The sequence below is a fragment of the Novosphingobium naphthalenivorans NBRC 102051 genome (assembly GCF_001590985.1).
Taxonomy (GTDB): Bacteria; Pseudomonadota; Alphaproteobacteria; order Sphingomonadales; family Sphingomonadaceae; genus Novosphingobium; species Novosphingobium naphthalenivorans.
This window is the reverse complement of the sequence record NZ_BCTX01000019.1, coordinates 1-52,787: the sequence shown is the minus strand read 5'-3', so window position 1 is coordinate 52,787 and position 52,787 is coordinate 1. Positions and strand designations below refer to the sequence as shown.

69 protein-coding genes, 1 tRNA gene and 1 pseudogene (1 of these 71 running past the window's edge) are annotated in these 52,787 nt (G+C 64.2%); 33 read left to right on the top strand and 38 right to left on the bottom strand.

Annotated elements, in window-relative coordinates; genetic code table 11:
- From trbF to NN5_RS26835, 5 genes and pseudogenes are all read left to right on the top strand, one after another.
- Positions 1-64 carry the 3' end of a conjugal transfer protein TrbF gene (gene trbF / locus NN5_RS08410; RefSeq protein WP_067733842.1) on the top strand. Its footprint begins 746 nt before the window's first position, so only the last 64 of its 810 coding nucleotides appear in the window; its start codon lies beyond the left edge, outside the window; it ends in the stop codon at positions 62-64.
- Entirely contained in the window at positions 61-1,023 is a 963-nt protein-coding gene (trbG, locus tag NN5_RS08405; RefSeq protein WP_067733826.1) for a P-type conjugative transfer protein TrbG, read from the top strand. The genes trbF and trbG overlap by 4 nt, the downstream gene beginning before the upstream one ends.
- Positions 1,020-2,216, top strand: a complete 1,197-nt coding sequence (locus tag NN5_RS08400; protein ID WP_067733825.1) for a TraB/TrbI/VirB10 family type IV secretion system protein — start codon at positions 1,020-1,022, stop codon at positions 2,214-2,216. Before trbG ends, NN5_RS08400 begins: the two co-directional genes overlap by 4 nt.
- 9 nt (positions 2,217-2,225) lie before the next feature.
- Complete coding sequence (locus tag NN5_RS08395) at positions 2,226-2,456, top strand: DUF2274 domain-containing protein (protein ID WP_067733824.1); 231 nt, start codon at positions 2,226-2,228, stop codon at positions 2,454-2,456.
- A gap of 65 nt (positions 2,457-2,521) precedes the next feature.
- Positions 2,522-2,587 (top strand): annotated as a pseudogene (locus NN5_RS26835) (excisionase); the annotation flags it as partial.
- 25 nt (positions 2,588-2,612) lie between these two features.
- Here the strand turns inward: NN5_RS26835 and NN5_RS08390 are convergent.
- Entirely contained in the window at positions 2,613-3,887 is a 1,275-nt protein-coding gene (locus NN5_RS08390; protein WP_084384816.1) for a tyrosine-type recombinase/integrase, read from the bottom strand.
- A gap of 186 nt (positions 3,888-4,073) precedes the next feature.
- Positions 4,074-4,164: transfer RNA gene (locus NN5_RS08385), tRNA-Ser, on the bottom strand.
- Positions 4,165-4,242: 78 nt separating this feature from the next.
- Here NN5_RS08385 and NN5_RS08380 point away from each other — a divergent pair.
- Together NN5_RS08380 and NN5_RS08375 are read left to right on the top strand one after the other, a co-directional pair.
- Positions 4,243-5,253: a peptidylprolyl isomerase gene (locus tag NN5_RS08380; protein ID WP_067733823.1), complete on the top strand. Its 1,011-nt coding sequence runs from the start codon at positions 4,243-4,245 to the stop codon at positions 5,251-5,253.
- A gap of 19 nt (positions 5,254-5,272) precedes the next feature.
- Entirely contained in the window at positions 5,273-5,599 is a 327-nt protein-coding gene (locus NN5_RS08375; protein ID WP_067733822.1) for a DUF1905 domain-containing protein, read from the top strand.
- Positions 5,600-5,654: 55 nt separating this feature from the next.
- On the opposite strand, the gene NN5_RS08370 is transcribed toward NN5_RS08375, so the two are convergent.
- From NN5_RS08370 to NN5_RS25750, 3 genes are all read right to left on the bottom strand, one after another.
- Positions 5,655-7,748 carry a RelA/SpoT family protein gene (locus NN5_RS08370; RefSeq protein WP_067733821.1) on the bottom strand — a complete coding sequence of 698 codons (2,094 nt, stop codon included), beginning with the start codon at positions 7,746-7,748 and terminating at the stop codon, positions 5,655-5,657.
- Positions 7,749-7,864: 116 nt separating this feature from the next.
- Positions 7,865-8,812, bottom strand: a complete 948-nt coding sequence (locus NN5_RS08365; protein ID WP_067733820.1) for a patatin-like phospholipase family protein — start codon at positions 8,810-8,812, stop codon at positions 7,865-7,867.
- Positions 8,809-8,982 carry a hypothetical protein gene (locus tag NN5_RS25750; protein ID WP_157081062.1) on the bottom strand — a complete coding sequence of 58 codons (174 nt, stop codon included), beginning with the start codon at positions 8,980-8,982 and terminating at the stop codon, positions 8,809-8,811. The genes NN5_RS08365 and NN5_RS25750 overlap by 4 nt, the downstream gene beginning before the upstream one ends.
- A gap of 21 nt (positions 8,983-9,003) precedes the next feature.
- Between NN5_RS25750 and rutB the strand changes: the two genes are divergently transcribed.
- Genes rutB through rutA form a run of 4 tightly spaced genes read left to right on the top strand, consistent with a single transcriptional unit; the run spans position 9,004 to position 11,979 of the window.
- Positions 9,004-9,741, top strand: a complete 738-nt coding sequence (gene rutB, locus NN5_RS08360; RefSeq protein WP_067733819.1) for a pyrimidine utilization protein B — start codon at positions 9,004-9,006, stop codon at positions 9,739-9,741.
- A gap of 4 nt (positions 9,742-9,745) precedes the next feature.
- A complete protein-coding gene (gene rutC / locus NN5_RS08355) occupies positions 9,746-10,129 on the top strand; it encodes a pyrimidine utilization protein C (protein WP_067733818.1) in 384 nt (127 codons plus the stop codon).
- Entirely contained in the window at positions 10,122-10,904 is a 783-nt protein-coding gene (gene rutD / locus NN5_RS08350) for a pyrimidine utilization protein D (RefSeq protein ID WP_067733817.1), read from the top strand. Before rutC ends, rutD begins: the two co-directional genes overlap by 8 nt.
- Before the next feature lie 4 nt (positions 10,905-10,908).
- Positions 10,909-11,979 carry a pyrimidine utilization protein A gene (rutA, locus tag NN5_RS08345; protein WP_067733816.1) on the top strand — a complete coding sequence of 357 codons (1,071 nt, stop codon included), beginning with the start codon at positions 10,909-10,911 and terminating at the stop codon, positions 11,977-11,979.
- An 18-nt stretch (positions 11,980-11,997) separates the two neighbouring features.
- On the opposite strand, the gene NN5_RS08340 is transcribed toward rutA, so the two are convergent.
- Both NN5_RS08340 and hemF read right to left on the bottom strand, forming a co-directional pair.
- Positions 11,998-13,395, bottom strand: a complete 1,398-nt coding sequence (locus NN5_RS08340; RefSeq protein WP_245656352.1) for a S41 family peptidase — start codon at positions 13,393-13,395, stop codon at positions 11,998-12,000.
- 123 nt (positions 13,396-13,518) lie between these two features.
- Entirely contained in the window at positions 13,519-14,382 is an 864-nt protein-coding gene (gene hemF / locus NN5_RS08335; RefSeq protein ID WP_067733813.1) for an oxygen-dependent coproporphyrinogen oxidase, read from the bottom strand.
- Positions 14,383-14,426: 44 nt separating this feature from the next.
- On the opposite strand from hemF, the gene pdeM reads away from it, so the two are divergent.
- Both pdeM and infC read left to right on the top strand, forming a co-directional pair.
- A complete protein-coding gene (pdeM, locus tag NN5_RS08330) occupies positions 14,427-15,119 on the top strand; it encodes a ligase-associated DNA damage response endonuclease PdeM (protein ID WP_067733811.1) in 693 nt (230 codons plus the stop codon).
- 167 nt (positions 15,120-15,286) lie between these two features.
- Positions 15,287-15,808, top strand: coding sequence for a translation initiation factor IF-3 (infC, locus tag NN5_RS08325; protein ID WP_067733809.1), 522 nt, complete (start codon positions 15,287-15,289; stop codon positions 15,806-15,808).
- Positions 15,809-15,895: 87 nt separating this feature from the next.
- On the opposite strand, the gene NN5_RS08320 is transcribed toward infC, so the two are convergent.
- The 15 genes from NN5_RS08320 to hisB form a co-directional block, all read right to left on the bottom strand.
- Positions 15,896-17,437, bottom strand: a complete 1,542-nt coding sequence (locus NN5_RS08320) for a DUF1570 domain-containing protein (protein WP_067733841.1) — start codon at positions 17,435-17,437, stop codon at positions 15,896-15,898.
- Between the two features lie 317 nt (positions 17,438-17,754).
- Complete coding sequence (locus NN5_RS08315; RefSeq protein WP_067733807.1) at positions 17,755-18,288, bottom strand: J domain-containing protein; 534 nt, start codon at positions 18,286-18,288, stop codon at positions 17,755-17,757.
- A 100-nt stretch (positions 18,289-18,388) separates the two neighbouring features.
- Positions 18,389-18,925, bottom strand: coding sequence for a peptidoglycan-associated lipoprotein Pal (pal, locus tag NN5_RS08310; protein ID WP_245656350.1), 537 nt, complete (start codon positions 18,923-18,925; stop codon positions 18,389-18,391).
- 110 nt (positions 18,926-19,035) lie between these two features.
- Positions 19,036-20,403, bottom strand: coding sequence for a Tol-Pal system beta propeller repeat protein TolB (gene tolB, locus NN5_RS08305; RefSeq protein WP_067733805.1), 1,368 nt, complete (start codon positions 20,401-20,403; stop codon positions 19,036-19,038).
- The gene (gene tolA / locus NN5_RS08300; protein ID WP_067733799.1) at positions 20,400-21,350 is read right to left on the bottom strand and encodes a cell envelope integrity protein TolA; all 951 of its coding nucleotides are present in this window, start codon (positions 21,348-21,350) and stop codon (positions 20,400-20,402) included. Before tolA ends, tolB begins: the two co-directional genes overlap by 4 nt.
- 15 nt (positions 21,351-21,365) lie before the next feature.
- A complete protein-coding gene (locus tag NN5_RS08295) occupies positions 21,366-21,818 on the bottom strand; it encodes an ExbD/TolR family protein (RefSeq protein WP_067733797.1) in 453 nt (150 codons plus the stop codon).
- Positions 21,818-22,528, bottom strand: a complete 711-nt coding sequence (tolQ, locus tag NN5_RS08290) for a protein TolQ (protein ID WP_067733796.1) — start codon at positions 22,526-22,528, stop codon at positions 21,818-21,820. The genes NN5_RS08295 and tolQ overlap by 1 nt, the downstream gene beginning before the upstream one ends.
- Positions 22,525-22,989: a YbgC/FadM family acyl-CoA thioesterase gene (locus NN5_RS08285; RefSeq protein ID WP_067733794.1), complete on the bottom strand. Its 465-nt coding sequence runs from the start codon at positions 22,987-22,989 to the stop codon at positions 22,525-22,527. Before NN5_RS08285 ends, tolQ begins: the two co-directional genes overlap by 4 nt.
- 113 nt (positions 22,990-23,102) lie before the next feature.
- Entirely contained in the window at positions 23,103-23,480 is a 378-nt protein-coding gene (locus NN5_RS08280; RefSeq protein WP_067733792.1) for a histidine triad nucleotide-binding protein, read from the bottom strand.
- Between the two features lie 14 nt (positions 23,481-23,494).
- Complete coding sequence (locus NN5_RS08275; RefSeq protein ID WP_067733790.1) at positions 23,495-23,821, bottom strand: phosphoribosyl-ATP diphosphatase; 327 nt, start codon at positions 23,819-23,821, stop codon at positions 23,495-23,497.
- A 68-nt stretch (positions 23,822-23,889) separates the two neighbouring features.
- Positions 23,890-24,063 carry a PEP-CTERM sorting domain-containing protein gene (locus NN5_RS08270; protein ID WP_067733788.1) on the bottom strand — a complete coding sequence of 58 codons (174 nt, stop codon included), beginning with the start codon at positions 24,061-24,063 and terminating at the stop codon, positions 23,890-23,892.
- 131 nt (positions 24,064-24,194) lie between these two features.
- Positions 24,195-24,956: an imidazole glycerol phosphate synthase subunit HisF gene (gene hisF / locus NN5_RS08265; protein WP_067733786.1), complete on the bottom strand. Its 762-nt coding sequence runs from the start codon at positions 24,954-24,956 to the stop codon at positions 24,195-24,197.
- Positions 24,957-24,960: 4 nt separating this feature from the next.
- Positions 24,961-25,689, bottom strand: a complete 729-nt coding sequence (gene hisA / locus NN5_RS08260) for a 1-(5-phosphoribosyl)-5-[(5-phosphoribosylamino)methylideneamino]imidazole-4-carboxamide isomerase (RefSeq protein ID WP_067733785.1) — start codon at positions 25,687-25,689, stop codon at positions 24,961-24,963.
- A gap of 1 nt (position 25,690) precedes the next feature.
- On the bottom strand, positions 25,691-26,320 hold the full coding sequence (hisH, locus tag NN5_RS08255; protein WP_067733783.1) for an imidazole glycerol phosphate synthase subunit HisH: 630 nt from the start codon (positions 26,318-26,320) through the stop codon (positions 25,691-25,693).
- A 6-nt stretch (positions 26,321-26,326) separates the two neighbouring features.
- Entirely contained in the window at positions 26,327-26,920 is a 594-nt protein-coding gene (gene hisB, locus NN5_RS08250) for an imidazoleglycerol-phosphate dehydratase HisB (RefSeq protein WP_067733781.1), read from the bottom strand.
- A gap of 171 nt (positions 26,921-27,091) precedes the next feature.
- Between hisB and NN5_RS08245 the strand changes: the two genes are divergently transcribed.
- The 3 genes from NN5_RS08245 to gmk all read left to right on the top strand — a co-directional run bounded on the left by NN5_RS08245 (position 27,092) and on the right by gmk (position 28,795).
- Entirely contained in the window at positions 27,092-27,592 is a 501-nt protein-coding gene (locus NN5_RS08245; protein WP_067733779.1) for an SspB family protein, read from the top strand.
- Complete coding sequence (locus NN5_RS08240) at positions 27,589-28,026, top strand: hypothetical protein (RefSeq protein ID WP_067733777.1); 438 nt, start codon at positions 27,589-27,591, stop codon at positions 28,024-28,026. Before NN5_RS08245 ends, NN5_RS08240 begins: the two co-directional genes overlap by 4 nt.
- A 91-nt stretch (positions 28,027-28,117) precedes the next feature.
- Positions 28,118-28,795, top strand: a complete 678-nt coding sequence (gene gmk, locus NN5_RS08235) for a guanylate kinase (protein ID WP_067733776.1) — start codon at positions 28,118-28,120, stop codon at positions 28,793-28,795.
- Here gmk and NN5_RS08230 read toward each other — a convergent pair.
- The gene (locus tag NN5_RS08230; RefSeq protein ID WP_067733774.1) at positions 28,792-29,277 is read right to left on the bottom strand and encodes a hypothetical protein; all 486 of its coding nucleotides are present in this window, start codon (positions 29,275-29,277) and stop codon (positions 28,792-28,794) included. The genes gmk and NN5_RS08230 overlap by 4 nt on opposite strands.
- Before the next feature lie 31 nt (positions 29,278-29,308).
- The gene (locus NN5_RS25745) at positions 29,309-29,464 is read right to left on the bottom strand and encodes a hypothetical protein (RefSeq protein WP_157081061.1); all 156 of its coding nucleotides are present in this window, start codon (positions 29,462-29,464) and stop codon (positions 29,309-29,311) included.
- 194 nt (positions 29,465-29,658) lie between these two features.
- On the opposite strand from NN5_RS25745, the gene dapD reads away from it, so the two are divergent.
- From dapD to NN5_RS08215, 3 genes are all read left to right on the top strand, one after another.
- Positions 29,659-30,492 (top strand): 2,3,4,5-tetrahydropyridine-2,6-dicarboxylate N-succinyltransferase, encoded by an 834-nt coding sequence (dapD, locus tag NN5_RS08225; protein ID WP_067733772.1) that lies wholly within the window; start codon positions 29,659-29,661, stop codon positions 30,490-30,492.
- A 1-nt stretch (position 30,493) separates the two neighbouring features.
- Positions 30,494-30,934 (top strand): DUF1810 domain-containing protein, encoded by a 441-nt coding sequence (locus NN5_RS08220; protein ID WP_067733770.1) that lies wholly within the window; start codon positions 30,494-30,496, stop codon positions 30,932-30,934.
- 114 nt (positions 30,935-31,048) lie between these two features.
- The gene (locus NN5_RS08215) at positions 31,049-31,252 is read left to right on the top strand and encodes a hypothetical protein (protein ID WP_067733768.1); all 204 of its coding nucleotides are present in this window, start codon (positions 31,049-31,051) and stop codon (positions 31,250-31,252) included.
- Positions 31,253-31,548: 296 nt separating this feature from the next.
- Here NN5_RS08215 and NN5_RS08210 read toward each other — a convergent pair whose 3' ends face one another.
- Positions 31,549-32,355 (bottom strand): sugar phosphate isomerase/epimerase family protein, encoded by an 807-nt coding sequence (locus NN5_RS08210; protein WP_067733767.1) that lies wholly within the window; start codon positions 32,353-32,355, stop codon positions 31,549-31,551.
- Between the two features lie 111 nt (positions 32,356-32,466).
- Here NN5_RS08210 and NN5_RS08205 point away from each other — a divergent pair, with 111 nt between their 5' ends.
- On the top strand, positions 32,467-32,907 hold the full coding sequence (locus NN5_RS08205) for a cupin domain-containing protein (protein WP_067733765.1): 441 nt from the start codon (positions 32,467-32,469) through the stop codon (positions 32,905-32,907).
- 73 nt (positions 32,908-32,980) lie between these two features.
- On the top strand, positions 32,981-34,081 hold the full coding sequence (locus NN5_RS08200) for a potassium channel family protein (protein WP_067733763.1): 1,101 nt from the start codon (positions 32,981-32,983) through the stop codon (positions 34,079-34,081).
- A 108-nt stretch (positions 34,082-34,189) separates the two neighbouring features.
- Here NN5_RS08200 and NN5_RS08195 read toward each other — a convergent pair whose 3' ends face one another.
- Positions 34,190-34,519: a Rieske (2Fe-2S) protein gene (locus NN5_RS08195; RefSeq protein ID WP_067733761.1), complete on the bottom strand. Its 330-nt coding sequence runs from the start codon at positions 34,517-34,519 to the stop codon at positions 34,190-34,192.
- Positions 34,520-34,719: 200 nt separating this feature from the next.
- A complete protein-coding gene (locus NN5_RS08190; protein WP_245656349.1) occupies positions 34,720-35,007 on the bottom strand; it encodes a hypothetical protein in 288 nt (95 codons plus the stop codon).
- A 352-nt stretch (positions 35,008-35,359) separates the two neighbouring features.
- Here NN5_RS08190 and NN5_RS08185 point away from each other — a divergent pair, with 352 nt between their 5' ends.
- Positions 35,360-35,677 carry an alkylphosphonate utilization protein gene (locus NN5_RS08185; protein ID WP_067733757.1) on the top strand — a complete coding sequence of 106 codons (318 nt, stop codon included), beginning with the start codon at positions 35,360-35,362 and terminating at the stop codon, positions 35,675-35,677.
- 330 nt (positions 35,678-36,007) lie between these two features.
- On the opposite strand, the gene NN5_RS08180 is transcribed toward NN5_RS08185, so the two are convergent.
- Positions 36,008-36,439 carry a COG3650 family protein gene (locus NN5_RS08180; RefSeq protein WP_067733755.1) on the bottom strand — a complete coding sequence of 144 codons (432 nt, stop codon included), beginning with the start codon at positions 36,437-36,439 and terminating at the stop codon, positions 36,008-36,010.
- 303 nt (positions 36,440-36,742) lie between these two features.
- Here NN5_RS08180 and NN5_RS08175 point away from each other — a divergent pair, with 303 nt between their 5' ends.
- Positions 36,743-37,015, top strand: coding sequence for a hypothetical protein (locus NN5_RS08175; RefSeq protein ID WP_067733753.1), 273 nt, complete (start codon positions 36,743-36,745; stop codon positions 37,013-37,015).
- Between the two features lie 194 nt (positions 37,016-37,209).
- Positions 37,210-37,689, top strand: coding sequence for a hypothetical protein (locus NN5_RS08170; RefSeq protein ID WP_067733751.1), 480 nt, complete (start codon positions 37,210-37,212; stop codon positions 37,687-37,689).
- Between the two features lie 68 nt (positions 37,690-37,757).
- Here NN5_RS08170 and NN5_RS08165 read toward each other — a convergent pair whose 3' ends face one another.
- The 3 genes from NN5_RS08165 to NN5_RS08155 all read right to left on the bottom strand — a co-directional run bounded on the left by NN5_RS08165 (position 37,758) and on the right by NN5_RS08155 (position 39,557).
- Positions 37,758-38,159, bottom strand: a complete 402-nt coding sequence (locus tag NN5_RS08165) for a hypothetical protein (protein ID WP_067733839.1) — start codon at positions 38,157-38,159, stop codon at positions 37,758-37,760.
- 147 nt (positions 38,160-38,306) lie between these two features.
- The gene (locus tag NN5_RS08160) at positions 38,307-38,699 is read right to left on the bottom strand and encodes a YybH family protein (protein WP_067733749.1); all 393 of its coding nucleotides are present in this window, start codon (positions 38,697-38,699) and stop codon (positions 38,307-38,309) included.
- 126 nt (positions 38,700-38,825) lie between these two features.
- Entirely contained in the window at positions 38,826-39,557 is a 732-nt protein-coding gene (locus NN5_RS08155) for a hypothetical protein (protein WP_245656347.1), read from the bottom strand.
- Between the two features lie 33 nt (positions 39,558-39,590).
- Here NN5_RS08155 and NN5_RS08150 point away from each other — a divergent pair, with 33 nt between their 5' ends.
- On the top strand, positions 39,591-39,809 hold the full coding sequence (locus NN5_RS08150) for a DUF2061 domain-containing protein (RefSeq protein ID WP_067733747.1): 219 nt from the start codon (positions 39,591-39,593) through the stop codon (positions 39,807-39,809).
- A 74-nt stretch (positions 39,810-39,883) separates the two neighbouring features.
- Positions 39,884-40,333: a DUF2141 domain-containing protein gene (locus tag NN5_RS08145; protein ID WP_067733745.1), complete on the top strand. Its 450-nt coding sequence runs from the start codon at positions 39,884-39,886 to the stop codon at positions 40,331-40,333.
- A 329-nt stretch (positions 40,334-40,662) separates the two neighbouring features.
- Here the strand turns inward: NN5_RS08145 and NN5_RS08140 are convergent, their stop codons facing one another.
- The 4 genes from NN5_RS08140 to thiC form a co-directional block, all read right to left on the bottom strand.
- The gene (locus tag NN5_RS08140) at positions 40,663-41,595 is read right to left on the bottom strand and encodes an acyltransferase family protein (RefSeq protein ID WP_169800967.1); all 933 of its coding nucleotides are present in this window, start codon (positions 41,593-41,595) and stop codon (positions 40,663-40,665) included.
- A gap of 95 nt (positions 41,596-41,690) precedes the next feature.
- Positions 41,691-42,125, bottom strand: a complete 435-nt coding sequence (locus tag NN5_RS26830; protein WP_281190408.1) for a DUF3833 family protein — start codon at positions 42,123-42,125, stop codon at positions 41,691-41,693.
- Positions 42,126-42,208: 83 nt separating this feature from the next.
- On the bottom strand, positions 42,209-42,541 hold the full coding sequence (locus NN5_RS26825) for a hypothetical protein (RefSeq protein ID WP_067733739.1): 333 nt from the start codon (positions 42,539-42,541) through the stop codon (positions 42,209-42,211).
- An 11-nt stretch (positions 42,542-42,552) separates the two neighbouring features.
- On the bottom strand, positions 42,553-44,412 hold the full coding sequence (thiC, locus tag NN5_RS08125) for a phosphomethylpyrimidine synthase ThiC (RefSeq protein WP_067733737.1): 1,860 nt from the start codon (positions 44,410-44,412) through the stop codon (positions 42,553-42,555).
- 218 nt (positions 44,413-44,630) lie between these two features.
- On the opposite strand from thiC, the gene NN5_RS08120 reads away from it, so the two are divergent.
- Positions 44,631-45,251, top strand: coding sequence for an SOS response-associated peptidase family protein (locus tag NN5_RS08120; protein WP_067733735.1), 621 nt, complete (start codon positions 44,631-44,633; stop codon positions 45,249-45,251).
- A gap of 77 nt (positions 45,252-45,328) precedes the next feature.
- Here NN5_RS08120 and NN5_RS08115 read toward each other — a convergent pair whose 3' ends face one another.
- Positions 45,329-45,727 carry a hypothetical protein gene (locus NN5_RS08115; protein WP_067733733.1) on the bottom strand — a complete coding sequence of 133 codons (399 nt, stop codon included), beginning with the start codon at positions 45,725-45,727 and terminating at the stop codon, positions 45,329-45,331.
- Positions 45,728-45,865: 138 nt separating this feature from the next.
- On the opposite strand from NN5_RS08115, the gene NN5_RS08110 reads away from it, so the two are divergent.
- Positions 45,866-46,483 (top strand): uracil-DNA glycosylase family protein, encoded by a 618-nt coding sequence (locus NN5_RS08110; protein ID WP_067733731.1) that lies wholly within the window; start codon positions 45,866-45,868, stop codon positions 46,481-46,483.
- A gap of 4 nt (positions 46,484-46,487) precedes the next feature.
- On the opposite strand, the gene NN5_RS08105 is transcribed toward NN5_RS08110, so the two are convergent.
- Complete coding sequence (locus NN5_RS08105; protein ID WP_067733729.1) at positions 46,488-47,333, bottom strand: MipA/OmpV family protein; 846 nt, start codon at positions 47,331-47,333, stop codon at positions 46,488-46,490.
- A 101-nt stretch (positions 47,334-47,434) separates the two neighbouring features.
- Positions 47,435-47,986 (bottom strand): GNAT family N-acetyltransferase, encoded by a 552-nt coding sequence (locus NN5_RS08100; RefSeq protein WP_067733728.1) that lies wholly within the window; start codon positions 47,984-47,986, stop codon positions 47,435-47,437.
- 71 nt (positions 47,987-48,057) lie between these two features.
- On the opposite strand from NN5_RS08100, the gene crtY reads away from it, so the two are divergent.
- Genes crtY through NN5_RS08075 form a run of 5 tightly spaced genes read left to right on the top strand, consistent with a single transcriptional unit; the run spans position 48,058 to position 52,736 of the window.
- A complete protein-coding gene (crtY, locus tag NN5_RS08095; protein ID WP_067733726.1) occupies positions 48,058-49,263 on the top strand; it encodes a lycopene beta-cyclase CrtY in 1,206 nt (401 codons plus the stop codon).
- Positions 49,260-50,738 (top strand): phytoene desaturase, encoded by a 1,479-nt coding sequence (locus NN5_RS08090; RefSeq protein ID WP_067733725.1) that lies wholly within the window; start codon positions 49,260-49,262, stop codon positions 50,736-50,738. The genes crtY and NN5_RS08090 overlap by 4 nt, the downstream gene beginning before the upstream one ends.
- Positions 50,735-51,172 carry a T6SS immunity protein Tdi1 domain-containing protein gene (locus NN5_RS08085; RefSeq protein ID WP_067733723.1) on the top strand — a complete coding sequence of 146 codons (438 nt, stop codon included), beginning with the start codon at positions 50,735-50,737 and terminating at the stop codon, positions 51,170-51,172. The genes NN5_RS08090 and NN5_RS08085 overlap by 4 nt, the downstream gene beginning before the upstream one ends.
- A gap of 1 nt (position 51,173) precedes the next feature.
- Positions 51,174-51,752: an LOG family protein gene (locus tag NN5_RS08080; protein WP_067733721.1), complete on the top strand. Its 579-nt coding sequence runs from the start codon at positions 51,174-51,176 to the stop codon at positions 51,750-51,752.
- Between the two features lie 24 nt (positions 51,753-51,776).
- Positions 51,777-52,736 (top strand): phytoene/squalene synthase family protein, encoded by a 960-nt coding sequence (locus NN5_RS08075; protein ID WP_067733719.1) that lies wholly within the window; start codon positions 51,777-51,779, stop codon positions 52,734-52,736.
- The last annotated feature ends 51 nt before the right edge of the window (positions 52,737-52,787 follow it).

The following is a 52,787-nucleotide window of genomic DNA, read 5'->3' as shown; positions in this document are numbered from 1 at the left end:
CCCCGCTGGATCGCCGCTCAACCCCAACCTCGGCGCTGCCACAAATCAGGAGTTCCAGCCATGAAAACGACTCTTCTAGCAGCGACGGCACTTGCCCTCGCTGCTCCCGCTGCCGCCCAGACCACATCGACCGTTCCGGCATTGCCCGCGAACGCAGCGGTGCCGTCGGTTGCGGTCGCGACGCCGCCGAACGGACCAGTCGTTTCGCCACCAAAGGCTGCCACGCCGGCTCCGCGCCGCCGCCATATCCCACCATCGTCCGCCGAACTGGGCGTCCGGGCCGCCAATCGCGCCGCGACGCTCGAACCGGCGACCGGCGGCTATCTCAATGCAGTGCAGGTCTTTCCGTACAGCGACGGCGTGATCTACCATGTGCTGACCGCGCCAGGCCAAGTCACCGACATCGCGCTCCAGCCCGGCGAGACGCTGGTGGCCGTGGCGGCGGGCGACACCGTGCGCTGGGTCATCGGCGATACCACTAGCGGTTCGGGTGAGACCAGGCGCACGCATGTGCTGGTAAAGCCATTTACCGCTGGGCTCGCCACCAATGTGATCATCACCACCGATCGGCGGACTTATCATCTGGCGCTCACCAGTACCGCGCGCACGGCCATGTCGGCGCTTTCCTGGACCTATCCGCAGGACGCGCTCATCGCGCTCAAGGCTGCGGCCGAAGCGGCGCGAGCAGCGCAGCCGGTGGCTTCGGGGCTTGCCATCGACCAGTTGCACTTCGGCTATGCCATCACTGGCGACAAGCCCGTCTGGCGACCGCTGCGCGCGTTCGATGACGGGCGGCAGACGTTCATCGAGTTCCCGACCAGTCTTGGCGAAAGCGTAGCGCCGCCGCTGTTCCTGGTGGATGCTAAAGGCAATGCCGAACTGGTCAACTACCGCGTGCAGGGCCGCTACTATGTCGTCGACAGGATCTTCGATGCGGCCGAACTCCGCCTCGGGCTCAAGCATCAAGACGTGGTGCGGATCAGCCGGACCGGTGAAGCGACCAGCCGCCGGAGGCCGTCGTGACCGAGGCGACGACGACCCAACCCGCCAAGCTCGATCCAGAGAGCCTGGCGCTCCGTTCGCGCCCGCCGCGCGCGATCCGGTTCAAGCGCGGCGTCATCATCGCCATCGCGGCGCTGGGATCGGTCAGCCTCATGACGGTGACCTGGCTGGCGCTGAAGCCGCGCCTGTTCCACCGCGTCACGGGTCAGGAGGAACTCTCCCAACCCAATCTGCGCCCTGCCAGCGACACGCTGAACGGCCTGCCGGCAAGCTATGGGGATGTGCCACGGCTCGGGCCGCCGCTTCCCGGCGACCTCGGCAAACCGATCCTCGATCGCCAGCAGCAGCTTGCAACCGGGATCAATTCGAGCGACCAGCAACGCCAGCAGGCCGAGGCGGCCGAGCGTGAGCGCCAGCTTGCCGAACTGAAGGCCGCGCGCGAATCCGGTGTGTTGGTACATGGACGGCAGGCAGCGGCATCCGCCGAAGCACCGACGGCCAGCGTACCTGCTGGAGAGGGTGCCCAGCCCAGTCCGCCGAAACTGGCGCTCGATCCGGCGACCGATCCCAATGCGCAGGGACGCAAGGAAGCCTTCGTCGGGAACCTCGATCCGCGCGGCGACGTCAATCCCCATGTCCTGACACCACCGCTATCACCTTATACCCTGTCGGCGGGCAGTGTGATTTCGGCAAGCCTGATCACCGGCCTGCGCTCCGACCTGCCGGGGCTGGTCACTGCCCAGGTCACCGAGAACACCTATGACAGCGCCACGGGGCGCATCCTGCTCATTCCGCAAGGCGCGCGACTGATCGGCAGCTATGATTCGGTCGTGGCGTTCGGGCAGAGCCGCGCGCTCATCGTCTGGCAGCGGATCGTCATGCCCGACGGCAGCTCCATCCGGCTCGACAATGTGCCCGCCACCGATCCGTCGGGCTATGCGGGTCTTTCGGACAAAGTGGACTACCACACCTGGACCCTACTCAAAGGCGTGGCGATCTCGACCCTGCTCGGCGTGGGTGCGAACCTGACATTCACCGGCGAAAGCGACCTCGTCCAGGCGATCCGGGAATCGACGCAGCAGAACGTGTCCCGCGCCGGCGACCAGATCACATCCCGCAATCTGCAGATCCAGCCGACGATCACGATCCGGCCCGGCGCGCCGGTACGGCTGATCGTCCATCGCGATCTCATTCTCGCGCCGTGGCGCGGATAGGAGAAGACCATGGTCGACCTCAAGCTTGCTCGCATTCCCGACCGAACCCCGGTGAAGCTCACGATCACGGTATTGCCAGATCTGCATCAGGCGCTTCAGGACTACGCCCGGATCTATGCCGAAGCCTATGGCCGGGAAGAGCCGGTCAGCGAACTGGTCCCGGCGATACTGTCCGCATTCCTCGATAGCGACCGCGCCTTTGTAAAGGCGCGCGAGCGTCTCGGAGCACGCGGCGGGTGATAGAGAGCGGCCCGAGCCTCAGTCGCAAGGACGCACTGACCATCCGCGTGCCGGACGCGGCGCGCATGCTGGGCATCGGGAAGACCAAACTCTACGAGCTGATCGCGGCACGCGAGATCGACGTCATAAAGGTCGGGCGGGCCACGCTGATCGTGGTCAGGAGCCTTGAACGATTTGTCGAACGACAGTCCGTCGTGGCTGGCGCGGAGGCGCCGCAACCTCGGAAGCGCGGACGGCCGAGGCATTCTTTCGCTCGGCTTGCAGCCGGGATCGGGTCTTGACGGGCGGAAGGCAAAAGTCGGCCCAGGCCTTCATCAGATCGCGCCGCTTGGCCAGGAAGTCCGTGCGCCGATAGGCCGCCTCGACCTTGTTTTCGAGTGTATGCGCCAGCGCCGCTTCGGCGATCTCGCGCGGCACATCCGTTTCCTCTGCGGCCCAATCACGGAAACTCGATCGGAAGCCATGCACGGTCGCCGGCAGGTCCATGCCGCGCACAAGTTCCAGCAGCGCCATGTCCGAAAGCGCCGAACCCGACGTGGCGCCCGGAAAGATCAGGTCGCATCCTTTGATCCGTAGCACCTGTGCCTGACGGAAAACGTCCGCAGCCTGCGCCGACAGGGGCACCGCATGTTCGGCACCAGCTTTCATGCGTTCGGCAGGAATGGTCCAGAGGGTCAGATCGTCATCGAGTTCGGACCATCTGGCTCCGCGTACCTCGCCGGATCGGACCGCCGTCAATATCAGCGCCTCGAGCGCCAACCTGCTGCTGCTGAGGCCGCGTGCGCGCAGGCGCTTCATGAACGCCGGCACCTCGGCGTGGGGCAGTGCGGCGAAATGTCCGGTCTTCCGGGGCTGGCGGGGCAAGCCTTTGGAAATGGAGCGCATCGGAGCCTCGCTGGCCCGGAAGCCATTGGCATAGGACCAGTCGAGCACAGTACCGATGCGCTGACGGACACGCCGGGCGGTCTCCGGAATGTCCAGCCAGATTTCCGCAAGCACGTCGCGGATGATCGGCCCTTCGATCTGGTCGACCCTCAGCTTGCCCAGCTTGGGATAGGCATAGAGCTCAAGCGTCTTGATCCACTGCTTGGTGTGCTTCCCGTTCTTCCAGCCCTTGACCATTTCTGCGTGCGCGCGCTTCGCTGCCTGCTCGAAGGTCGGGATGACGATCTCGACTTTCCGCCGTTCTTCGAGCGGATCGATCCCGGACTTGGCGAGCTTCTTGATCGCCGCCGCTTCAAGCCTCGCATCGCGAAGGCTCACATGCCGGAGTTCACCGAGCCCGATGTCCCGGCGGCGGCCATTGACCTGGACGCGCATGAGCCAGCTTTTCCCGCCCGAAGGGGAAATCTGCAGAAGCAATCCCTCGCCGTCGGAGTAACGCCCGGGCTCGGTGAGGTCCTTGATCATGGCTGGGGTCAGCTTTCCCATGGGCTGGAGGATACCATCTAAGCCCCCTGTTTTGAACCCCACCAACCCCTCACAGCCCCACACTCAGCCCCACATCAGCTTCCGGACCGCAGCGAATGGCCACGAACGCCAGCGGTTAAATCTGGCGTATTTTCAGAGCTTTAATTGAATTTTCCGGGCTGTGGCGAACGCCCGCGAAGGGCGAAATGGCGGAGCGGGAGGGATTCGAACCCTCGATACGCTTTTGACGTATACTCACTTTCCAGGCGAGCGCCTTCGACCACTCGGCCACCGCTCCGCATGCACTGGTAGGCGACGCGCCCTAGCGTGGGGCGCGGGGTTTCGCAAGCGGTCTAGGCATGGCATCTTGCATGACATGCGCAAATTTCTTCCGGGCGTTGCCCTGTCCCTGCTCGCAGCTTCGGTATCGCCGCATTCAGCGGCAGCCGAAGAAGCCACTGTATTGCAGACGCCCAACCAGATCGTGGACGCCGCGCCGGCGCCGGACTGGGTCCGAATCGCGCCGGCAGATCTGGTTGTCATGGACCTCGCTCCTGCGACCGATGGCAGGGCCCGGCGGGTGGTGATCCAGCTCATGCCTGGGCCGTTCTCCCAAGGGTGGGTCGGGAACATCCGCAAGCTTGTCGCCGCGCGCTGGTATGACGGGATCGCGATCGTCCGGGTGCAGGACAACTATGTCGTGCAATGGGGCGATCCCGATGGCGAAGTGCCGGGAAAGGCCAAGCCGCTTCCCCATGAACTCCGGACAATGCCTGAAGCCGAATATGAGGCGGATGCTTCCACCGCCACCGATGCCGACCTGAGGCGCAAGATCGCTGCGCTGGAAGAGCTTGCCGCCGTGATGTCGCGGGTCAGTGACATGACGCCTGCCGAAGTCCTGCACGGGCGCGATCCCTATGCCCTTGTCACGGGTTTCGAGGCAGGATGGCCTGTCGCCTCTGACGGAGCGCACATATGGCCGACCCATTGCTATGGCACTGTCGGTGTCGGCCGCAATCTCTCTCCCGATACCGGGACCGGAGCGGAGCTCTACGCTGTCATCGGCCATGCCCCGCGCCAGCTGGACCGCAATATCGCGGTGGTCGGGCGTGTGATTGCGGGCATGGAAAACCTCTCCTCACTCCCGCGCGGCACGGGTGAGCTCGGTTTTTATGAAACGCCTGCGGAACGGACGGCCATCCTTTCGGTCCGGCTGGGCAGCGAAATCCCGGACCTGCCTGCCTACGAATACCTTTCGACGCAGAGCAAGAGCTTTGCCGCCTACCTGGACAAGCGCGCCAACCGGAAGGACGATTTCTATATCCGGCCGGCCGGCGGCGTGGACATCTGCAACGTCCCGGTGCCTGTCCGCACCGTGCAGCCATAGCATTGCAGGCACGCCGCGGATGACAGATTCTGCCGAACACCTCTCGCATACCGGACGGCTATGGCGCTGGACGGGCGCGTCCGGCAGCGGGACCTGGCATTTCATCACGATCGATGGCGCAGCAGGCGAGGCGCTCTCCGGCACGGCACTGATCCGCAAGCTGGAAGGCACTGCGCGCGGCTTCGGATCGCTCAAGGTCAGGGCACGGATCGGCGAAACCGCCTTTGCCACGTCGGTGTTCCCCAGCAAGTCCGGCGGCGGCTGGCTGCTGCCGGTCAAAGCCGCGGTGCGCCGGGTCGAGGATCTGGCCGACGGAGACGAGGTGCTGGTCTTCCTCGACGTCTGAGAATTCGTCTGGAGAGTGCCCCAAACAGGCATTCTCCAAACACTCCCTGGCAGCGTCAGATACGCACGGCTTCCGAAACGGCCTCGCTGGCACGCAGGGCGCCGATGATACGCGTCAGGTGCGCCAGATCGGTCACTTCCAGGTCCACCTCGTAAGTGCCGAAAGGCTCGTCACGCTGGACCATCTGCAAGTTGGTGACATTGGCGCGGCTGGACGCAAAGATCTGGGTCACTTCGGCAAGCGTGCCGGGCCGGTTGTAGAGCACCAGCCGCAGGCGCCCCACCGCGCCGGTGGTCCGCTCGCCCCAGGAAAGGTCCAGCCAATCGGCATCGACGCCGTTCGCCAGCGTGAGACAGTCGATCGTGTGGACTTCCACCTTCTTGTCCGGCCGGCGAAGGCCGACGATGCGATCGCCGGGGACCGGGTGACAGCATTCGGCGAGTTCAAAACCCATGCCCGGCGTCAGTCCCCGGATCGAGATCGCCCGCTCGGCGCGATTCCACTCGGACTCGTCGGGAAGCTCTGCCGTGCTGCCCGGCACCAGCGCTTCCATCACTTCACGGTCGGTCAGGCGCGCCGAGCCGATCGCGAACATGAGGTCTTCCTCGTCGCGCAGTTCGAGGCGCTTGATGGCAATGGCGATCGCCTTCTTGCCGATGCGCTGCGGCAGGCGGCCGGCGATCTCGTCGAACAGCTTGGCCCCGATCTCGGCCACTTCCGCGCGTTCCTTGGCGCGAACGGCGCGGCGGATGGCAGCGCGGGCCTTCCCGGTCACGACAAAGCCCAGCCAGGACAGTTGCGGCTCCGAATTGGGGCTCTTGATGATCTCGATGACATCGCCGTTGGCCAGCTGGGTGCGCAAGGGCACGTGGCGGCCGTTGATCTTGGCGCCGACCGCCGCGTTGCCGAGGTCGGTGTGCACTGCATAAGCGAAGTCGACCGCGGTCGACCCCTTGGGCAACTGGTTCAGCGAGCCCTTGGGCGTGAAAGCGAAGATGCGATCCTGATAGATCGCCAGCTTGGTGTGCTCCAGCAATTCCTCGGCATCGTGGCTGGTATCGACGATCTCGATGAGATCGCGCAGCCAGCCGACTTGCCCGTCGGGGCGCGTTCCGCCCTGCTTGTAGGCCCAGTGGGCCGCCAGACCGAACTCGTTGGTGCGGTGCATCTCGCGCGTACGGATCTGCACTTCCATGCGCATCGAGTTCTCGTAGATCAGCGCGGTGTGGAGCGATTTGTAGCCGTTGGACTTGGGCGTGGAGATGTAGTCCTTGAAGCGCCCCGGGATCATCTGCCAGGTCTGGTGCAACACGCCCAGCGCGCGGTAACAGTCATCGGGCGTTTCGGTCAGGACGCGAAACGCCATGATGTCGGTGATCTGCTCGAACGTCACATGGCGTTCGGCCATCTTTTTCCAGATCGAATAGGGGTGCTTCTCGCGGCCGGTCACTTCGACCTGCAGGCCCGCTTCGGCCAGCGCCTGCTTGATCGCAAGGGCAATGGCATCGACCTGACCGCCTTCCTGGCTGCGGATCTGCGCCAGCCGCCCGGTGATCGTGGCATAGCCTTCCGGCTCCAGTTGCTCGAAGGCCAGCAACTGCATTTCGCGCATATACTCGTACATGCCGACGCGCTCGGCCAGGGGCGCGTAGATATCCATGGTCTCGCGGGCGATGCGCTGGCGCTTTTCGGGCTTCTTGATGAAGTGCAGCGTGCGCATGTTGTGCAGACGGTCCGCCAGCTTCACCAGCAGGACACGCAAGTCCTCGCTCATCGCGAGGAGGAACTTGCGCAGGTTTTCCGCCGCCCGCTCGCTCTCGGTCATCACCTCGATCTTCGAGAGCTTGGTGACGCCGTCGACCAGCCTTGCGACATCGGGCCCGAACAGCTTCTCGATCTCGTCGATCGTGGCGAGGGTGTCTTCCACCGTATCGTGGAGCAGCGCGGTAATGATGGTCTGCTGGTCGAGCTTCAGCTCGGTCATCAGGCCGGCCACTTCCACCGGATGGCTGAAATACGGGTCGCCGCTCGCGCGCTTTTGTGAGCCGTGCTTCTGCACGGTATAGACATAGGCACGGTTGAGGAGGGCCTCATCGGCCTCCGGCGCGTATTCCTTGACGCGTTCGACGAGTTCGTACTGGCGGAGCATGTTACCCTGTCATGTCAGGATTTTTTGCAATGCCACAAGAGGGAAGCCCAAAAGTTGCACATTTTGCAACGCAGGCGCCTTCGTCAGGACGACAGCCTGGCGCGCAAAACGCACTGTCAGGTCACGATATCCTTGATCTGCTCCCAGTGCGCATCGACCGCCGCGACACCGGCGGCCATGGCCCGGCGGATCTTGGCGGGATCGAATTCCAGCGTGTCCGAGTAGTTCTCAAGCGGTTCGATCGTGCGTACCGGTACGAACCGATAGCGCGCCACCGTCTCGTCGAGCGGCGAAAGCAGCCGCAGCACCTCTTCCGGAGAATGGCCCGCCTGCGTCAGTTCCGCCCACATCCGGTTGCGCGCCAGCAGGGTGTCGTTGATGAGGCCGGTATTCTCCAGATCGTTGCGCGAGACTTCCGACTGCAGGAGCCCGACCGAGCGCAGCCCGATCGACACCAGCCCTCCGAAGGTCTTGTCCTCAGCGCCCCCGGCCGGCGGCGAGGCGCGAACCACCAGAATGCCGGTGGGGTTTTCCTTCATCGCCGCACCGAGCGGCGTTACGTCGCGCACGCCGCCGTCCACCCACTGGCCGCCGTCGCTGGTTTCGAGCGGATCGAAATAGACCGGCATGGCGCAACTGGCATAGACCCAGTTGTCGGTCCCCGGCACGTTCTGGTCGATCGTCCGGAAATTGCCGGACTGCAGGTTCACCACGCCGAGCCGCAAGCCGATCCCCGATGCTGCAAGCCGCGCGGGATCGTAGAGCCCGGCGAGCAGCTTGCGCAGCGGCCCCGCGTCATAGATCGCCTTGGAGCCAAACAGCACGGCAAAGGGGAGAAACCGCTTCTTGTAGATGTCGCTGTCCTTGCGAAGGCCAAGCCAGAACGCCTTGAGCCGCTCGATATCGCCCTGCGCCGCACCAAGGGCCTGGATCGCCCCGGTGGACGTGCCGATAACGATGTGCGGCTTCACGCCGTATTTGCCCATCAGGGCATCGAGAACGCCGACCTGGAACGCCCCTTTCGCTCCGCCGCCACTGAGTACGATGGCCAGTTTCTTGCTCACGGCGTCCCTTTCGCGTTGTCCGCCTTAAAAGAATTGCCGTGCATCCATTCCATAGAGGGAATTTCCCAAGCAGTTAATTTATGGAAACGCTCGCGTCCGTTTCGGCGCAAGCTTCGGGCAAGCCTCATAAAACGGAACACTTCGTTCACAAATTTCGACAGCTTGATCAATCATTGCGCCTGCACAATAGTATGTGGGTGAGCGAACCTGTCGTCGATCCCACGCCCGCCAGCACGGGCCCCTCGGTCATCCTGCCCGCACGTCCCGAACCGATCCGGCTCGATCCCGCGACAACCGCCGTGATCGTGGTCGATATGCAGAATGCCTATGCCAGCAAGGGCGGCTATGTGGACGAGGCCGGCTTCGACGTCGGCCCCGCGGCCAGCGTCATCGGCAAGATCGCGGAAGTGCTCGATACGGCACGTTCAGCCGGAATGCCGGTGATCTTCCTGCAGAACGGCTGGGACGCCGGCTATACCGAGGCAGGCACCCCCCTCTCCCCCAACTGGCACAAGTCCAACGCGCTCAAGACCATGCGCAAGCGCCCCGAACTGGCGGGCCGGTTCCTGGCGCGCGGCGGCTGGGACTATGAACTGGTCGAGGCGCTCGCCCCGAAAGACGGCGATCTGCGGGTGCACAAGCCGCGCTATTCGGCCTTCTTCAATTCGCAGCTCGACAGCGTGCTGCGCGCCCGCGGCATCCGCACGCTGGTGTTCACCGGCATCGCCACCAATGTCTGCGTCGAATCCACTCTGCGCGATGGGTTCCACCTCGAATATTTCGGCGTGCTGCTGGAAGATGCGACGCATCATCTCGGGCCGGACTTCATCCAGCAGGCCACGGTTTACAATGTCGAGAAGTTCTTCGGCTGGGTCAGCACCACCGCCGATTTCCACACGGCTGTCAGCCAGCTTCCGCCAAAAGGATAGCGCCATGCCTTTCGAACCGATCAACCCGCCCGAATTCCCCACGCCGATCGCGCCGTATTCTGCCGGGGCGAAAGCGGGAAACACCGTCTATGTCTCCGGTATGCTGGCGCTGGGCGAAGGCGGCACAGTGCTCTATCCGGGCGATGCCGCCGCGCAGACGCGCCATGTGCTGGAAGCGATCAAGACCACGGTCGAAGCCGCCGGGGGCACCATGGCGGACATCGCCATGAACCACATCTTCCTGAAGGACATGGCCGACTACGCCGCCTTCAACACGGTCTATGCCGAATACTTCCCCGGCGACAAGCCGGCGCGCTACTGCATCAAATGCGATCTCGTGAAGCCGGACTGCCTCGTCGAGATCGCCTCGGTCGCACACCTTGCCTGAAGCCACAGGGCTTTATTACGAGGTTCACGGCCCGGCAGACGCTCCGCCGGTGATCCTTTCCAGCGGGCTTGGCGGCTCGGCAGGATATTGGACGCCGAATATTCCCGCACTGGCCGCGCAGCATCGCGTCATCGCCTACGACCATCGCGGCACGGGCCGCAGCGACCGGGCCCTGCCCGGCAACCTGTCCATTGCCGATATGGCGCAGGACGTGTTGTCCCTGATGGATGCGCTGGAGATCTGGCGTGCCAGCCTTGTCGGCCACGCCTTGGGCGGCATGATCGGGATCGAGGCCGCACTCGCATCCGGGCGGATCGAGCGGCTCGTCGCGATCAACGCCTGGCGGACGCTTTCGCCGCATACACGCAGGTGCTTCGAAACACGGCTGGCCCTGCTGCGTGCTGCCGGGGCCGAGGCCTTCCTGCAGGCACAACCGCTGTTCCTGTTTCCCCCTGACTGGATCGCCAGCCACGATGCGCAGCTCACTGCCGAGCTGCCACGCCACCTCGCGGCCTTCCCCGGGGCTGAAACAATGGAAAAACGGATTGCCGCCGTGCAGGCCTATGCCCCGCATCATTCGGCCATCGCCTCGCTTCCCCCGCTGCTGGCCATTGCCACGCGCGACGACTTTCTGGTCCCCTTCGCCTCCTCCCGCGAACTGGCCGCATCGTTTCCGGGCGCCCGGATCGAAACCTTCAAGTGGGGCGGCCATGCCTGCAACGTGACCGATCCGGACCATTTCAACCGCATCGTGCTCGAATTTCTCAGGAGCTAAGCCTATGCAAGTCGGCGTATTCGTTCCCATCAACAACAACGGCTGGCTGATCAGCACCACTTCGCCGCAATACATGCCGACGTTCGATCTCAACAAGGAGATCGCCCTGCGCGCCGAGAAGCACGGGCTCGATTTCCTGCTGTCGATGATCAAGCTGCGCGGCTTCGGCGGCAAGAGCGAGTTCTGGGAATACGGGCTGGAAAGCTTCACCCTGATGTCCGGCCTCGCGGCCATGACGGAGAAGATCAAGATCTTCGCCACCTGCCCCACGCTGATCATCCCGCCGGCCTTCGCCGCGCGCATGTGCAACACCATCGACAGCATCAGCCACGGCCGTTTCGGTCTCAACCTCATCACCGGCTGGCAGCCGCCCGAATATACCCAGATGGGCCTCTGGCCGGGCGACGAGCATTTCCGCAACCGCTACAAGATGCTGGACGAATACGCCCAGATCCTGCGCGAGCTGTGGGAGACCGGCCGCAGCGACTTCAAGGGCGAGTACTACCAGATGGACGATTGCCTCGTCCGGCCCCAGCCGCAAGGCGACATGAAGATCATCTGCGCCGGCTCGTCCGATGCCGGCCTTGGCTTTTCGGCCAAGTGGGCGGACTATGCCTTCTGCCTCGGCGTCGGCGTCAACACCCCCACGGCTTTCGCATCCAACAACGAACGCCTGGCGAAGTTCACCGCCGAAACCGGGCGCGACGTGCGGGTCTTCGTGCTCGTCATGATCATTGCCGCCGAGACCGACGAGGAAGCCATGGCCAAGTGGAAGCTCTACAACGAGGGCGTCGATCTCGACGCGATTGCCTGGCTCGCCGATCAGGGTGCCAAGGACACCGTCAACACCGACACCAACGTCCGCCAACTCGCTGCCCCCGAAGGCGCGGTGAACATCAACATGGGCACCCTGGTGGGCAGCTATGAAACCGTGGCCCGGATGCTCGACGAAATGGCCGAAGTGCCGAACACCGGCGGCGTGCTGCTGACCTTCGACGACTTCATCGAAGGCGTCGAGGCTTTCGGCACCCGCATCCAGCCGCTGATGAAGAGCCGGTCAGGCATTCCCTCCTGACCGGCCTGTGCCGGGCGATCAATAAACGCCGGGCAGCTCACGCTGGATAGCCGTCGGCTTCGCCGCCTGCAGCAGGCGCCGGCCGACGCTCTGCTGCGCCAGCCCGGTCGAGGCAATGGCCGTGCAGCTGCGCCCGTCGAGGAAATCGAGCGCCGCCTTGATCGACGGCTCCTGCGGATCGCCGAGCTGATACGAGATGTTGTCGCTCGCCTGGCACGTCACCGGCAGCACGCTGGCAAGGCCGGTGTAATAATCGCCCTCGTGATTGGCGTTCTCGACCTTGAGCGCCACCGCGCGCAGACGGTCGTCGCAAGGCGCATTGTCGAGCCCGACCTGCCCCACCGGCTTGCCATAGGTATTGCTGCCGATCAGCGCCGCATTGGAGCCGAGATAGGGCTTCTCGGCATTGATCAGCAGTTCGCTGGCCGACGCGGTATTGCCGGTGCCGATGAAGGCAATGCGGGTGGCCGCGATCGCCTCGGGCTGGCTGGAGAAGTAATTGGTCTCGTTGTTGCTCGACTTCGAATCGCGAAACGTCGTGTAGCTCTGCACCTGGCCGGTGTGCTGGGCATTGAGCAGGTCGGAGAACAGCTCGGAAATCGAGATCAGCCCGCCGCCGTTATAGCGCAGATCGACAACGACATCGGTAATCCCCTGCGCCTTGAAATCGGCAAAGGCGCTGCGCAGCGCCGGATCGGCGGTATCGACGAACGTGCGCAAGTTGATGTAGCCGACCTTGCGCCCGTTATCGTCGATCACCTTGGCGCCATAGCGCGAGGAAACCGGCAGCAGCGTGTAGTCCTGCTTGGTCACGCTGACCGTGGAGATCGAACTGTCGGGCTGGCGCAGTTGCAGCACGCGCGTAGTGCCCACTGTGGACGGCCCCAGCGCATCGCTGATCGCCTGCGTGCCGCCGTTCTGAACCAGCGACTGGACCGACTCGAGATTGGATGTCGAAGTGCCGATCGCGATGATCTCGGTTCCCCGGTCCATGCCCGCCGCAAGGCCCGGCGCCCCCTCATAGGCTTCGACCACGTAGAGGCGGTTGGCGCTGTAGTCGAAACCGAGCCGCACGCCCCAACCGGCCGTCGAGCCCTGCTGGTAATAGGCGTTCTCCTCCGAGATGGAGGTGAGATAGGTGAAATAGCGATCCTTCGATTGCGCCCGTGCCGGCGCGACAAGGGCATCGATATAATCGCTGACCGTCGAATAGCTGGCCGGATTGGCCGAACTATCCAGCAGGTCGGGGAACAGATACCACTCCTGCAACTGCGCCAGCGCCCATTGCTGGCGGGAAGCAAGCGAACAGGCGGTCGACGTGGCGGTCGGGCTGGGCGTGGGTGTCGGCGTTGCCGCCGCGGCGCCCGACCCCGTGGAAGAACTGCCCCCACCGCCGCCACAACCGGCCAGTGCCACAGAAAGCGCAAGAAGACAGGGAAAACCGCCAGATCGCATATCGCACCCCAAAGAAAACCTAGAGTTCAAACTCTTAGGTTCTCTTCGGGAGAGATCAAAAATTAAATCGCGATAACCGGCCGGTCAGCTCCAGGTCGCCTCGGGCGGCAGGCTCATCAGGATCGCATCGACATTGCCGCCGGTCTTCAGGCCGAACAGCGTGCCCCGGTCATAGACGAGGTTGAATTCGGCATAGCGGCCGCGCCATTCGAGCTGCTGCGCCTTGTCGGCCAGCGTGAACGCCATGCCCATGCGGCGGCGCACGATCCGGGGGAAGACGGCCAGAAACGCTTCGCCCACCGCCTTGGTGAACGCGAAGTTGGCTTCCCACGCAGCCTCGTCGGCGCATTCCAGATGATCGTAGAAGATGCCGCCCACGCCGCGATGAACCTTGCGGTGCGGGATGTAGAAATACTCGTCCGCCCAGGCCTTGAAGCGCTCGTAGTAATCGGCACCGTGGGCATCGCAGGCCGCCTTGAATTCCGCGTGGAACTCGGCGGTATCCTCGTCATAGGGCAGCGGCGGATTGAGATCGGCCCCGCCCCCGAACCAGGCCTTGGTGGTCGTCAGGAACCGCGTGTTCATGTGGACTGCCGGCACATGCGGATTGGCCATATGCGCCACGAGACTGATGCCGGTGGCCGAAAAAGCGTTCTGATCGGCCGAGGCTCCGTTGATCGACGCGGCAAAATCCTTGGCGAGTCCCCCCGCCACCGTGGAGATGTTGACGCCGACTTTCTCGAACACCTTGCCTTTCATCAACCCGCGCGTGCCGCCGCCGGTATCCCCTTCCCCGCCTTCGACGGCCACGCGTTCCCACGACGTGTATTCAAAGCCCGCATCGGAACCGGCCTCGCGCTCGATCGCTTCGAATTCGGCACAGATGCTGTCCCGCAGGGATTGGAACCATGCGCTGGCGCGGGCGGTGTAAGGGGTCCAGTCGGTCATCGTGCGCGCTTGCCAAATCGCATGGCCTGCGGCAAGGGAAAGCCATGGTTCCCTTTTCGTTCCATAATCAGGAAATGCAGCTCGTCACCGCCGCGCCGGGACAGGCCAGCGCCGTGTACTGGCCGCGCGAGCAGGCCCTGCTGGTGGCCGACCTGCACCTGGAAAAAGGCAGCTTCTTCGCGCGCACGGGCCAGATGCTCCCGCCTTACGACAGCCGCGAAACGCTGGAGCGGCTCGCCGTGGCGGTGCGGCACACAGGCGCGCGGCGAGTCTTCGCGCTGGGTGACAATTTCCATGACAGCATGGGGCCCGAACGTATGGAGCCGCACGCCGCAGGAATGCTGGCCGCGCTCACCCGGTCGCTCGACTGGGTGTGGATCACCGGCAACCACGATCTGGAGCTGGACGCCGGAGCCGGAGGCACCTGCGTCGAGGAACTGGCCATCGGCGGCCTCACGCTGCGTCACATGGCGCAGCAGGGAACGACCCAGGCCGAGCTTTCCGGCCATTTCCACCCGCGCCTCGTCATCGAAACGCGCGGACGGCGCATTGCCCGGCCCTGCGTGGTCAAAAGCGGCAACCGGCTGATCCTTCCGGCCTTCGGAAGCCTGACAGGCGGGATGAACGCGGCCGATCCCGCGATCCTCTCGGCCCTGCAGCCCGCCGAGGTGATCGAGGCCCTTGTCCCCGCGCGCGAAAAGCTGGTTCGCTATCCCCTCTGGCGAAAAGCGGCCTGACGCCGTATATCAACTGACGGGCGAGGGCAGACCGAAACGCACTTTCTTAACAGGCTTGCGCGAAATCCCGCTTTGCGCGTCCGCGCGATTCGCATTAATGACCCGCGAATCCGAACATGTAACGGTAACGATTCAGGAGAACGCTTATAGCACCCCCACCCCGGCGTATGATGACGCCCCCGGTCAAGAGTGGACCGCGCTACAATAACATGATCCAGTCCGACAAGGTTCGCGTCATCGACGAGAATGGCGAAAACCTCGGCGTCATGTATACTCGCGAGGCGATCGAACAGGCGGCCGACGTCGGCTTGGACCTGGTTGAAGTGTCGCCCAACGCGGATCCGCCGGTGTGCAAGTTCCTTGATGTCGGCAAGTACCGGTATGAGGCCCAGAAAAAGGCCAATGCCGCGCGCAAGACCCAGAAGACGCAGGAGATCAAAGAGATCAAGATGCGTCCGAACATCGACGATCACGACTACGATACGAAGATGCGCAACGTCGTCCGCTTCATCGGCGACGGGGACAAGGTGAAAGTCACCCTGCGCTTCCGCGGCCGTGAACTCTCGCACCAGCAACTCGGCATGAACCTGCTGCGCCGCGTGCAGGAAGATGTGGCGGAAATCGCCAAGGTCGAAGCCTATCCGCGCATGGAAGGCCGTCAGATGCTGATGGTGCTGGCGCCGAAGTAAGCGCCGGGCACATCACCTGACAAAAACAAAGGGCGCTCCCCACGGAGCGCCCTTTGTTGTTTTGCCGAAGGCGAACGCCGCTCAGGGCTATGAACCTTCATCGCCCCCATCTCCGTTCGCGCTGGCGAAGATCTTGTCCATATCCTTGCCGTCCCACGCCGGGTCATGATCGAGCCGGTCCAGAATGCTCCGGGCCGCGGTCGCAAGTGAACCGCCGTGAGGGTTGAAGGCAACGGGCTGCAGGACGGTGCGCGCCTCTGCCTGACGGTTGAGATGAACCAGCGCCGTCGCCAAGTTCATCCGCAACCCGAGATCGAACGGCGCAAGTTCAAGCGCCCGGATCAAACCGGAAATGGCGAGCGTCGGCGGCTCCACCCCCTGATCCGCAAAACTGCGATAGAAGTATATCAACGGCAGGGGATGATCGTTCTCGCGATGGTTCAATGCCACGAACGGCATCCGGGCGCGCTTGTAAGCGTCGGCCGTATCATCGGCGTCAGCCGCCATCCGGAACAGCGCATAGCCTTTCTGCACATAGGCGTTGACCTGTGACGGATCGATTGCCAGCGCCTTGTCGGCGGCGGCTATCGCTTCCTTGTCGTCCCCGGCATCGTATTCCGCCTCGGCAAACGCGGACAGGACAGCGGGATCGTCCGGAAAGCGCGCTTCGACCTCACGCGCTTCGTCGAGCAGCGCCTTGGCCTGCTCCTGCGAAGTAATGCCCCGCTTTGACTGAATGCGGATGGGCATCATCGCGGCCTCGCCCTGGCTCAAGCGCCGGATTTGCACGCCGCCGATCTTCAGTCTGTCCGCCGGCAATGTCAGCGCCATCATACGGGGGCGCTTGAGATAGCGGTCCAGCTCCTTTTCCAATTGATCGAAATCGCCGAAAGCTTCGGACGCCGCCTCGCGCATCCCTTTGCCCTGGTTCAGGAGATTGATGTAGCGGCTCAGCTGCCCTGCCCGCGTCTTTTCAAACGTCAGGTAATGATAGAGCAGCCAGCTCTTTCCGTAATAGGCATCATAGCTGCCGCTCTTGTGCTTTTCGTACTCGGCCGGATCGAGCAGATCGGCGGCTTTGACGTCACGCGCGAAATACAGCTCGCCGGCACGATGCTGGGCGGGCCGCCCCAGCATCATCCCGCCATCGGGCTTGAAGCTGCTGGTCCCAAAGAATTCCGCGGACCCTTCGGACAGCCAGCGCGGCATCGCCATGCTATTGGCGGAGATCAGGAAATGATGGGCATATTCGTGCAGAAGCACGATCATGGAGTAACTGACTTTGCCATTGCCCGCATCCACGGCCGGGACAATCGCAAGCGAACCACCCGCGCGCGGGATATAGAACCCTCCGACGTACTTGCTGCCCTCGCCATAGAGCTTGCGCACCGCGTTCTCGTTGCGCACGACATAGACCGTCACGCGATTGGAAGGGCTCGGCTTCATGCTCTCACGCCCCGTCAACAGCGTCAGGGCAGCATGATAGCGTTCAAGCTGCTCTGAAAAGCGTGAGACGTCGCGTTCGCTGTCATCGGCATAGATCACGAAATGATCGCTCGACGCTTCCAGCCATGCGGCATGAACCGCCCCCGGCCACAGAACGGAGGCAAGCAAGCTTGCCACCATCATCCATCGCATATGTCGCCCCGTTCCCCTTGAGTTCGCAACAGCTTACAACCCAATCGGCCACACTCAACGCATTACAGAAATGTAATCGTGGTGGGAGGCGCGCTTCCCGAACGCGGGCGTACAGAGGCCGAAATCGGTGGGGCCGGACTTCACCGGCTAACTGGTGTGGTGGGAACGACGTTCACACCATAACTCATCCCTCCCGCCCTTCGCGCAGGCGGGGCCCCGCTGCTCTTCCTTAGGCTATGCTGCCAGAAGCCGGATCCCGCCTCCGCGGGGATGACGGGAATAGCGATGCGAGCGTCCGCTTCGGGGGACTACCCCTTCCACTCCCGCCGTTCTTCGGCGGCGCGCAGCACTTCATATGCAAGCTGATACGTCTGGAACGCCTTGGCGGCCTCGTCATCGTTCGGCCGGACGTCGGGGTGGACTTCCTTGGCCTTGGTGCGCCAGGCCTTGCGCACGGCATCGAAATCCGCATCGGGTTCCAGCCCCAGCGCTTCGAGCGCACGCAGTTCATCCCGGCTGCGGGTGCCGTCTCCGGACCCGGCCCAGCCGTAATGCGCGGATTCCTTGTAGCCCGATGTCTCGGCCCGTTCCTGCGCCTCGCGCTCTTCGGCCGCTTCCTTGTCCAGCCCGGCGAAGTAATCCCAGCCCGCGTTATATTCGGCCGCGTGCTTCTGGCAGAAGTACCAGCGGTCGGGGCTGTTGGGGCTCTTGGGCGCGGGACAATCGCCCGGCTCCGTGCAGCCATGGCGATCGCACAGGCGCACCTGCGCTGCCTCGCGCGAACTGCCATAGCCGCGCCAGCGCGGAAAACCCCAGTCATTGGATCGGCGTGCGCGGCTCATTCAAAGCGCGATAAGCTGCGAATCGAAGCCGATGCAACCCCGGAACCCGTTCCGGAAGGCGTCCACCGCCGAATATGCGGCAATGGACGCCTCATGCGGATCAATCGACAGTGATCGTCACTGCGCGGCGGTTCTGCGCCCAGGCCTGTTCGTTCGAGCCGAGCGCCACGGGCCGTTCCTTGCCGTAGCTGATCGTGGAGAGCCGCGAAGCATCGACGCCAAGGCTGACGAGATAGTTCTTGGCGGCATTGGCGCGGCGTTCGCCCAGGGCAAGGTTGTATTCGCGAGTGCCGCGCTCGTCGCAGTGGCCCTCGATCGTGGCGCGCTTGCCCGGATACTGCATCAGCCACTGCGCCTGCCTGGCCAGCGCGGCCTGATCCATCGAGTCGATGTCGTACTTGTCCGTGTCGAAATAGATGGTGTCCGCCCCCATCATCTTCGCCAGGAAATCGGCCTGGCTGCCGGGCACGGGACCGATCGGCTGGCTCGGCGTGGTCGTGGTGGTTGCCGGGCCCGGTTCGGGCGGCAGCTCCTTGGGAGCGGTGGTCTTGCAGGCGGAAACCGCAAGCGCGCCCGCCAGAAGGAGCATTGTCGCGCCGCTCTTGGTGTATCGGGACATCGTGAGGGAAGAAGGCATGGGGCAATCTCCTGTGGTGCACAGCCTGGAGAAACGGCCGGCAGGGGGTGAAGTTTCGTTCAATCGTGCACAGTGTCAACCGGGACGATCAGTGCGATCCGAGAATTCCGTCAGGGCCGGACAGGCCCCCACGCAGGGTCGGATGCGCCCACCGGAGTGGGCAGCTTGCGCTCGTTGCGTCCGGTGAGATCGACCTGCCAGATCGACGTCACGCCGGAGTTCTTCTCGGTGCGGAAGAACTGCACGATGCGTCCGTTCGGCGACCAGGTCGGGGCCTCGTCCTGCCAGGAATTGGTCAGATAGCGCATGTTGCGCCCGTCCGGCGTCATCACCGCGATGCGCAGGTTCCCGGCAATGTGGGTGAAAGCGATCTGGTCCCCGCGCGGGCTCCATTCGGGCGTGGCCGAGCGGCCGCCGAAGAAGCTGATGCGGTGCTGGTTGGTGCCATCCACGTTCATCACATAGACCTGCTGGCTGCCCGAGCGGTCGCTCTCGAACACGATCCGGCTGCCATCGGGCGAAAAGCTGCCGCCGATGTCGATGCCCGGGCTGTCGGTCAGCTTGACCGCCTGCCCGCCGCCGCTCGGGATCTTGTAGATGTCGGTATTGCCCGCGATCGCCATCGAATAGAGCACCCACTTGCCGTCGGGCGACCAGCGCGGCGCCATCGTCGGGTTGCTGGTGCGCACCAGCAGGCGCTGAGTGTCGGTCCTGAGGTCGTAGATGTAGATGCTGGGCTCACCGTTCAGGTACGAAAGGTACATGATCTTGCTGTAGTCCGGCGAATAGCGCGGGGTCAGCGCGGTGGCCTGCCCGCTGGTCAGATAGCGCATGTTGGCGCCATCCGAATCCATCACCGCCAGCCGCTTCATGCGATGGCTCTTGGGGCCCGTCTCGGCGATGTAGGCGATGCGCGAATCGAAGAACGGACTTTCGCCCGACAGCCGCGAATAGACCATGTCGGCACACTTGTGCGCGGCGCGGCGCCAGTCCGCCGGGCCGACTTTCCAGCCCGCCTTGGCCAGTTGCTGCTTGAGTGCGACGTCGTAGAGATAGCAGCCCACGGTCAGATCACCATCCGGATTGGCGTGCACATAGCCCTGCACCAGCATATTGGCGCTGCGCATGGACCAGATCGGATAGTTCGGCGCCTGCACTTCGCCGAAGGACGGCTGCGGCAAGCCCGCCGGGCCGGACGGCTTGAACAGGCCGTTGTCCTTGAGGTCCGCCGCGACCACGCTCGACAACGCGCGCCCAAGCGCCGCCGTCGATCCCGCATTGGTGCGCGTGGGCACATCGGCATCGGTAGCGAAGACCGTGATGGCAATGCCCAGATCCTGCCATTCGCTGTCATCGGAAACCGTGACTTCGAGCCCTTCGGAGGGGGTTTCCGCCGGAGCCGGGGCGGTATCCTGCGCCTGCACGGCGCTCGACACGGCCAGCGCCAATCCGAAGGCAAGGTGATGGAGAGTCTTCATTGCGAGAGCCTTCTGTCAAAGTTGGTCGTCACGACTTTCCAGCCGTCATAAAGATCTCTGGGCAGATCGAAAGGCGCTGCCAGTTTCACCGCGCGAACGGCTTGTTCCTGATGGCGCTGGACTTGTGCCTTGTTGGCCGCCGTCTGGCCCGTCGTGCCCAGAACCTGCGGCTCTCCCGCCAGACTGCCGTCGGGGTTGAGACGGAAACGCACCCGCGTGACCAGCAGCTCGGCGTCGGCGCCCTGCGGCGCCTGCCAGTATGGTTTCAACTGGCGATTGATCGCAGCCCCCAGCGCGGAAACCTGCCTCGGCCCGAATTCGGCCGCCGGCATCCCGGTGCCGGAATCCGACGTGCCGCCGGGCACACCCTTGCTGAAAGCCTGCGCAAACGAGCTGGCGCCGGTCTTTTTGGGTGTCTTGCTGCCCACGCCCGAGGACGCCGGACTGGCCTGGCTGGGACGCGCGATGATATCGTCGATCGCGCTGGACTTGCGGGATGACGGCTTTTGAGGTGCCGCCTTGGAGGTGGCAGGAGCCTTCGGCTTCTCCTTGGCCTTAGGGGCAGGTTTCGGAGTGGGCTTGGGCTTCTCCACCGCCTTGGGGGCCGGCTTCGGAGCCGGTTTGGGAGCCGGTTCCGGCTGCGGCCGGGCTGGCTCAACAACGTGCGGCGCGGGCTCCGGCGAGGCCTTTGCCGCGGGCGCTGTTTCGGCAGGCGGCGCCGGTTCACCCAGTTCCGGCCCGCGATCCGGCGCGGCCTTGCTGAAGGGATCGGGCGACATCGACGTCTTGCCGTAGATATTGCTGATCGTCACTTCGATGCGCGCGGGCGGCTTGATAATGTCATGCATCGGCGGGCGGACCATCAGCGCCGCCAGCACGGCCGCATGCAGCGCAACCGCGACGACGAGGCCAATGCCCTCTTCCTTGTGCAATCCCGAGGATGCCATCCGCTGGAGCCTACCTCAGCTGCCTGAACCGCCGCTGACGTCCGTCACCAGCGAAATCGAAGTAAATCCGGCCCGGTTGAGCTCGCCCATCACGTCCATCACCCGGCCATAATCGAGCGCCTTGTCAGCGCGCAGCGTTACCAGCGGCAGCTTGCCGTCGGCCCCGCGCGGCACCGAAGCGAGGCGTTCGAGCAGTTCGCCCGGCGCCAGCTCGGAAGCCTCGAAAAAGATCACCCCGTCGCGGCGGATCGAGATGGTGATCTGGTTGGCCTCCTCACTCATGGCCTTGGCCCGCGTTTCGGGCAGTTCGATCGGCACGGCGGCCTTCAGCAGCGGTGCCGTGACCATGAAGATGATCAGCAGCACCAGCATCACGTCGACCAGCGGCGTGACATTGATCTCCGCCATCGGCGCGCGGCTGCGCCCGCCGCGCTTGCCCCGGCCCTGCGTATGCAGGCCCATGGCCATCAGCGCGACTCCAGCTGGCGGGTCAGCGCCGCGTGCAGTTTGTCCGCGAAACGCTGCAGCCGCGCCTCGAACAAGTTCACCCGGTGCGAAAAGCGGTTGTAGGCGATCACCGCCGGGATGGCCGCGAACAGGCCGATCGCCGTCGCGAACAGCGCTTCGGAAATGCCCGGCGCCACCACCGCCAGCGACGAGTTCTGCTGCTGGCCGATCTGGAAGAAGCTGTTCATGATGCCCCAGACTGTGCCGAACAGACCAACGAAGGGCGCCACCGAACCGACCGTCGCAAGGAAATTGAGCCGGGCGGCCAAGCTGTCCGCTTCTTCACCCACCGACGCGTTCATGGCCATGGCGATACGCTGGCGCGCGCCTTCGTGATCGACATTGCGCATCGTGGCGTTGCGCCGCCATTCGGCAAGGCCTGCTCCCGCGACCTTGCCCATCGGCACGTCACCCCGCCGCCGGTCCTTCTGGTAGGATTCGAAATTCTCGGCCTCCCAGAAGCCGTCTTCATAATCGTTGCAGCGGCGCGAGACGCTGCCCATGCGCAGCATGAAAGTGACAATGATCGTCCAGACCCAGATGCTGGCCAGAATCAGTCCGATCATGATCGCCTGCACCACGATGTCGGCATCGAGGAACAGCTTGACCGGATTGAGCCTGCCGGTCTCGCCAGCGAAACTCAGAGTGGAAGCGAGCGTATCGAGGGTCATTCCTGTCCTTCCGGGCGGGCGTTCAAAAGCAAGGCAAAGGCGGCCTGCCAGGCGGCAGGTTGGCGGCGCGGTCGTCCATCAGGGCCGATGAACCCGACCTTTACGGTCGCCTCGGCCAGCCGGACATCGCCGCGAAGAGCGGTCTGGCGCAAAGTGCAGCGAACCCGGCCGACCTGATCGGCCGTGGTTTCCACCCGCACGGTATCGCCCAGCCGGGCGGGCGAGAGGTAGCGGATCGTCACTTCGGCAACGGTGTAGAGCCCCTCCCCGCTCTCGAGCGCCGCGCGCTGATCGATGCCGAGCAATTCGACAAGGTCGGAGCGTGCCCGCTCGAACCAGCGCAAATAGTTGGCGTGATAGACCACGCCGCCCGCATCGGTGTCCTCATAGAACACGCGCAAGGCAAAGCGGTGCGTGCTGTCTTCGATCACGCCGCAACTGGGTTGGGGATAAGCCGTCATGCGCCCGGTTGTGTAACGAGGCTACGCTGCGCTGCAAAGCCGTCGCCGCCCGCCGGGACGGCTTCAGCACATTTTACAGGCATTTTTTCGGTTGAAAGGTGTTGTGCAGGCGCTCAGTCGGCGATCATCTGGAAGAACTGGCGCCCGCCGAAGATGTGCACATGCAGATGCGGCACTTCCTGATGCCCGGCGCCCCCCATGTTGACCATCAGGCGGTAGCCCGGCCCGTCCAGTTCGAGCTGGCGGGTGACATTGCCGACCGACCGCATGAACCCGGCGATCTCCGCATCGGGGGCCTTTGCGGTGAAATCGTCCCAGGACACGTAAGCGCCCTTGGGAATCACCAGTACATGGACGGGAGCCTGCGGGCGGATGTCATGGAACGCCAGCGCGTGATCGTCTTCATAGACCTTGTTGCAGGGAATTTCCCCGCGCAGGATCTTCGCGAACACGTTGTTCTCGTCATAGGGCAGCTTGGGATCGATGGGCATCGGTCTCTCCGGGGTCAATCCTTGGGGCGCGAGGCTTTCTCGGCAAGGCCCGAGACACCTTCGCGGCGGTCGAGCTCTGCCAGGACGTCGGCCAGCGGCACGTCCTTCGCATTGAGAAGGACCACGAGGTGGAAAATCAGGTCCGCTGCCTCGCCGACCAGCGCCTTGTGGTCCTGCGTGAGCGCGGCGATCACGGTCTCGGTGGCCTCTTCGCCCACCTTCTGTGCGATCTTGGCTGGCCCTTTGGCATTGAGCTTGGCCACGTAGCTCGATTCGGGATCGGCGGCCCGGCGGGCGGCAATCGTGGCTTCGAGACGGGCGAGAGTATCGGTACTGCTCATGATGCGCCTGCCATGCGGCGCGGGCCGCGCGCGGTCAAGCCGTCAGGTGCCAGTCCGCGCTCTTCTTCTCAGTCCCTGTTCTTCTTCGACGAAAGCTGACGGCCGACGATCACACCGGCAAGCCCCATCCCCAGCAGAAACAGGCTGCTGGGCTCGGGAAGCGGCGTGCCCCCGGAAGCGCAGGCGGGAGCGGATGCCAGAAACGCCGGAAGGACAGCCGGAAAATACCTGAAAAGCAGCACGGGAGGCTCCGGTGAGTCGTTAGCTGCCCCGGCAATCCCCGTAACGCCGCATTGCAGCAAGGACAGTGATCGAACCGTCCCGTTGCGGGGCACATCCAGAACAATCGTTTCGGCCGGGAACCGGCCGGAACTCACCCTCGGGCCGGCAGGCCGGCCGCGCGCAGGGCCGCGTGAGCCTCGGCAACGGAATGTTTGCCGAAGTGGAAGATCGATGCCGCAAGTACGGCGCTGGCATGGCCCTGGGTCACGCCGGCAACGAGATGATCGAGCGTGCCGACACCGCCGGAGGCAATCACCGGCACCGAAACCGCATCGGCGATCGTCCGCGTCAGTTCGAGATCGTAACCGTTCTGCGTGCCGTCCCCGTCCATGGACGTCACCAGCAGTTCGCCCGCTCCCAGCTTTGCCAGCTTCACGGCGTGCTCCAGCGCGTCGATACCGGTCGGCTTGCGGCCGCCGTGAGTGAAGATTTCCCACTTTCCGGGTCCCGTGCGCCGCGCATCGACCGATGCGACGATGCACTGCGCCCCAAACTTCTCGGCAATGTCCGCCACCACTTCGGGACGCGAAACGGCAGCCGAATTGACAGCCACCTTGTCCGCACCGGCCAGCAGCAACGCGCGAGCATCCTCCGCGGTGCGCACCCCGCCCCCGACAGTCAGCGGCATGAAACAGACTTCGGCCGTGCGCTGAACGATGCCGAGCAGAGTTCCGCGCGCCTCGTGACTGGCCGTAATGTCGAGGAAGCACAGCTCGTCCGCACCGGCGGCATCATAGGCCCGCGCCTGCTCGACCGGATCACCGGCATCCTTGAGGTCGACGAAATTGACGCCCTTGACCACCCGGCCATTGGCAACGTCGAGACAGGGAATGACACGGACGCGGACAGTCATCGGTTCAGTCCTTTTCGGCCATCTGGATCGCGGTCGCCAGATCGAGGCGGCCGTCATAGAGCGCCCGGCCGGTGATCACGCCTTCGATGCCATCGCCCTCGTGCAGCTTGAGCATGTGAATGTCGTCGAGGCCCTTCACCCCGCCGCTGGCGATCACCGGCAGATCGGTCCGGCGCGCCAGATCCACAGTCGCCTGCACATTGCAACCCTTGAGCAGCCCGTCACGGCCAATGTCGGTGAAGAGCAGGCTGGCAACGCCCGCATCCTCGAACCGGCGGGCCATGTCGACGATCGAAACGTCCGACACTTCGGCCCAGCCCTCGGTCGCGACCATGCCGTCACGCGCATCGACAGCGACGACGATGCCGCCGGGGTATTCCTTCGCCATGTCCTTGACGAATTGCGGGTCCTTCAAGGCCGCGGTGCCCATGACGACGCGACTGACGCCCAGTTCGAACCAGCCGGCGACAGCCTCGGGCGTGCGGATACCGCCGCCAAGCTGCACATGGCCGGGGAAGACCTCAAGGATCGCTTCCACCGCCTCACGATTCTCGGCGCGGCCCGCGAAGGAGCCATCGAGATCGACGACATGCAGGAACTGCGAGCCGGCATCGGCGAACAGCATCGCCTGCGCGGCCGGATTGTCGCCATAGACAGTGGCACGCGCCATATCGCCTTCGGCGAGGCGCACGACCTGCCCCTGCTTGAGGTCGATGGCCGGAAATACGATCATTTCAAGGCTTCCAATCGAGGAAACGGGAGAGCAGCGACAGGCCGTAGGCCTGGCTCTTTTCGGGGTGGAACTGCACGCCGACGACATTGTCCTTGGCCACGGCCGCGACAAGGCCGCCGCCATGATCGGTCATCGCGGCGACCGTATGACCCTCTTCCGGCATGAAATGGTAGGAATGCAGGAAATAGGCCTCGCCCGGCTCGATCAGCCCATGGGCCGGATCGTGAATGCCGAGCGCAACATCGTTCCAGCCCATGTGCGGAATCTTGATCGCCGGATCGGTGCGCTCGATCAGCGCCACGTCGCCCGCGATCCAGCCGAGCCCCTCGGTCACGCCATATTCCAGCCCGCGCGTCGCCAGCAGCTGCATACCGACGCAAATACCCAGGAACGGCGCCCCGCCCACCTGGACACGCTCGGTCATGGCCTCGACCATGCCGGGAATGCTCCAGAGACCCTTGGCGCAGGCCTTGAACGCGCCGACGCCGGGCAGGACGATGCGGTCCGCCGCGCGCACCACATCGGGATCGGCCGTCACCGCCACGTTCGGCGCACCGGCAGCCTTGAGCGCATTGGCCACCGAGTGCAGGTTGCCCGCACCATAGTCGATCAGAGCCAGGACTTCCGCCATTATCCGTCAGCCTCCAAGCTGGCCCTTGGTGGACGGGATCGCCCCGCCCTTGCGCGGGTCGAGCTCCACCGCCGAGCGCATCGCGCGGGCAAAGCCCTTGAAGATGCCTTCGCAGATGTGATGGTTGTTGGTGCCGTAAAGCTGCTCGATGTGCAGGGTGATGCCCACGGCCTGCGAAATCGAATGGAACCAGTGCTCGACCAGTTCGGTATCGAACTCGCCCAGCTTTTCTTGCGTGAAGCTGGCCTTCCACACGAAATAGGGCCGCCCGGAAATATCGAGCACCACGCGCGAGAGCGCCTCGTCCATCGGCGAGTGCGCTTCGCCGTAGCGGCCGATTCCCGCCTTGTCGCCCAGGGCCTGGCTGATCGCCTGACCGATGGCGATGGCGCTGTCCTCGGCCGTGTGGTGCTGATCGACGTGCAGGTCGCCCTTGATATGGCAGGTGATGTCGATCAGCGAATGGCGTGAGAACTGCTCGATCATGTGATCGAGAAAACCGATGCCGGTCGAAACGTCATAAGTCCCGGTTCCGTCGAGATTCACTGCGACGGCAATATCGGTCTCATGGGTCTTGCGAGTGATCGAGGCTGTGCGCATGGCTTGCGCCTATAGACCTGTGCGTGCGGGAATCAATTGCGCGCAATCAGCCTTGCCATGCGCTCTGGTTAATCACCCTATGGAGATTTCCTTGGTAAAACCGCCAAAAGGTCTTAAAATCGCCGCTGTAACGGCTTGACCGTCCGACTAACCATGCGCACGTAGGGCGCGATGAACGATACACCGCCAGATAGCCTGATCCCCTATGACGAAATCGTGCAGGAAGCCCTGCGCGCCGTCGTCGGGCGTGTGCTCGGACAAGTAGAAGCCTCCAATGGCACGCTTCCCGGCAACCACCACTTCTACATCACCTTCAAGACCAACGCACCCGGAGTGGACATTCCGGCCGAGTTGAAGGCCCGTTTTCCGGACGACATGACAATCGTCCTGCAGAACAAATTCTGGGATCTTGTCGTCACCGATCAGGGGTTCTCGGTCGGCCTGAGCTTCAACCAGATTCCGGCCAAGCTCAATGTGCCGTTCTCCGCGATCACCGCTTTCGTCGATCCCGCGGTCGATTTCGGCCTGCAGTTCCAGGCCATCTCCGATGGTGAGGAAGAAATGTCCGGCCTTGTCGGCAACGACGAGACAGATCGCGATCTGACTTCGCGCGTCACGCCGAGCGAAGACGGATCGAACGTCGTCTCTGTGGATTTCGGCAAGAAAAAGTGAGCGATCCCCAGCCTCCGGAAGACCTCCCGCCGGAGGCTGTCGAGGCTGGAAACGCATCGCGCCGCAGAGCGGAAGCCAAAATCTCCGCCCGTGACGTTCATGGCCCCAGCCCCAATATCGCGACCAATCTCGCCATTGCCGACATTGCCCTGCGCGGCGGGACAGCGCTGGCGCGGCAAGCAATCGAGCGGGCGCTGCTTGGCCGGAAATACGCCCCCAGCAAGGCTGCCAGGATCCTGAAAGGCCGCACCATGGGCGAATCGCTACTGCACAGCGCGCTCGCCAAAGTCGCCATGCGTTCGGTTCCCGGTGCGATCGTGGTGGGGGGAGCGCTCCTCGCCAAGACCCTCTATGACCGCACCAAGGCCCGCGAAGCCCTGCGCGAAGGCGAAGCCGCGCTGGAGGACATGGCCCGCTCCGGCGAAGAGGACTGAGCCATCCGCTGCGAATGACCACCGCCTTTTCCCACATGCCGCGGAACACTACGGGTTGATTTGATCGGCAGGCCCCGCCATCGAAAAACCCATGTCCAAGTCCGCATCATCGTCCACCCCGTCACCCGCGTTGACCGGCACGCTCGCCCGGCGCGGTCTGATGTTCATCCTGTCCTCGCCTTCGGGCGCGGGCAAGACGACCGTCTCGCGCATGTTGCTGGAACACGATCCGGACATCTGCATCTCGGTCTCCTGCACCACGCGCCCGCCCCGGCCGGGTGAAGTCGACGGCAAGGACTATCACTTCGTCAGCCGCGCCGAGTTCGATCGCATGGTTGAGGAAGAAGAGTTCCTCGAATGGGCGGAAGTGTTCGGCAATTGCTACGGCACGCCCAAGGCGCAAGTGAAGGCAGGCCTCAAGGATGGGCAGGATTACCTGTTCGACATCGACTGGCAGGGCACCCAGCAACTCTACCAGAAGCTGGAACGCGACGTCGTGCGCGTGTTCCTGCTGCCGCCCAGCATCGACGAGCTGCGCCGCCGCCTGACCGGGCGCGGCACCGACAGCGCCGATGTGATCGCCGGACGCATGGCCCGCGCCCGCTCCGAAATCAGCCACTGGGACGGTTACGACTACGTTGTGGTCAACGACGACATCCAGGCCTGCTTCGAGAAAGTGAAAAAGATCCTCGAAGCCGAACGCCTGCGCCGCGCCCGCCAGACCGGCCTGATCGGATTCGTGCGCGAACTGATGCAGCCGGAAACCTAAAGCCAGGGAATACCGTGATCCTTCTCGCAAACCTCACAAGGCAGATGACCATCATCGTAAGCGCCTAGAGGCGTATCGTATGGCTTTACACAGTCTTCGAGCGTCTTGCCCGGAGGAAACTCCACCAGCTTCTGCTCTTTTAGAAAGACCGGACAGTCCCAGCGGCTGTGACATTTAAACAAAGCGAAATGCTTGCGCGGCTTCGGGTATGGTTGAACAGCAGATACCGGCGTTACCGGCGGCGGCACCTTGATCCGCTTGTAGCCAGACTCGAGATCTTGCTTACAATACTCGCAAAAGACCATCCCTTCCTCGACGGCCCGCAACTGGCGCATCTTGGTCGTAGGATATTTAATCTTGCAGGGACAATCGGAAAAGAAGCAGATTTTTCCCGCGTCCTTTCCACTGCCCGGCGTCTCCAGTGCGACGGGAACAGGGCTGTCCGGCTTCGGTTGCTTGGTGTGCTTGGCATGTGCCGACATGGTTCCGTTTCCCGCCACAATGGAAATGTAATCAGGGGGTATATTCACCCTCATGCCCAAAGGATTGCTTGTTCGCCTTCTTCTGCGCCTGGATATCCTCCGCACTGGCATTGTTGTCATGCATCTGAGTAATTATCTGGTTCGCCTTTTCCTTACGTCGTTCATCCCTCTTGCCATCATCAGGCATATTACCCTCCTTCAACTCAAGAGACATGGACAATATTTATTTACCTTAACGAAAACATCTTTGACAGAGATCATGACATCGCGACGACCTGCTCCTTCCCTGCCATCATTTTTCAACGCCCCGAGCTTGTCCTTGGCGCCATCCCGCGATAGGCGCCCCGCACGATACTGACTCACACTAGGGGACTTTCAGCAATGTCCGGACTCGAAGCCGCCATCGAAGCCGCGTTTGATGCGCGCGATACCGTAACGCCCGCCAGTGAGGACGTGCGCAAGATCGTCGACGAAGCGCTCGGCCTGCTCGATTCGGGCAAGGCCCGCGTCGCCGAGAAGGTCGACGGCGAATGGGTCGTCAACCAGTGGCTCAAGAAGGCCGTGCTGCTGAGCTTCCGCCTCAACGACAACGGCGTGATGGAATACGGCTCGGCCGGTGCGCCCGCGTTCGACAAGGTCCCGCTCAAGTTCGAGGGCTGGGACGATGCGAAGTTCCGCAAAACCGGTATCCGCGTGGTGCCCGGCGCGGTCGTGCGCCGCAGCGCCCATATCGCCAAGGGCGTGGTGCTGATGCCCAGCTTCGTGAACCTGGGCGCCTATGTCGGCGAAGGCACCATGGTCGACACCTGGGCCACCGTCGGCTCCTGCGCGCAGATCGGCAAGAACGTGCACATCTCGGGCGGCGCCGGCATCGGCGGCGTGCTGGAGCCGCTGCAGGCCGGCCCGGTCATCATCGAGGACAACTGCTTCATCGGCGCCCGCTCCGAAGTGGCCGAAGGCGTGATGGTGGGTGAAGGCGCAGTGCTGTCGATGGGCGTGTACCTCGGCGCCTCGACCAAGATCGTCGACCGTGCCACCGGCGAAGTCCACATCGGCCGCGTTCCGCCTTATTCGGTCGTCGTGCCCGGCGCGATGCCCGGCAAGCCGCTTCCCGACGGCACGCCCGGCCCTTCGCTCTACTGCGCCGTGATCGTGAAGACCGTTGACGCGCAGACCCGTTCGAAGACCGGGATCAACGAACTTCTGCGCGACTGACATGAACGGCCGCTCCGGCCTCGAACGCTTCGTCGAAGCCCAGCGCGACATCTACGCGCAGGCGCTCGCCGAGCTTCGGGCCGGAGCCAAGCGCAGCCACTGGATGTGGTTCGTGTTTCCGCAACTGGCAGGGCTCGGCCATAGCCCTACCGCGCAGTTCTTTGCGATCAGCGGGCTGGACGAAGCGCGAGGCTATCTCGCGCATCCGCTGCTCGCGGCCCGTCTGGCCGAATGCACCGATGCCATGCTGAACTGGCGCGGACAGCGTAGCGCACAGGCCATTCTGGGGCCGGTCGATGCTCTCAAGTTCCGCAGTTCGATGACCCTGTTCGAACTGGCCGAAGGCCTAGCCGGTGGCCGGTTCGGGCAAGCGCTGGACGGCTTCTGCGACGGCCTGCGCGACGAGCGCACCCTGGACCTCCTCGGTCTGGCAGGGCACTAGCCCCGCTGACGAAGGCACGCCCGGGAACTATCCGGTGCCCGCGCACGTTTTCTCTAGTGGCCGGTATGCAAATTGCGGCCCGAATGCCGCTTCCCGGCCAACGGGAGAAGCACAATGCAGCGGATTGGTGATGAGATCCACCTCGACAGCGACGAAGCACGCAGCGGCAGCACGCCCCACATCCTGCGCTATATCCTGATAACCAGCTTGGCCCTGGCCATTCTGGCCATGTCGGCGATCTGGATCGAGCGGGCACTGACGGATCGTCCATCGCATGGCAATCCGGTTACGGCCGAAGAGCACGCGCTGGGTGGCTGACAGCTACGCCGCGCGAACTAGAAAGAAAAAAGAGCCGCCGACGAAGGCAGGTTACCGAACGCGATCCAAATTCGCGACCCGCCCTGGGCATGGCCAACCGCCCCCCGACGATCCGGCCTGCTCCCGGGGCATCGACGGCTCTTGTCGATAATGGCGGGAAACCGCCATCCCCTGTACCTTTGAAAGGTACATGCAATGGATTGCAAAAACCTTAATGAAGCGGCAGGAAATACTAACACGCCAGCCATGATGATTACTGGAAAAGATACGGATACGATGCTGGCAAACGCCCGAGACTAAGCGAGCAGATCCCGCGTCTTGGTAACGATCTCGGCAAGGTAATCGCGCGCAGGACGCCCGCTTTCCGCTTCCGCGAACAGCGGCACTTCCAGCCCCAGCCTCTGTCCGCGCGGCAGGGCATCCACGAACTCGCGCAAGGGCAGTTCCCCTTCGCCGGGGATCATCCGCGCGCGAACCGCCTCCTCCATGTAGTCCCCGCTCCCCTTGCGCGGCGCATCGCAGAGCCGGGCGTGACCGATCAGCGCCGGATCGAGCTCGGCGATCTGCCGCACCGTTCCGCCGGAGCGGAAGAAATGCATCGTGTCGATGAGAACAGTCGCATCGCCCTCGCCGATGTGACGGACCGCCTCCAGCGCCTCTCCCAGATTGCGAATGGTGAAGGCGGGGCAGAATTCTATCGAGAATTCCATGCCGCGTTCGCGGGCCATTTCGGCAAGCTTGGCGAACTGCTCGAAAGCGCGCCCGCGCTCGACGCCCATGTCGGCCGAATTGATCCGCAGGGCCCCCAGTTCGGCGAACAGGTCCATATCGGCAGCCCGCTCCGACGCATCCATCTCGGCAGATACGTCCATTCCTTCGGCAATGGAGATCACAATCCCGCGCTCGCGCATCACCGCCTTCAGCTCCCGGCGCAGCGCGGCATCCTCACGCAGCGACCACGACGGGTAGCCATGCGGATTGAAAGGCAGTTGCGTGAGCCCCATCGACACGGCCCGGCACTCCAGATCGGCCGCCAGCGCGACGTGTTCGACCGGCCCCATACCAAGCGCCGTAAGCAATTCTATGCCGAGCGGATGTGGCATGAGCGAATCTTCTCCCTTAGATGCTCCTCCCTATACAACACCCGATAGCGGCGGATACTCGCAATCATCGCAAGGGACGCCGCGCAGAGAACACCGCAGGGAAACAGAGCCATGCAGACAGACCGCGGCGAGGCTGCCGCCATCATCGAGGCGCTGGGCCTCGTGCCGCATCCGGAAGGCGGGTGGTACGGCGAAACCTGGCGCGCACCTGCCGCGCCGGGCGTGCGACCTAGCGCAACCGCGATCCATTTCCTGCTCGAATCGCACCAGCGCTCGCACTGGCACCGGGTCGACGCCGCCGAGATCTGGCTGTGGCATGCCGGCGCCCCTGTCACGCTGTCGATCGCCCCGAACGAGGCCGCGCAGCCTCAACACCACGCATTGGGCGGAAACGTGCTGGCGGGACAGGCCCCGCAAGTGCTCGTGCCGGCCGGACACTGGCAGGCCGCCGCACCACAGGGAGGCTGGGCGCTCGTCAGTTGCGTGGTTTCCCCCGGTTTCGAATTTGCAGGATTTGAACTGGCCGCCCCAGATTGGCATCCCGGGAATTGATCCAGCCGCTGGACAACTGCGGAGCCCGCGCGCAGGGTCCCGCCGCGGGATAAGAGTGGGGAGAGCGTAACCAATGCCGGGTGAGCACGACAGGATTGGAGAAGCGGCAGGCCGCGTCCTGGGCTCGCCGGTTCAGAATCTGGCGCGCGCCGCTGCATTCGTTCTCGTCATCTTCGTCCTCGCCACCACCGGTTTCGTCGCGGCAGGCTGGCCGCTGGGCGATGCTGCCTACATGGTCACGCTGACGATCTTTTCGGTCGGCTACGGCGAAGTCCATCCGCTCGACACGACCTGGCTGCGCGCACTGACGATGGCGACGATCGTGCTGGGATGCACCGGCATGATCTTCTTCACCGGTGCGCTCGTCCAGGTTTTCGCCCATTTCCAGATCAAGAACATTCTCGGGATCGACCGCATGCAGAGCCAGATCGACCGCCTGACCAATCACACCATCATCTGCGGCTATGGCCGCATCGGCAAGCAGCTCGCCATAGAACTGCAGCGGGCACGCACGCCCTACATCATCCTTGACCGCAACCCGGCGAAACTGGCCGAAGCCGAAGGCTGCGGGCACCTCACCCACAAGGGCGACGCCACGGACGAAGCCACCCTGCGCGCTGTCGGCATCGAACGCGCGCGGGTTCTCGCGACAGTGCTGCCGGACGATGCGCTCAACGTCTTCATCACGCTCTCCGCCCGCAATCTCAATCCGCGCATGGAGATCATCGCGCGCGGCGAATACCCGACCACGGAAGGCAAGCTGATCCACGCTGGCGCAGACAAGGTCGTGCTGCCCACGCACATCGGGGCCGAACGGATCGCCGAAATGATCCTCTACCCCACGACCGCTAGGTTCCTGGGCGAAGCGCCGCAAGTGCGCGACCTCAAGCGCGGGCTGCACGAATTCGGGCTGGAAATCGAGGCTGTCACCGTGCCTGAAAAGTCGGCACTGGCCGGCGCAACGGTCGGCGAGGCCGAGCGGCGGGGCGCCGGAGCCTTCTTCCTTGTCCAGATCGACCGGCCCAACGGCCAGAGCTATGTCCACCCGTCGGAAGAAGTGAAGATCGAGCCGGGCGATACCGTCGTCCTGGTGCTGCGAGGGACCCGCGTGACGGCAGGCTCGATCTTCTCCGAGGCCCGGCAGGCGGTCAAACTGGGGCGCAGTTACCGGTAAGGCATAAATTGCCCCCAAGAGCCAGAACGCAGCACCCAGCCCTCCTGTAAATGAGCGATGTGGCTTGAGTGAGCGTACGCGTCTTCATGTGCAAACTGGCGGCGCGCCCTAAATGCCCACGTAGATATCGTCGCCCATTTCCTTGACCGGGTAGATCCTGAGGCCGGACTTGGCCTTCATGCCGATGAACAGCAGCTTGGGATCACGCTCGACCCCGCCGGTCCTGAGATCGAACTTGGCCTTGTGCAGCGGGCAAACGACCGCTTCGCCATCGAGTTTGCCCTTGCACAAGTTGCCCCCCAGATGCGGGCACTTGCGCTGCGTAGCGTAATAGGTGCCGCGCACCCTGGTCAGCAGCAACTTCTCACCGCCAGCCTCGACCGGAACCAGTGCACCGTCGGCAATCTGCCCTGCACTTGCAACCTTCACGTAGTCCATGGACGCCCCCGATCGCTTTTCACGCAAACTATGCCTGCGCCGGGACTGCGCTGTCCATAGGCGGCATACATGCCAGGAATGAAGCCCCGCCAGTCAGGCACAAACGACAAGGCGCGACAGTTTTCCTGCCGCGCCTTGCGCTTCTTCTCCCCATCCCTCAGCCTTCGAGCGACCCGAGAGGCCCCATACGAACCACACTATCAGGCCAGCTTGCGCTGCAGCCTGCTCAATGCCTTGTCGATTTCAGCCCTCGCTGTCGCACCGATCTCGCCCTTCACCACCCGGTAGACGATCCGCCCCTCCTCCAGCGAATAGGCAACTGTAGCCATGCCGTCGTTGAAACTGGCAAGGTAGAGAGCCGGCTTGCGCTGGATAAGGGCGAGATCGTCCGCTCGGGGAACCAAGGTGTCACGCATGTAATAGGCGCCGGTCATTGCACCGGGTTCGACGCGGCTTTCGCTGGCCCAACCCGCACCGGACACTGCCATTGCAAACAAGACAAGACCCGTCTGCAATGCTGTCAGGAATTGCTTCATGACACCATCCTCTTCCCTGGCGGTGCCGTACTTTGCAGCCCGCCTTTGTATGAAGGGTTTGTAACATTGTTGGTGCCGAAGCGGAAGCGAACAATACTCAATAAGCTTAGGAAACTGCCAATTTCGCAATGCAATACGATTAGCGTACCAGCCAGTATTTCTTTCTCACGGCACCCGAAACATGCCCGAACACGCAATGGACGGAAGAGGCCCCATTCCCGCAATCCCCATGGCAGGATCGTGAATAATCGTGGCCAGAGCCCGATCAACCTGCCATGGCACCCGCTCAGCAAGGGAACAGGCTATGGCAAACGACGACAGCGGCGATGAAGACTACGTGTACGACGAGGAAAGCGGCGAATGGATGCCCGCCTCCGAACTGGCCGCGAAGCGTGCGGCTGCCGATACGGTGGTCGTGCACGATGCAGTCGGCAACGTGCTGGCAGACGGTGATCAGGTAACGCTGATCAAGGACCTGGAAGTGAAAGGCGCCGGGCAAACGCTCAAGCAAGGCACTTTGATCAAGTCGATCCGCCTCACGGGCGACCCGCAGGAGATCGACTGCAAGTATCCTGGCATCAAGGGCCTGGTCTTGCGCGCGGAGTTCGTCAAGAAGCGCTGAGTGCGCCGCGCGAGGCCCGTCAGTCACCTGAACCGGAAATTCGCATCACTATTCCACGTCATCCCCGCGGAGGCGGGGATCCCGCTGCTGGCAGCATAGCGCAAGAAAGAGCAGCGGGGCCCCCGCCTGCCCAAAGGGCAGTTTATCCTGAGCGGCCGGCCAGCCGAAGGGCGGGGGCGACGAATTGTATGGCGAACTTTGTTTCCACCACGCTAGGCACCGCGCCCTGCGGCCCTGCCGCGCTCCGCTCGGGACGGCTTGCCGTTGCATCCCGCGGTCACACCGCGAGGCGCGAAAGCCCGCATGGAAAACAGAACCGATCGCCTCCAGTCATTCTCCCCCGCTCCAGGATTGCCGCCTGGTCCAGCCGCAACCGTGACGCAATTCGTCTCCCAGCCGGAGCGTGACCACAAAAGGATACTTGCGATCGGACATCCCGTCCGAGCATTCGCCTGGCGTGATCGCCAAAGTCAGCGCCTTGCCCTCAAGGTCGCCTGAAAAGGACAGTCCGCCCCGTCCTGCGAACCGCGATACCGGCACATCGACACCGCTTTGATTGTCCGGCGTGGTATATGTGAAATGCCCCCCGGAAATTTCACCACCCCAGAACGGCTCCGTGCCGGTGACTTTCACGGCCTCATCTTCCGCGATTGCATGGAACGGAACGCGATCCTCGCTGTCACCTGGAACGGTTCCACCACTCCCGCATGCTCCCAGAGGCATCGTCAGCATCAGTGCGAAAAGAAAGAACCGCCTGTTCATATGCCCAGGGTATCTCCGCGCGGCACCAGCGGCAAGCGCCTGCTCTGCCCGGATTCGGCCTTTGGAAGAGGCCTCGGCCATCCGTGCTTTGCGGCTTCTGCAAAAAAATTGGGCATCATTCGGAGACCGCTCAGCCCGGCAAGCCCCGCAGTACAAACGACAAATCTGATGGTTGCACAAAATGCAACAGGTGGTCGAAGTTTTGAAATTGCACCGCACCGCAGCATTCGTAAATGTTGCAGTGCAACAACAAGAAGAGATGCCCGAGGCAATCTTCCTGCATCCAGACAAAGGGATATTGCCATGTTCAAGACCATCATCGCGGCCACCGCAGTCTCGCTCCTCGCTGTTCCTGCGGTCGCTCAGGCTAGCGAAGCCCACCAGTTCTCGCACGAAGGTGTGGACTACACCTACACCACCGCCCAGAAGGGCAAGGTGACGGTGATCAATGGCCACACCACTGCCGGCGTTCCGTTCCGCCTCTTCGTCAAGGGTGAGCGCGTGACCGGCACCTACAATAGCCGCCCCGTCAGCTTCACCACTGCTGAAGCTTCGAACGCGCTGGCGAACGACTGATACGCAGCGTCTTCGCGGCCGGGAATCTCTCCTCTCTCCCATCGCCCGGCCGTGTAACGCAGCAGACAAGGGGCGTCATCCCTCGCGGATGACGCCCCTTTCGTGTATGGAGGCAAGGCGTTCAGCCCGCCGTCAGGCTCGAATCCATAAGGCGCCGACTGCGGGAAGCGGAGAAGTGCGTTGACGGAGGACTGATGGGTTCCGGCAAACTGGTTCTGCTCCTTGTTGCAGGCAGCATTGGCGCGGGCATTCTGCTTGCCAGCGCCACGACACAGGCCATGCGCTCCTATCCGAAGATGCCGTTGCTTGGCGCCGCGCCGCACAGAGCCGATCCGCCGTCGCCACCAGCCTATGGCAAGAGCCGGTCGTGGGTCGATGAAGGCCTGTCCGCACTCGACATTCCCGCCTGGCCCTTCGGCCGCGACGAATGGGATGGCAGTGACGATACCAGCGCTGACGACACTGGCACTCAGGATTGGGCCGGCACACCTGCCTATGGCGACGGGCTGCAGCAGGATTTTCCGCCCGGCATGGCCAATCCCGGCAATGCCGAGTCCGCGGATGCGCCCATGCCTCCCGACACCAGCGCAGCCAGCGATGCAGCGGCCAATGCCGCGCAGCGCGCCGCCGCTGCCGCCGCGGACGTCAGCGCGGCCGAACGCAGCGGGAATTAACCATCCATGAGAATGTGCCGGCGACGCCCCCCGCGCCCCGGCACTGCCCCCCAAACTTGCCCAAGCCCTCAGTGAACGAGCTTCAGCGCCCCCTGACTCTGCACCAGCCGCACTTCCAGCACCCCGTCGTCTTCCTCTATCCCGTGCTTCTCGCAAATCTCCGCCAGCCGCTCGGCAATCAACTCGTCGTCGGCCTCGTGAGGCAGCGGATAGCGGGCGATCACCATTTCATCGAGCGTGTCGATCACGCAGAAGTGGCTGGTTCGTCCGGCAGTTGCGATAGCATCAAGGTCAAAACCGTCAGCCAGGTCCCAGCGGCCGCCATCGCGCGAGCGGATGGGGCGCTGACAATAACGGCAGGTGCAGTGAACCACACCGCCTGCCTCCCGCCGGCGCCGACCTTCCGGCACGTGGCGGCGCAAATACCAGCACTGCGCCACCGGCACCGAAGAGTTCATCTTGCTGAGCATGGCGCCACCTGTCTTCGCGAGTTCCCTTTGCAGGAACGAAAGCCAAGCATTCGTCCCCATGCATCTCAGGACGCGCGTTAACCGTGAAATTTAAGTGCCGGGGGCCTGTATCCGTGGTTTCCCCTATGCCCCACGCTAGCTAACCGTCTAGCCCAGCGTCGCGTAGATTTCCGCCACGATGACCCATTCGCCCAACACTTCGCGCCACTTCGCCACATAGTCGCCGGCCGCCAGCGCCTTGCCCGAACGGGCCTCCACGCCCTGCCAGTGCCCCTGTTCAAGAGCCACCGGCTCCACCCGCGAAACCGTCACGCTGACAGGCGTGCGCGTATAGACCGCGCGCGCGGGACTGGCGAATTCGCGCTTCCAGGCCTTGAGCTGCGCATTACGGCCGGAAACGACCGCGCTGTCGCTGCCCGTCACCAGCACCACGTCGCGCCCCAGCACTTGCGTGATGGCGGAAAGATCGCCCTCGGCAATGGCGCGGTTGAACGCGGCCCGGCGCGTGCGGATAGTCAGTTCGGCTCCGGACTGGTTCATGCTTTCCTCTGGCGACCCTCTGCCCCGCTGCATACCGGTTTATACGGGGAGCGCAATTTGCACCGTCAGAATAGCCCACTTGCGGGCCTGCAGGAAAACGCTTTGGCCGGCAGGGAAAGACCGCCGTCAGGCGCAGCCTTCCACGTAGCCCAGCTCGGGCATGGTCCCGGCATGGATCAGGCGCACTTTGCCGTCCTGCCCGATCTCGAAGCGCAGGCCCGGATGGTGCCTGTCCGCACCGGGCTGCGTGAGATACTTCGCCGGATCGCCGTCGTAGGCATGGGGCTCGGCGCGAAAGCCGGGGAAAGCCGCCTTCACCGCCGCCTCGCTCGCCCCCAGGCCGATGCCGTCCGCCAGCGTCACGCCGGACGTCCCGCCGACCGTGATCCGCCGCACCGCGCCCTTCGCGACGATCGCATAGACGCCCGGATAGTCCGGCGATGTGACGATGCGGCAGCTGTCCGAAACCTGCACGCCATGTTCGGCCCAGCCGCTGTCGGCAGGCACTGCCTTGCCGATTTGCAGATCGCCCAGCCCGGCCGGTTCGAGTACCGGTGGCGCGCCGACCGGCATGACCATCGGCTCGGCCCCGGCCAGCGCTTCCTCGTCCACTTCCGCCGCCGTCCCGGTTTCCACCGGCACCGGCGTGGCACTGGGCTCCACAGCCCCGGCCGAGGGCTTCGAGGAGCAGGCGGCAAGGGCGAGAGCGAGCGCGGGGACGGCGATCAGATGTTTCATGGCCGGGATGAAACGCCCGTCCACGGCGGCGGTTCCCTCCCGCTCTGCGGCACTGCCGCCCCGGTAATCGCTTCCGCCGATCACGGATTGCACCATCGCCAGCTTACTATTGCAATCCATTCGCATTAAATCCGGGAGAGAAAGGACGAAACGATGTCTCACGATCTTGCCAAGACCACCAGCTTCCTGACCCTGCACCTGCTGGTCGGCTTCACTGTCGCCTTCGCCGTGACCGGCTCGGTGACGATGGCCGGCGGCATCGCGCTGATCGAGCCGCTGGTCAACGCCGTGGTGTTCTTCTTCCACGAGCGCGTCTGGAACGGCGACCTGCGCCTCGCAGACGCGCTGCTGCACCGGCACGCGCCAGCCTGACCGGGCGCCTGACCGTGCTTGAGGACGCCCAGCCGTGGCGGCGTCATAGGGCGACTGCAATCGAAAGGCTCTTCGTGAAGGCACTTCCCCTCGCCGCCCTGCTCCCGGTTCTGGCTGCAACGACCCTCGCCGCGATCCCGGCGACGGCCCAGCCCCAGGCCACGTTCCAACTGACGGTGACGGACCTGCACTCCACCAAGGGCCAGATCGTGGCCTGCCTGTGGCGCGACAAGGACAAGTTCCCAAGCTGCGAGAAAAGCGCCACGGCACTGAAACGCACTTTCCCCGTCACCGGCACCACCATGCACGTCACCCTGCCCCTGCCCGCGAGCGGACGCTACGCAGTGACGGTCGTCCACGACGAGGACGGCAACGGGAAGATGAAGCACAACTTCATCGGTATGCCCGCCGAAGGCGTCGGCATCTCGAACAACCCCGGCGGTATGCCCGGCTACGACAAGTCGCTGACAGACATCGCGCCCGGCGGCACCGTCACGATAAAAATGAAATACCTGTTCGGCTGAGGCCCCGCCACGGCGCGCATGGCAAATTTCAAACTTCGCCCACAGCGGCACCAGTAACTTTTAAATCCACGCGCGTTATCAAACGCTTGCGGCACAGGTAATTTCACACACACGGCACGGCCGTGCGAAGCGGATCTTGACGGTTCAAAGAGCAAGGCAAACGAAAGCCGCACGCAGTGTGACAGGTGCAGGGGATGTAGGAAACAGGCCCTGTTCGGGAAGAGGGACGAGGGCCCTTCGACAGACTCAGGGCTCTCGTACACCCATACTGTCAGCGTAGTGCCCGGCAGCCGCTTTGCGCCCTCACACCAACTTTCCCAAACACTACATCACTCACATATCGACTCGTTGGATGGAAGACGGCGCACTTGCCCGCTCTGCCTTCTCAACACCTTCTCGAAACCGATCGCTGAAACAGTGGCGAGCGCGACGAGAGGCAATGTAACGGCAACTGGCAATTTCAGGGAGAAAATTGGCCAATTCACGACATAGAGAGGATAGGAAGCAAGCCCGCTGTAATGTGCCCATCTCCCCGGTTTATATTGCATCCCGGCGATCATCACGAGCGGGAAGACCACCGCGATCACAATCGGGTAAGCAATCAGCGGCGCGAAAAGACAAGACGCGGTCAGAGCTGCGAAGGCCAACGCGAAAGGGACTTTCAGGTTCGGACGGTCGCCAACTATCCGGTAAATCAGGATTCCCATCGTGTAGGCAAACGCAGTACGTATCAGAGCTTGAGGAAGAGCATACAATGTTGTGGCTGCTCCCGCCGCCAGGGCAGTGACTATCGCCCAACCCGGCAACATCGCCATGAAGATCGCGATCAGCCAACGTGTCCGCAGTTTGGCCAAAATGGCTGCATGAACGACATTTGCCAGAAGCTCACAAAACAGCGACCAGGCCGGGCCATTGAAGGGAAATAGATGCTGCGCGTCAGGAGCGGGTAAAAACAGAAGCGCCAAGGGCAGATAGGGCCAGTAGGCCTGATCTGTCGTCAGGAGACCCAAGGCTGTCCCGACGGCTAGCGCAGGAAACAATCGCCTGTACCTGATGACCATGAATGCCGCCACTTTAGGCATCTGGCATTCGTAGGTTCTGGCCATGATGAAGCCGGAGAGCATGAAGAAAAAATCGACTGCGAGGGTAACAGGATGGATGTAGCCTGATTCAAGGATCAGCCCTCTGAAATGAGAAATTGCAACCAAAAGGGCCGCGATCCCACGCAGCGCATCCAGTCCAAGCAGCCGATCCTTGCCCATCGCGGCAAGGTCGCAAAGTTTCGAACATAGGCAAATGAAATTGCCGTCATGCCTCAGATCCAGCCACCACATGCTGGAACTAAACACCCGGTCCCTCAATCCTTCCGGATATCCTCCACCAGCACGCCCACGGTCAGGCCCAGCTTGCGCACTTTCATCACGTTGTGCGCGCGGTGGCCGTCGGGGGAGAGGGTCAGCCATTGCTCGGTGGGGAAGCCGCCCTTCATCGTGAAGGAGAGGTGCAGGCGGTTGCCCTCGGCCTCTCCGGTGACGGCGCCGCGCGCGTCGCTGAGGGTGCCGCGGTAGTGGCCGGGGCTGGTCTCGCGCATCGTCCATGTGCGCTGGCGCGGGGGCTTCCCGCCTTCCTGCACGGTCTGGACGAGGTGGAGCGTGCCGTCCTCAACAGTGCCGTCGCTGACCACCCGCACATCGACGGGCGCGGAGAAGAGCGTCTTCAGTTTCGCGCGACCTTCGCTGTGCCCGGTGAAGAAAGCGATCGCATCGAAACGCGGGGCCGGTGCGGCGGCGATGGGTTCGCCCCCGCCGCGCGGCGGGGAAACGCAGCCCGGCAGCGCCGCCGCGAGGGCGAGCGCGGCCGCCTTGCGCGAAAGGGCTATTTCCCCCGCCCCATGCGCTCCAGCCGCTTGCGGTTGGCGCTGACGCGCGGGCCGAAAAAGTCCACGCTGGTCTTCACCGGATCGAGCGGATCGAGCGCCAGCTTGGTGCCGAGTTCGATGACGGCCTGCCATTTCTCGGTGACCATGCGCACGGCCTCCCGCTCGCTGCCGGGGCGCTGGGTCAGGATGGCATTCGTGCGCATCGCGATCACGGCGCAGGAATCGGCCCAGAGCCGGCAGCTATCCAGCGTGAGGGTGAACAGACCGGCACCGGGCAGCGAAGCGGCGGTGCCGGGAGTGCTTGCTCCCGGCTTTACGGTTTTTGTCATGGCTGGTGGTTTCAGTCGTGCCCGCGGTCGCCGGCGCCCATGTAGAGTTCGGAGCCGTGTTCCTTGAACACCTTGCTCATCTCCTGCATCCCCGCCTCCGCCTCTTCGGCGGCAACGAAAGTCTCCACCGGCTGGTTCTGCTTCGAGGCGAATTCGCGCACTTCCTGGCTGATCTTCATCGAGCAGAACTTCGGCCCGCACATCGAGCAGAAGTGGGCCGACTTGGCGCCTTCGGCGGGCAGCGTCTGGTCGTGGTACTGCTCGGCGGTATCCGGATCGAGGCTGAGGTTGAACTGGTCGCGCCAGCGGAACTCGAAGCGCGCCTTCGACAGCGCATCGTCGCGCACCTGCGCGGCCGGGTGGCCCTTGGCAAGGTCGGCCGCGTGGGCGGCGAGCTTGTAAGTGACCACGCCCACCTTCACGTCGTCGCGGTCGGGAAGGCCCAAGTGTTCCTTGGGCGTGACGTAGCAGAGCATCGCCGTGCCGTACCAGCCGATCTGGGCGGCGCCGATACCGCTGGTGATGTGGTCATAGCCCGGCGCAATGTCGGTGACGAGCGGCCCGAGAGTGTAGAACGGCGCTTCGCCGCAAGCCTCAAGCTGCTTGGTCATGTTCTCCTTGATCTTGTGCATCGGCACGTGGCCGGGGCCTTCGATCATCACCTGCACGTCCTGCGCCCAGGCGCGCTTGGTGAGTTCGCCCAGCGTGTAGAGCTCGGCGAACTGCGCCTCGTCGTTGGCATCGTAGATCGAGCCGGGCCGCAGGCCATCGCCCAGCGAATAGGCGACGTCATAGGCCTTCATGATCTCGGTGATCTCGTCGAAGCGTTCGTAGAGGAACGATTCCTTGTGGTGGGCCAGACACCACTTGGCCATGATCGAGCCGCCGCGGCTGACGATGCCGGTCATGCGCTTGGCCGCCAGCGGGATGAAGGGCAGGCGCACGCCCGCGTGAATGGTGAAGTAGTCCACGCCCTGCTCGGCCTGTTCGATCAGCGTGTCGCGGAAGATCTCCCAGGTCAGCTCCTCGGCAATGCCGCCGACCTTTTCGAGCGCCTGATAGATCGGCACGGTGCCGATCGGCACGGGGCTGTTGCGCAGGATCCATTCGCGGGTGTCGTGGATGTTGCGGCCGGTGGAGAGGTCCATCACGGTGTCCGCACCCCAGCGGATCGACCAGACCATCTTGTCGACTTCGCTGGCGACATCGGAGGCGACCGCCGAGTTGCCGATATTGGCGTTGATCTTCACCAGGAAGTTGCGGCCGATCGCCATCGGCTCCGATTCCGGGTGGTTGATGTTCGAGGGGATGATCGCGCGGCCGCGCGCCACTTCGTCGCGGACGAATTCCGGCGTCACGTAGTCGGGGATGCTTGCACCCCAGTCCTGCCCCTCGCGCTTGTATTCCTTGAGCATCGCGCGGCCGAGGTTCTCGCGCGTGGCGACGTATTCCATCTCGGGCGTGATCACGCCGCGGCGGGCATAGTGCATCTGGCTGACGTTCTGGCCCGCCTTGGCGCGCAGCGGGCGCTTGACCACGTTGGGGAACGCCGGGACGCCGCCCGAACGGTCCGGCCCGAGCTGGCCGTTATCCTCGGGCTTGACCATGCGCGCGTCGTATTCCTCGACATCACCGCGCGCCATGATCCAGTCGCGGCGCAGTTGCGGCAGGCCGGCGGCAATGTCGATCGTGGCAGCGGGATCGGTGTAGGGGCCCGAGGTATCATAGACCCGCACCGGCGGTTCGCCGCTGGTGGGTTCGAGATGAATCTCGCGCATGGCGACGCCAAGCGGCCCGACATGGATCTTCTTCGAGCCGCGAATGGGCCCGGTGGTCACGCCGATTTCCAGCTTGGAATTGATGTCGGCCATACGCTTCTTCTCCTGGGCGGATGGATAGCGGATGTCCGGCTTGCGCCTGTCCACTCCCTCCGCCCGTGCTAACGGGTTCAGGTTCGACGGGTCGTGTGGCGCATACCCACACCTCTCAGGCTTTTCCCACAATCGAAACATCGCTGTGGGGTGCTGCCTCCCCGGGGTTGCGCGGACAATAGACGCAAGCGGCCGGTCCGTCTAGGCACCTCCGCACCATGCCCATGCTCTATCGTCTCGATGCCCCCGCACTCGCCGTGGGCCGTGCCTTCCGCGCGCGGGTGGGGGACGATCCCTGGGCAGGCGGGCACGTGGCGCCGGGGCAGTTCGCACCGGTCATCACCGCGGGGCGCGAATTCGTCGCCGGGCCGCGGCCGACCGGGCGGGTGCTGGAGACGCGGATGATCCCGCGCCTGTGGGGCGTGCCGCCGCCGCCCTCCGTCCTCGACGGGCGGCCGGTGCTGACCGTGCGCAATCTCGAAAGCCCGTTCTGGATCGGCAACTTGCGCAACAGCGAGTTCCGCTGCCTGATCCCGGCCACGGCCTTCATGGAATGGGGCAGGCCCTCACCCACAGACGGCAAGCGGCGCCAGTGCTGGTTTTCCTGCACCGACCAGCCGCTTTTCGCGATGGCGGCGGTGTGGAAGGACAGCGAGATCCCCGCCTTCGCGCTGCTCGCCTGCCCTGCCAATGCCGCACTCAGGGCCGAAGGGCGCGAGACCATGCCGGTAATCCTGCCGCCCGGCCCCGCCGCGCGAGACCTGTGGCTGCACGGCGGCTGGGACCGGGCGCAGGCGCTGGTACAGCCCTATTCCAGCTCGCTGATGGATCGGCGCTGAGAGTCTGTTTGGAAATTTGCACAAAATGCAAATTTCATCCTGCGGCACCGGCCGGTGCCGCATTCCCGAACAGACTCTCAGAACTGCAGCAGGCTCACCCCGATCAGCACCAGGCCGATCACGATCGAGCAGCAGCACCACAGCTTGGAAAGCGGGCCGAAACGGCGCACCCAGAACGCCATGTAGACGTCGGAAAAGGCCAGCACCGCCAGCGCCTCGATGCACATCAGCCCGCCGATCACGGAGAGCACGCTCGAAAGCCAGTCGGGCGAGGCCCAGGGATTGATGATGTAGATCACCGCGCCCAGAAACAGCTCCAGCAGGCCGGTGGCGAGTTGCAGCGCGGGCGAGGCGACGATTTCCTCGATCAGTTTCTGCCAGTGCCCGGGCTTGCGGAATTCCCCGATCCCCGCAAACAGCGCGAAGAGCCCCAGAAACAGCGCTGTCCAGGCAGGTGCCAGCGTCAAGTCAGGCATGCATCAATCTCCATTCCCCCGTTTTTCGTTGGATGCAGGATGAACGCGACAAGGGGCCGCGTAAAGCGCCGATTTGCGGGATCATAACAGTGTTCGGCGCGCCTTGCATCCGCGCCGCGGCGGCGCCATCTCGCGGTCATGGTTCCCAGCCTCGAAAACCTGCTGCTCGAAAACCTGCTGGACGAAATCCGCGCCTGCCGCCTGTGCGAAGCGGCGCTGCCGCATGAGCCGCGCCCGGTGGTGCAGGCGGGCAGCAAGGCGCGCATTCTCGTGATCGGGCAGGCGCCGGGCAGCAAGGTCCACGCCAGCGGGCGGGCCTGGGACGACGACAGCGGCGACCGGCTGCGCGCATGGACCGGCCTGTCTCCCGAGGAATTCTACGATCCCGATCGCGTGGCGCACATGCCCAGCGGCTTCTGCTATCCCGGCAAGGGCACTGGAAGTTTCCGGGGCGGCGACCTCCCCCCGCGCCCCGAATGCGCCGCCCGCTGGCATAGCCCCTTGCGCGCAGCCCTGCCGGACGTGCGGCTGACGCTGCTGGTGGGCCAATACGCCCAGAAGCGCTATCTGCCGCGCGGCTTTGCCCCGAACCTCACCGAAGCCGTGCGCCGATGGCGCGAGGCGCCCGAGGGGCTGTTTCCCCTGCCGCATCCGGCCTGGCGCAGCCGGTTGTGGATGGCGAAGAACCCGTGGTTCGAAAGCGAAGTGCTGCCGGACCTGCAGGCGCGCGTGCGCGCCCTGCTTCAGGACAAATAGGGCTTCAGAACGTGTAGGCCACGCCCGCCCCGGAGGTCCACTGGCCGGCCTCGCCCCGGATCGCGGTATAGGGGGTACGCCAGGCATCGTTCAACATGTGCGAATAGGCGAGCACGCCGAACAGCGCCCAGCCGCCATCGCGCATGTCTCCAGACAGGTCCCAGCCCACCAGCATACCGATGCCCGCGCTGTCCCAGCCGCTTTTGGCCGCATATTCGGGCAATCCGCTCGCCGCACTCTGCACCGGCGTCACCGAATAATAGTACCGCGCATATTTCCCGCCGGCATAGTGGGCACTGGCCGACAGCGCGACAAGCACGGCCTTGCTGAGCGGCGTGACGTAACTGACCGCAGGCGACCAGGTCATGCCCTTGTAGGCACCGCCGATATCCCGCTTCACATCCACAGACAGGGTGAGCGAATCATAATCGTGAAGCAGCCTGTAGGCGGTCACGCCGCCACTGACGCCCAGTTCGACCGCGGCATCGAGCTTTCCGGCGGCCCTCACTACCGAATCCGCAATCTGCCGGTTGCGGTTGAAAGAGAGGCTGGCCACCGGGCCGAACGAGAACCCGATCCGGGCATCCTTGCCATCAGGGATCACGTCGAGCGCGACGCCGCCCTGGCGCGGCGTGATGTCGATGCCGTGGATCCTGCCCTGGATGACCGGAAAAGGCGAAAAGACATAGTCGTCCGAACCATCGTAGCTAGGGCCGTAAATGCCGCCCGCGCCGACGATCAGATGATCGCCGTCGAGCACGTTCGGCTCCGCAGCCTCCTGCGCCATCGCGGCCGCAGGCAGCACCAGAAGCGCGGTGACCGCGGACAACGAAAACAGGCGTGCGATCATGCGGCGATTCCTCCCTGTGTGCTCAAGGTACGCTCAAGCCCCAACGCCCAGGCCACGGCGCGGGTTGCGCAACAGGCCGGATCGCTCCCAAGCCTCCTGAACTAAGCCAGACCCGCGCCGCTATCCTGCGGCAAAGTCTCATTACCTTCGCCGAGCTGGCGCTGCATCAGGAAAACGTCGATCCACTGGCCGTGCTTCCACCCGGCGCCCGACAGCGTGCCCACTGGACGGAAACCGGCCCTGGCATGAAGCACCACGGAAGCCGGTTCGGACGCCGCGATCACGGCAAAGGCCTGCCTGTAGCCGCGCGTCTCGCAGGCATCGACGAGAACCGTCAGCAACCGGCCGCCCACTCCGCGCCCCACGCAATCCGGCCGCACGTAGATCGCCGTCTCGACGCTGTAGCGGTAACCTGCGCGCGGCCCGTAGCGGTGTCCGAAGCCGAATGCGAGCACGCGTCCGGTGCTGTCACGCGTGATCAGAAACGGATAACCGGCATCAACGATGTCACTGATCCGGCGGCCGATTTCCTCCGCAGCCGGAGGTTCGGTTTCGAACGTGGCCGTGCTCTCCAGCACATAGTGCTTGTAGATTTCCGCGATAGCCGCCGCGTCTTCTATCGCAGCGTCACAGATAGTGAGGTCCTCTGTCATCAATGTGACAATGCCGCAAAGCAACAACGATGCCAAGTTGCAGCAGACAATAGCCATCCCTAAACGAGACAATGATGCAACCGGAAACCTGTGATCTTGCGATAGTCGGCTGCGGCCTTGCCGGCGGTCTTGTGGCGCTTGCCATGGCAAGACACCGGCCGGATCTGCGCGTTATTGCCATCGAACGCGGAGAAATTCTGGGCGGCGATCATGTCTGGTCGTTTTTCGCCAGCGATCTTCCGGAACGGGGCGACGCTCTTGTTGCACCGGCCGTCGCCGCGCGCTGGGACGGATACGAGGTGCATTTTCCGGGCCGCTCGCGCGACCTCGCCGCGCCTTACCGCAGCATCACCAGCCGCAAGCTGGACTCTGCCGTGCGGGCCGCCCTGCCTGCCGGGTGCATCATCTCCGGCGTGGAGGCCACGGCCGTCACGCCTGCGTCGGTCACGCTCGCGGACGGGCGGACGATCGCGGCAGGCGGCGTGATCGACGCGCGCGGCGCCCATGCCCTGCCGCACATGGCGGGCGGCTGGCAGAAGTTCATGGGGCAGACGCTGCGCCTTGCCGCGCCGCATGGTCTGGAGCGGCCAGTGGTGATGGACGCGCGGGTGGAACAGATGGACGGCTACCGCTTTGTCTATTGCCTGCCCTTTTCCCCCACCGAAATCTTCGTGGAAGACACCTACTATTCCGACACCCCCGCGCTGGACCTGCCGCTGCTGCGCCGCCGTATCGCCGATTATGCCGCGCGGCAGGGCTGGCAGGTGGAAAGTGCGGCCTACGAGGAAGCCGGCGTGCTGCCGGTGATCGCGGCGGGCGATTTCGCGGCATTCTGGCGCGCGGGCAGCGGCGGCGCGGCGCGCGCGGGCACGCGGGCGGCGCTGGTCCATCCGCTGACCTCGTATTCGCTTCCCGATGCTGTAAGATTTGCCCTGCACCTTACCACTCTCGACAATCTCTCAGGCAGCAGCCTAGAAAGGGCCAGTCATGCATGGGCCGCACAGCACTGGCGCGACGGGCGCTTCTACCGGATGTTGACCCGAATGCTTTTCGGCGCCGCGCGCCCGGAAGCGCGCTGGCGCGTGCTTGAACGATTCTATGGTCTGCCCGAACCCCTGATCGAGCGTTTCTATGCCGGCCGTTCGACCCTGGCCGACAAGCTGCGCGTCCTTGCCGGCAAGCCGCCGGTTCCCGTGAGCGCGGCCATGGCCAGCCTGATCGGGCGGGGGCGCCCGCTGGCCGATCTTGGTGCCGGTTTGGGCGGGGGCGCGGCATGAAGAAGGCCTGCGTCATCGGCGCCGGTTTCGGCGGGCTCGCCCTGGCCATCCGCCTGCAGGGCGCCGGGATTGCCACCACGCTGGTGGAAGCGCGCGACAAGGTGGGCGGGCGTGCCTATGTGTGGGAGCGCGAAGGCTTTACCTTCGATGCCGGCCCCACTGTCATCACCGATCCCGACTGCCTGCGCGAACTCTGGTCGCTTTCGGGCCATGACATGGCCGACGATGTCGAACTGATGCCGGTCTCGCCGTTCTACCGGCTCAACTGGACCGACGGCACCGTGTTCGACTACTCGAACGACGAGCCCGCCCTGCACCGCGAAATCGCCCGCCTCGCCCCGCAGGACCTTGCCGGATACGACGAATTCCAGCGCTATGCCGCCGGGGTCTGGCAGGAAGGTTACGTCAAGCTGGGGCACGAGGCCTTCCTCGATTTCACCAGCATGGTGAAGGCCGCTCCGGCGCTGATGCGCTATCAGGCCTGGCGCTCGGTCTATTCGATGGTCTCCAGCTTCGTGAAGGACGAGCACTTGCGCGAGGCGCTCTCGTTCCACACGCTGCTGGTGGGCGGCAATCCGATGACCACCAGTGCGATCTACGCCCTGATCCACAAGCTGGAAAAGGACGGCGGCGTGTGGTGGGCCAAGGGCGGCACCAACAAGCTGGTGCGCGGCATGGCCAGCCTGTTCGAGCGGCTCGGCGGCGAAGTCCGGCTGGGGGACAAAGTCACCCGGATCCACACGCTGGGCGACCACGTCACCGAAGTGGAAACGGCCAGCGGCTGGAAACAGCGCTTCGATGCCATCGCCAGCAATGGCGACCTGATGCACACTTACGGCGACCTGCTGCGCAACAACCGGCGCGGGCAGGACATGGCGCACAAGCTGATGCACAAGCGCTTTTCGCCCAGCCTGTTCGTCGTCCATTTCGGGCTGGAAGGCACATGGCCGGGCATCCCGCACCACACCATCCTGTTCGGCCCGCGCTACAAGGGCCTGCTCGACGACATCTTCGAGCACGGCGTGCTGCCGCGCGATTTCTCGATCTACCTGCACCACCCCACCGTCACCGATCCCTCGATGGCGCCGCCGGGCAAGAGCACGTTCTACGCGCTCGTCCCCGTCGCCAACATGGGCAAGCTGCCGATCGACTGGGCCGAAGTGGGCCCGGAACTGGAACGGCGCGTGCTGGCCGAAGTGGGCCGTCGCCTGATCCCGGACATCGACGACCGGATCGTCACCAGGTTCCACTATGCCCCGCCGGACTTCGAAGCGGACCTCGGCGCGTGGAAGGGCAATGCCTTCAGCCTTGAGCCGCTGCTGACGCAAAGCGCATACTTCCGCGGGCACAACCGCGACGACAAGCTGAAGAACCTCTATCTCGTGGGCGCCGGCACGCATCCCGGCGCGGGCATTCCCGGCGTTGTCGGCAGCGCCAAGGCCACGGCGAAGCTCATGCTGGATGACCTGCGATGAAGCGCGCCATGCAGGCGCTGCGCCGCGACTGGGGCTGGACCGGCGTCTCCTTCGAGGACATCATCGCCGTCAGCCCGATGGGCCATGTGCTGGTGGCCGATACCGCCGGAGCCATCCACTATCTCGATCCCGAGACCCGCGAACTGATCCGGCTGGGCAGCGAAGCGCAGGCCGCGCAGTACATGGCCGATCCCGAAGTGGCCTGCGTCTGGCGCGCCGAAGCGCTGGTGGCGGCGGCACGCGAACGGCTCGGAGCGCCGGAAGACGGCGAAGTCTATACCCGGACGCCCGAAGCCCTCATCGCGGGCGACTATGCGCATGAGAACCTGATCCGCCTGCCGCTGGCGGAGCTTCTTTCCTTTTCCGGGCAAGTCGCCTGCCAGACGCAGGACTTGCCCGAAGGCACTCCCATTCAACTGAAGGTCCCGAACTGACATGAAACGCCTTGCCGTCTATTGCGGCTCTGCAACTCCCGCCGATCCCCGCTACATCGAGCTTGCCCGCCACGTCGGCATGACGCTGGCCCGCGAAGGCATCGGCGTCGTCTATGGCGGCGGCAAGCTCGGGCTGATGGGCGCGATCGCCGGTTCCGCCCTGGAGGCGGGCGGCGAAGTGATCGGCGTGATCCCGCAGGCACTGGTGCGCGGCGAAGTCGCCAACTACGACTGCGAGCTGACCGTGGTCTCCGACATGCACGAGCGCAAGGCCGCCTTCACCCGCCTGTCCGACGGGTTTCTGGTGCTGCCCGGCGGCGTCGGCACGATGGACGAGCTGTGGGAAGCGGTAAGCTGGGCGCAGCTCGGCTATCACAACAAGCCGGTCGGCATCCTCAACGCTTTCGGATTCTACGACGGGCTGCTCGAATTCAACCGGCACATGGCGGACGTCGGCTTCGTGCGCCCCGCGCATCAGGGCATCGTCATGGCCGAAAGCGAGCTGGACCTGCTGCTCACCCGGATGCGGGCGCACGAGCCGGTCACGCCGATCGTCAACATGAACCCGGACACGCTATGAAAACCCGCCTGCGCGGGACCGGCAATGACCGGGTATGACCGCCCAGCCCTCGTAGCCGCTGCCCGGCAGTCGATCCGCAAGGGCTCGAAGAGCTTCGCCGCCGCCAGCCGCCTGTTCGACCGGACCACGCGTGAGCGGGTCTGGCTGCTCTATGCCTGGTGCCGCGCCTGCGACGACATCGCCGACGAGCAGGAACACGGCCGCGCTGCCGTGCACGGCCCCATCGGCACCCGGCTGGCCCCGGAAAACCGCCTCGCGACGATCCGCACGCTGACCGAGCTGGCCGTGGCCGGGGAAAGAACCGGCACGCCCGCCTTCGATGCCTTGGGCCTGCTCATGCGCGAAGTGGCGCTGACCCGCGCGATGGTCGAAGACGTGCTTGCCGGTTTCGCGCTCGACACCGGCGACTGGCGCCCGCGCAGCGAGGCGGACATGCTGCGCTACTGCTACCACGTCGCGGGCGCGGTGGGCGTGATGATGGCGGCCGTCATGGGCGTGCCTGCCAGCGACGAGGACACGCTGGACCGCGCCTGCGACCTCGGCATCGCCTTCCAGCTCGGCAATATCGTGCGCGACGTGTGGGAGGACGATGCGCAGGGCCGCTGTTACCTGCCGGTCGAATGGCTCGTGGAAGCGGATATTCCGCCCGGCGAAGTGACCAAGCCGCACTATCGCCAGGCGCTCGTCCCGCTTGTCGCCCGCGCCTGCGCACTGGCCCGCGAATACGAGGCATCGGCCCGCGCCGGCGCCGCGCAGCTGGCCTTCCGCCAGCGCTGGGCGGTGCTCTCCGCCGCCAATATCTACGGCGCCATCGCCCGGAAGGTGGAAGGGCTGGGATCCCATGCCTGGGACCACCGCGTGTCCACCGGCATGGCCGAAAAGGCCGCCCTGGTCATGGCCGCGCTGGGCGAGGCCCGCCGCGATCCGTCTCCCGCCCCGCATCCGGCCCTATCCCGGCACGATCTGAGGCCCGGCACGATCTGATCGCTTCGGCCCGATAGCCGTCCTGTCTTCGCTCGGGCCAGGACAGCTTAG

Coding starts and splice junctions, on each gene's coding strand:
- thiC (WP_067733737.1), bottom strand. CDS start 44,412: ATGGCCGACATCAATTCCAAGCTGGAAATCGGCGTGACCACCGGGCCC.
- hisH (WP_067733783.1), bottom strand. CDS start 26,320: ATGGCGGAAGTCCTGGCTCTGATCGACTATGGTGCGGGCAACCTGCAC.
- NN5_RS26825 (WP_067733739.1), bottom strand. CDS start 42,541: ATGACAAAAACCGTAAAGCCGGGAGCAAGCACTCCCGGCACCGCCGCT.
- trbG (WP_067733826.1), top strand. CDS start 61: ATGAAAACGACTCTTCTAGCAGCGACGGCACTTGCCCTCGCTGCTCCC.
- tolQ (WP_067733796.1), bottom strand. CDS start 22,528: ATGACCCTCGATACGCTCGCTTCCACTCTGAGTTTCGCTGGCGAGACC.
- tolA (WP_067733799.1), bottom strand. CDS start 21,350: ATGGCATCCTCGGGATTGCACAAGGAAGAGGGCATTGGCCTCGTCGTC.
- NN5_RS08165 (WP_067733839.1), bottom strand. CDS start 38,159: ATGCTCAGCAAGATGAACTCTTCGGTGCCGGTGGCGCAGTGCTGGTAT.
- NN5_RS08175 (WP_067733753.1), top strand. CDS start 36,743: ATGTTCAAGACCATCATCGCGGCCACCGCAGTCTCGCTCCTCGCTGTT.
- NN5_RS08285 (WP_067733794.1), bottom strand. CDS start 22,989: ATGACGGCTTATCCCCAACCCAGTTGCGGCGTGATCGAAGACAGCACG.
- NN5_RS08190 (WP_245656349.1), bottom strand. CDS start 35,007: ATGGCAGTGTCCGGTGCGGGTTGGGCCAGCGAAAGCCGCGTCGAACCC.
- NN5_RS08090 (WP_067733725.1), top strand. CDS start 49,260: ATGAAGAAGGCCTGCGTCATCGGCGCCGGTTTCGGCGGGCTCGCCCTG.
- NN5_RS08220 (WP_067733770.1), top strand. CDS start 30,494: ATGAACGGCCGCTCCGGCCTCGAACGCTTCGTCGAAGCCCAGCGCGAC.
- gmk (WP_067733776.1), top strand. CDS start 28,118: ATGTCCAAGTCCGCATCATCGTCCACCCCGTCACCCGCGTTGACCGGC.
- tolB (WP_067733805.1), bottom strand. CDS start 20,403: ATGAAGACTCTCCATCACCTTGCCTTCGGATTGGCGCTGGCCGTGTCG.
- NN5_RS08210 (WP_067733767.1), bottom strand. CDS start 32,355: ATGCCACATCCGCTCGGCATAGAATTGCTTACGGCGCTTGGTATGGGG.
- NN5_RS08315 (WP_067733807.1), bottom strand. CDS start 18,288: ATGAGCCGCGCACGCCGATCCAATGACTGGGGTTTTCCGCGCTGGCGC.
- NN5_RS08295 (WP_067733797.1), bottom strand. CDS start 21,818: ATGGCCATGGGCCTGCATACGCAGGGCCGGGGCAAGCGCGGCGGGCGC.
- NN5_RS08370 (WP_067733821.1), bottom strand. CDS start 7,748: ATGCTCCGCCAGTACGAACTCGTCGAACGCGTCAAGGAATACGCGCCG.
- NN5_RS08280 (WP_067733792.1), bottom strand. CDS start 23,480: ATGCCCATCGATCCCAAGCTGCCCTATGACGAGAACAACGTGTTCGCG.
- NN5_RS08110 (WP_067733731.1), top strand. CDS start 45,866: ATGGTTCCCAGCCTCGAAAACCTGCTGCTCGAAAACCTGCTGGACGAA.
- NN5_RS08320 (WP_067733841.1), bottom strand. CDS start 17,437: ATGATGGTGGCAAGCTTGCTTGCCTCCGTTCTGTGGCCGGGGGCGGTT.
- NN5_RS08160 (WP_067733749.1), bottom strand. CDS start 38,699: ATGAACCAGTCCGGAGCCGAACTGACTATCCGCACGCGCCGGGCCGCG.
- NN5_RS08120 (WP_067733735.1), top strand. CDS start 44,631: ATGCCCATGCTCTATCGTCTCGATGCCCCCGCACTCGCCGTGGGCCGT.
- NN5_RS08085 (WP_067733723.1), top strand. CDS start 50,735: ATGAAGCGCGCCATGCAGGCGCTGCGCCGCGACTGGGGCTGGACCGGC.
- NN5_RS08390 (WP_084384816.1), bottom strand. CDS start 3,887: ATGGGAAAGCTGACCCCAGCCATGATCAAGGACCTCACCGAGCCCGGG.
- NN5_RS08215 (WP_067733768.1), top strand. CDS start 31,049: ATGCAGCGGATTGGTGATGAGATCCACCTCGACAGCGACGAAGCACGC.
- NN5_RS08155 (WP_245656347.1), bottom strand. CDS start 39,557: ATGGATTGCAATAGTAAGCTGGCGATGGTGCAATCCGTGATCGGCGGA.
- hisA (WP_067733785.1), bottom strand. CDS start 25,689: ATGATCGTATTTCCGGCCATCGACCTCAAGCAGGGGCAGGTCGTGCGC.
- NN5_RS08245 (WP_067733779.1), top strand. CDS start 27,092: ATGAACGATACACCGCCAGATAGCCTGATCCCCTATGACGAAATCGTG.
- infC (WP_067733809.1), top strand. CDS start 15,287: ATGATGACGCCCCCGGTCAAGAGTGGACCGCGCTACAATAACATGATC.
- NN5_RS08170 (WP_067733751.1), top strand. CDS start 37,210: ATGGGTTCCGGCAAACTGGTTCTGCTCCTTGTTGCAGGCAGCATTGGC.
- hisF (WP_067733786.1), bottom strand. CDS start 24,956: ATGACTGTCCGCGTCCGTGTCATTCCCTGTCTCGACGTTGCCAATGGC.
- pal (WP_245656350.1), bottom strand. CDS start 18,925: ATGCCTTCTTCCCTCACGATGTCCCGATACACCAAGAGCGGCGCGACA.
- NN5_RS25745 (WP_157081061.1), bottom strand. CDS start 29,464: ATGCCTGATGATGGCAAGAGGGATGAACGACGTAAGGAAAAGGCGAAC.
- NN5_RS08200 (WP_067733763.1), top strand. CDS start 32,981: ATGCCGGGTGAGCACGACAGGATTGGAGAAGCGGCAGGCCGCGTCCTG.
- NN5_RS08380 (WP_067733823.1), top strand. CDS start 4,243: ATGCGCAAATTTCTTCCGGGCGTTGCCCTGTCCCTGCTCGCAGCTTCG.
- NN5_RS08185 (WP_067733757.1), top strand. CDS start 35,360: ATGGCAAACGACGACAGCGGCGATGAAGACTACGTGTACGACGAGGAA.
- hemF (WP_067733813.1), bottom strand. CDS start 14,382: ATGACCGACTGGACCCCTTACACCGCCCGCGCCAGCGCATGGTTCCAA.
- crtY (WP_067733726.1), top strand. CDS start 48,058: ATGATGCAACCGGAAACCTGTGATCTTGCGATAGTCGGCTGCGGCCTT.
- NN5_RS08105 (WP_067733729.1), bottom strand. CDS start 47,333: ATGATCGCACGCCTGTTTTCGTTGTCCGCGGTCACCGCGCTTCTGGTG.
- NN5_RS08275 (WP_067733790.1), bottom strand. CDS start 23,821: ATGAGCAGTACCGATACTCTCGCCCGTCTCGAAGCCACGATTGCCGCC.
- NN5_RS08100 (WP_067733728.1), bottom strand. CDS start 47,986: ATGACAGAGGACCTCACTATCTGTGACGCTGCGATAGAAGACGCGGCG.
- NN5_RS08140 (WP_169800967.1), bottom strand. CDS start 41,595: ATGGGCAAGGATCGGCTGCTTGGACTGGATGCGCTGCGTGGGATCGCG.
- NN5_RS08075 (WP_067733719.1), top strand. CDS start 51,777: ATGACCGGGTATGACCGCCCAGCCCTCGTAGCCGCTGCCCGGCAGTCG.
- rutA (WP_067733816.1), top strand. CDS start 10,909: ATGCAAGTCGGCGTATTCGTTCCCATCAACAACAACGGCTGGCTGATC.
- dapD (WP_067733772.1), top strand. CDS start 29,659: ATGTCCGGACTCGAAGCCGCCATCGAAGCCGCGTTTGATGCGCGCGAT.
- NN5_RS08080 (WP_067733721.1), top strand. CDS start 51,174: ATGAAACGCCTTGCCGTCTATTGCGGCTCTGCAACTCCCGCCGATCCC.
- rutC (WP_067733818.1), top strand. CDS start 9,746: ATGCCTTTCGAACCGATCAACCCGCCCGAATTCCCCACGCCGATCGCG.
- NN5_RS08150 (WP_067733747.1), top strand. CDS start 39,591: ATGTCTCACGATCTTGCCAAGACCACCAGCTTCCTGACCCTGCACCTG.
- rutB (WP_067733819.1), top strand. CDS start 9,004: ATGTGGGTGAGCGAACCTGTCGTCGATCCCACGCCCGCCAGCACGGGC.
- NN5_RS08230 (WP_067733774.1), bottom strand. CDS start 29,277: ATGTCGGCACATGCCAAGCACACCAAGCAACCGAAGCCGGACAGCCCT.
- NN5_RS08375 (WP_067733822.1), top strand. CDS start 5,273: ATGACAGATTCTGCCGAACACCTCTCGCATACCGGACGGCTATGGCGC.
- NN5_RS08195 (WP_067733761.1), bottom strand. CDS start 34,519: ATGGACTACGTGAAGGTTGCAAGTGCAGGGCAGATTGCCGACGGTGCA.
- NN5_RS08115 (WP_067733733.1), bottom strand. CDS start 45,727: ATGCCTGACTTGACGCTGGCACCTGCCTGGACAGCGCTGTTTCTGGGG.
- NN5_RS08180 (WP_067733755.1), bottom strand. CDS start 36,439: ATGAACAGGCGGTTCTTTCTTTTCGCACTGATGCTGACGATGCCTCTG.
- NN5_RS08395 (WP_067733824.1), top strand. CDS start 2,226: ATGGTCGACCTCAAGCTTGCTCGCATTCCCGACCGAACCCCGGTGAAG.
- hisB (WP_067733781.1), bottom strand. CDS start 26,920: ATGCGCACAGCCTCGATCACTCGCAAGACCCATGAGACCGATATTGCC.
- NN5_RS08205 (WP_067733765.1), top strand. CDS start 32,467: ATGCAGACAGACCGCGGCGAGGCTGCCGCCATCATCGAGGCGCTGGGC.
- pdeM (WP_067733811.1), top strand. CDS start 14,427: ATGGTTCCCTTTTCGTTCCATAATCAGGAAATGCAGCTCGTCACCGCC.